We start from the raw sequence: 57,671 nt of genomic DNA, 5'->3' as shown, positions 1-57,671 counted from the left end.
GTCGGGGTCGAGCTGTTCGACCGCAGCCGCCGCTCGGTCGCGCTGACCGAGGCGGGCGAGGTGATGGCGACCGAGAGCGCGAGACTCCTGGAGCAGGCCGGCGCGATGCTGGCCCGGGTCCGGCTGCACGAGGAGTCCCGGCTGGGGACAGCCCGGATCGTCGCCTCCCCGAGCGTGGCGAACCGGCTGCTGCCCGCCGTGGTCAGCCGGGCCGAACAGGAGCTGCCCGCGCTCGACACCGCCGAACTCGCCGTCGACACCGGCCAGGTCTCCGCCACCCTGGCCGGCGAACTCGCCGACATCGGCCTCGGCCGCTTCCTGGAGGACGTCCCCGGCTACCGGCTGGAGCGGATCGCCGACGAGCCGGTCCGGGTCGCCCTCGGCCGGGACCACCCGCTGGCCGCCCGGACGACCCTGCGACTGGCCGAACTGCGCGACCTGCCCCTGCTGTTGTGGCCGCGCGAGCAGCACCCCCGGTACTACGACCACGTGCTCGGCCTGTGCGCGGAGCACGGCGTCGACCCGCCGGTGCTGGTCAGCCCGCCGCGGATCGTCGGCTCCCGGCTCTACCTGCTCGCCCGCAACCGCGCCTTCTCCCTGGTGCCCGGCTCGATGACCGGCCACCTCACCGAGAACGTGGCCACCGTACGGCTGGACGGCCGGGCCACCCTGCCGCTGGAGATGCAGTGGCGCACGGACGACCGCCGCCCCCCGCTGGCGACGCTGCGCAACCTGATCCGCCAGGAGGCCGCGGCCCTGGAGGAGTGGTAGCGGCAACGGCCCGCCCCCGCTCCGGGAGGGCGGACCGACGCCCCGCCGGAGGGCCCGAAAAGCAACTCTTGACGGTCACATGCCAGCGCCGGAAGGATGCCCGGATCAACCACCCGGCCCGTCGCGCGCCGACGGGCCGCCCGACCCCGGGGACCCACCTTGGCCCTGTTCCCCCGGCGCTCCCCGCGCCGCCCGCTGCGCCGCCTCGCCGGACTGCTCGGCGCCACCGTCCTCACCCTCGCCGGCACCCTGACCGCCGCCGCCCCGGCCCACGCCGACTTCGGCAGCGACTACCACGACCCGGTCACCGCGACCAAGCCGCTCACCCGCCCCGACACCCGCTCCTGCACCGTCGAGGTGATGCACGACCGGGAGTTCCGCTACGGCTACGGCAACCCGCCCGACACCCCGTACACCGCCACCCTCACCCCGCCCGCCGACTGCGCCGGCCCCTGGTCCGCCGTGGTCCTCGACCTCCACGGGCAGGTCGCCGGGCGGCAGTTCGACCGGATGTTCAGCGTCCGCGTCGGCGGTGTCGAGGTCCTGCTGTCCTCCACCCCGGAGCCGTCCCCGGACGGCATCCAATGGAACGTCGAACGCGATCTCACCCGCTACGCCCCGCTGTTCGCGGCCGGACCGCAGCCGTTCTCGCTCGACCTCGCCAACGTCACCGACGCCACCTACACCGGCGTCTACAAGGTCTCGGTCGGCCTGACCTTCTACACCGCGAACGACCGCTGGCCCGCCGCCCACGGCGCCGACCAGGTGCTCACCACCGGCGCGTTCTCGCTCACCCAGGCCGCTCCGGGCACCGCCAAGGACCTCACCTTCCCGCAGAACCTGCAACGGCTGACCGCCGAGGTGTACGCGCGGGGCGGCGGCGCCTGCGAGGAGTTCGCCTACGCCTCCGCGCCGGACGCCTTCGTCGCCGCGAACCCGTCGATCGGCGCCTGCGGCAAGGGCCCGTTCCGCGAACTGAGGCTGACCGTGGACGGCCGGGTGGCCGGCGCCGTCTGGCCGTACCCGGTGATCTACACCGGTGGTTGGGACCCGCTGCTGTGGCGGCCGGTCCCCGGCATCTTCGCCTTCGACCTGCCCGCCTACCGGCTCGACCTCACCCCGTACGTCGGTCTGCTGCTCGACGGGCGCCCGCACAGCGTCGGCATCGCGGTGAACGCCTCCGAGGCGCAGAGCAACGACGTCTGGACCGGCCAGGTCAACCTGTTCGCCGAGGTCGACCACGACACCGCCCGCACCTCCGGGCAGCTCACCGACTACCGGGTCGCCCCCGAGGCCGCCGTCACCACCCGGCTCACCGACCACGGCGGCGGCAGCGGCGACTGGACCGTCACCGCCGCCCGGCACGACCTGGCCCGCGGCTGGGTGCAGACCTCGCACGGCCGGATCACCACCGAGGTCCGCGACGACCTCGCGTTCAGCTCCGCCCAGCAACTGCGCGACAGCGGCAACGACGTGACGCTGCACAACGGCACCGACCTCACCCGCACCACCGCCACCTGGGGCGGCGGACCGCACCGCACCACCACCGTGCACGAGGGCGAACCGCTGGACGTCACCTACAAGGTGACCCACGACGCGGCCGGGAACACCGACCAGAACACCGCGATGGACCTCGGCTACCACCGCGAGGCCACCACCGCGACCGGCGGCCACGTCACCGGGCGCAGCACCGTGGACCACACCCTGCGGCCCACCGCGACCCGCCACGACGGCGACCGCACCGTCCGGACCGGCAGCAGCACCGAGGACTACCGCAGCACCGGGCCGGACGGGCCGTACCACCGGACGCTGAGCTTCGTCGACGGGTGGCCGAAGCCCTGAGGCACTCCCCCCGGGGCCCCCGGGGGCCCGACTTGCGAAATTAGCCCGATTTCGGACCGTTCACCCCTGGTGCACGGCTCGTAGGAAGCGCATGATGGGAGGTGGACCTGCGAGGTAGCTGAAGGAAGTTCGACCGCAGGAGGCAGTGGCGACAGGTCGAGACGGATCAGGGTCTGCCGCTGGTACTACCTCGGTCGACGATCGAACTACCGGCCGGAGGACGGGATGTCCGGAGGCCACCCCCACCTCGCAGGTTCCGCGCGTCCACGGAGCATCCCCTCGGCCCCGTGGACGCGCCTTGGCGCCCTGCCGCCCCCGCGCTCGTGCCCTCGACCCTCGCGCCCTGCCGCCCGCTACCGCGGCACCGGGTACCCCATCTCCCAGGCGTGCACGGCGATCCCGACCCGGTTCGACACGCCCAGCTTGCGCTGGATGCTGGCCACGTGGGTCTTCACCGTCCCCGCGGAGATGAACAGTTCGGCCGCGATGTCGGCGTTGGTGCGGCCCGCCGCGACATGACCGGCGATCTCCACCTCCCGTTCGGTCAGCGGCACCACCACCCCCGCCGCGGCCGGACGCGCGGGCCGCCGCGGCGCCGTCACGTGCTGGAGCAGCCGCACCGTGACCGACGGGCTGATCAGGCTCTCCCCGTCCGCCGCCGCCCGTACCGCCTCGGCCAGCAGGGCCGGGCCGGAGCGCTTCAACAGGAACCCGGAAGCGCCGTGCCGCAGCGCCGGGTAGACGTACTCGTCCAGGTCGAAGGTGGTCAGCACCACCACCCGCACCGAGCCGGACAGCCGCCTGGTCACCTCCAGCCCGTCCAGTCGCGGCATCCGGATGTCCACCAGGGCGACGTCCGGCCGCAGTTGGGCCGCCAGCTCCAGCGCGGCGACACCGTCCACGGCCTCGCCCACCACCTCGATGTCCGGCTGGGCGTCGAGGATCCGGCGCACACCGCGCCGGACGGCCTCCTGGTCGTCCGCGACCAACACCCGGATCACCCGCGGGCACTCACCGTTCGCACTCGTCACACCGGGCAGTCTTCCGCACCGACCGGCGGGCGGCAAAGGCCGGGAGCGGCCGGGAGGGGCCGGAAGAGCCTGGGATACGGCGCGAGACGGCGGGTAGGACGGGCGGCCGGGAGAGGGCGCCGGGAAAGTTCACGCGGCCGGTCCGGCGCGGTTCACCTCCGCCCGGTGAAGCTGACCGCCATGAACGCTTCCAGTGGACGTCCGCCCGTCACCCCCTCCGTCAGCCGGCGCGGGCTCCTGGCCGGGGCGACCGGCCTGAGCCTCGGCGGCGCCGTCTCCCTCTCCGGCGTCGCGGCCACTCCCGCCGCCGCCTCCCCGGTGCTGTGGGAGCGGCCGGAGCGCTCCGGCGCCCCGCGGGTCGGCGGACTGCACCTGCAGTTCGGCTCGGACGCCTCGCGCGAGGTCACGGTCTCCTGGCACACCACCGCGTCCGTCTCCAACCCCCGGGTGATGTACGGGACTTCGCACGGCGGCTTCGGGCGCACCGAGCAGGCCGAGACCCGCACCTACCGGGACGCCAACTCCGGTACCGAGGTCCAGGTGCACCACGCCCGGATCGGCGACCTGCACCCGGACACGGACTACGTCTACGCGGCCGTCCACGACGGCGCCACCCCCGAACTCGGCACCGTCCGCACCGCCCCGCGCGGCCGGGCCGCCTTCACCTTCACCAGCTTCGGTGACCAGGGCACCCCCACCCTCGGCAAGCAGACCGCCAACGGCTACGCCAACGACAACCTCGGCAGCCCGGCCGCGGGCGACACCACCGCCGGGGTCGAGCGGGTCGCCCCGCTGTTCCACCTGCTCAACGGGGACCTCTGCTACGCCAACCTCTCCACCGACCGGGTCCGCACCTGGTCCGACTGGTTCGAGAACAACACCCGCTCGGCCCGCCACCGCCCCTGGATGCCCGCCGCCGGCAACCACGAGAACGAGAAGGGCAACGGCCCGATCGGCTACGGCGCCTACCAGGCCTACTTCGACCTCCCGGACTCCGACGCCGACGACGAACTGCGCGGCCTCTGGTACGCGTTCACGGCCGGCTCGGTGCGCGTCATCAGCCTCAACAACGACGACGTCGCCTACCAGGACGGCGGCAACAGCTATGTGCACGGCTACTCCGGCGGAGCCCAGCAGCGCTGGCTGGAGCGGGAGTTGATCGCCGCCAACGCGGACCCGGGGATCGACTGGATCGTGGTCTGCATGCACCAGGTGGTGATCTCCACCGCCGACAAGTTCAACGGCGCCGACCTCGGCGTCCGCGAGGCCTGGGTGCCGCTGTTCGACAAGTACGGCGTCGACCTGGTGGTCTGCGGCCACGAGCACCACTACGAGCGCTCCCACCCGATCCGCGGCCAGCAGCCCACCGACACCCGCACCCCGATCCCGGTCGCCACCGGCACCGAGACCGTCGACACCACCCAGGGCACCGTCCACATGGTCATCGGCGGCGGCGGCACCTCCGCCCCCTCCAACCACCTCTTCTTCACCCCGCCCAAGGCCCGGGTGATCACCGGCGTCGGCCCGGTGGACCAGGCCACCGGCAAGCGGCCCCCGGTCTACGTGATCGAGGACGCCCCCTGGTCCGCCTTCCGCGACGCCCAGAACCCGTACGGCTTCGCCGCCTTCGAGGTCGACCCGGGCGAGCGCGGCGGCCGCACCAGCATCGCCGTCACGTACTACTCCGTGAGCGGCCCGTACGGCGACCTCGTCCCGGTCGACCGCTTCACCCTCACCCGCCCGCGCGGCCTGCGCGGCGGCGGCCGGGGGCGCTGACCCTCCCCACCCACGCCCGGGGGCGCGCTCAGGCGCCCCCGGGCGCCCCCGGGCACCCCCGGGCACTCCTAGATGTGGGTCCACCCGCCGTTGGCGAGGAGTCCGAGCGGGCCCGCGAGGAGCAGGGCGGCGAACGCCGTCCCCACCCGGCCGCGGTTGCGCCGGCCGGTGAGCAGCAGCATGACGCCGGACGGGAGGGCGAAGACGAACACCGGCAACGGGAGCAGCAGGAACGGCACCGAGCACACGGCCTGGACGCCGAGCTGCAACCAGCCGACCGTGAGGCAGGCACGCCGGAAGCCCGGCTCGCGCGGTACGGCCAGGGGCAGCACCGTCATCCCGAGGAATCCGACGTACAGGCCCCAGAACCAGGCGTTGCCGTCCCCCCACCACACCCCGCCGACGGCCCACGGCACCCAGGCGACACCGGCCAGCGCGACGAGGACGCGCCCACTGGGCCGGACCCGGCCGCGGACCAGGGTGGTACGTGGCTCCCTCGGCCGGTCGGTGAACGCGGCCTCGGCCGCGAAACCGGGCTGCGCCGGCAGTGACTCGCTCATCCCTACCCCCTGAGAACGACCCCGCGCATGATTTGAACGTGTTCAACATAGCGCTCCGACCGTCGCCCGGAAAGCCGGGGGGGTACCCCCGCCTCACCGCCCCGGCAGGGTGCAGCACACCTCCCAGCCCGAGGGGCCGGACGGGCCGGCGGTCAGGGTGCCCCCGTGGGCGGCGGCCCGGGCCGTCAGGCCCGCCAGACCGGTACCGCCCGCGCCCGGGCGGCGGCGCAGCCGGGGCCGTCGGGCGGCCGGCCCGCCGGTGTCGCCGACGGTCACCCGCACCGCCCGGCCGTCCGCTTCGGCGGCCACCCGGACCGCCACCGCGGTGGCCTGCGGGGCATGCCGGCGCACGTTGGTCAGGGCCTCCAGGACGACGGCGTACGCGGTGGCCCCGGCCTCGGCGGCGAGCAGTCCGAGCGCCTCCGGGGCGAGCTCCACGGTGGCGCGCGGGCCACCCGTCGTACCGAAGCGCTCCACCAGCTCCGGCAGGTCGGCCAGGCCGACCCGGCGGGTGGTTCCGGCCGCCGCCCAGCCTTCGCGCAGCGCCCCGACCATCTCGTCCATCGAGTCCAGCGCCCGCAGCCCCGCCTCCTCCAGGCGGCGCAACAGGGCGGCCGTCTCCTCCGCCTGCTGGCCAGGGAGCTGGCCGGCCTGGGCCTCCAGCACGATGCCGGTGATCTCGTGGGCGACGAAGTCGTGCAGCCCGCGGGCGACGTCCAGCCGCTGCTCGCGCCGCGCCCGCTCGACGGCGCGCTCCCGCCGGACGTCCAGCACCCGCAGGTAGAGGCTCGCCCCGGCCACCCCGAGCACCGGCAGCAGCGAGAACAGCACGCCGCCCACCGGCCCGGCCGCACCGCCCTGCGGCATCCGGAGCACGAACCGCAACGGGAGCAGCACGGCCGCGAGGGAGACCAGCCCGCCGACCGGCCAGGCCCAGCGCTCGGGCAACCGGCGGACGGCCCGGTACAGCACGCCCAGCAGCGCGAGCCATTCCAGCGGCAGCCAGAACGCGGGCAGCCGGTACGGCCCCGGGTAGCCCAGGTCGACCAGCAGCGAGACCCCGGCCGCGCCGGCCGCCGCGGCGGCGAGCGTGACGCGGCCGAGCGGCCAGGGCAGCAGCGCCACCGCGGCTGCGAACGCGGCCGTCAGGGCGAGCAGCAGGGCCGCCCCGCGCTCCCCCGGATGAGCGAGCACGACGGGCGCGAGCAGCAGCAGAGCGGTGGCGACGGCGGGCCAACGGCGGCGCCGGGCGGGGCGGGACTGACGGTCGGTGCGCACTCCGCCGAGCCTACGGGCCGCTCTCCCGAGGGAGGCCCGCTCCTCCCCGCGCAGGAGGCGACTCCCCTCCGCAGCGGGAGGTCAGGACGGTTCGGACGGGCCAGACTCGATGCCGTCGGAACAACCCCCGCAACGGAGGACGGATCACCGTGGATCTCCGAGCGCCAGGCCGCGGTAGCGTTCATCCGCACGACCGGCCCGGCCCTCTGGAGAAGCAGATGCACCCCGACCGCCCGATCCCGACCGGGCCGACCGAAGCCGGCACGGGGTTCAACGACCCTACCGGGGAGGGCCGTTGAACCCCGCGCCCGAACAACCGCAACCCGAACAACCGCAACCCGAACAGCCACAGCCCGACCAGCCTCGGCCCGACCGGCCGCAGGCCGACCGGCAGCAGTCCGACTACGCCCGACTCGCCGCCCTCGGGCCGTACTTCGCCCTCGACACCGCCCCCGACACCGACCCCGCCGGCCCCCCGCCGCCCGGCTTCCGCCCGCTGCCGGAGCTGTACGGCACCGGCCCGGACGCGCCACTCCCCGCCCGGATCCGGGTGGTGGCGCAGCGCCTGGGCACGGCCGAACTCCGGGTCGCCGCCTCGATCCTGCACCTCGGCCTGGCCGCCCGCTTCTGGTCGGTGGGCATCGGCTCGGCCGTCCTGCTGGGGACGGTCCCGACCCTGGACCACGCCTGGGTGCGGATCCCGGACCAGGGACCGATCGACCTCTGGACGCCGCCGGAACCGGTCCGCCCGGAGCCCGGGGACCTCGTCGATCAGCTCCACCGATCCGTCCTGATCGGGCAGTTGGAGCCACTGGCCGCAGCAGTGCGCGCCGCCGTGCCGCTCTCGGCACGCCTGCTGCACGGCAACGCGGCCTCCGCGCTGGCCGGGACGCTCCGGGTACTGAGCCCCCGGGCGTCGCTCCCGGCCCGGGAGTTGGTCACGCGGCTGCTGGACCGTCCGCCACTGGCGGGCTCCGGCACGCTGCACACCGGCCCGCGCGGGGCCGCGTTCCGCCGGACGAGCTGCTGCCTCTACTACCGGACCGGCCCGGGCGCCGGGCTCTGCGGGGACTGCTGCTTCACCCGGCCGCCGGCCCGGCGGAACCCACCGGAAACCCGCTGAGGCCCGCGCCCGGCTTGTCCAGAGCCGGGTGCGGGCCACTTGTTCCCCACCCGGTTCCGATGCCCTCGCACCGGGTGAAGTCCCTTCGGGCAGGCGGTCCTCAGACCGCGACCGCCTCCTCCATCTCCTCCTCGGCCTCGGCCGCCGCCTCGGCCCGCGCCGTCACCGCGCGGCGCCCGCGGCCCTCGTACGCCGCCGCGGCGACCAGGGCCGCCCCGCCCAGCAGCAGCCAGACCACCAGGGTCAGCACGTGCCCGCCGAGGCCGGCGCCGCCGTCGAAGTACAGGATGTCCCGCGCGCCCTCCAGATAGCCGGCTCCGGTCCAGAAGCCGTGCAGGGCCCCGAAGAACCCGTTCTGCAGTTCGGGCCGGTAGATGCCGCCGGAGGAGGTGAAGTTGAGCATCACGAACAGCACCATCAGGGCCAGCGTGGTCCACTTCTTCAAGAAACTGTGCAGGCCGGTGCCGATCAGCACGATGCCCGCGGAGTAGAGCCAGCCGAGCGCCCAGACGGCGGCGTAGTCGTGATCGACCACGTGGAAGAGCGGACCGGCGGTGGCGATCCCGATCACGCTGACCACCAGCGAGACGGCCACGCCCACCAGAGCCCGGATCCGCATCGGCAGCCCGGCGCCGGCCGCGCCGATCACCGCGACGCTGGCGTAGGAGCCGATGCTCAGCGCGACCAGCAGGAAGAACAGGCCCTGGCCGGTCGGGTCGCCCTCGGCGGGGGTGGTGAGGTCGGTGACGTGCAGCGGGACGCCCTGCCGGTCCGTGACGTTGGTGAACACCGCCGTGGCGGCCACCACCGAGGTGTCGGAGTTGCCCTTGGCCACGATCAGCTCCGGGTTCCGGGCGTCCGGGACGAAGGCGCCGACCAGGTCGCGGTCGCGCAGCAGCTGCTCGGCGGCGGAGCGGTCGGCGACGGTCCGCACGTCCAGCGCGGCACCGGCCTTGCCCTGGATGGTCTGCGCCAGCCCCTGGGCCTGCGGTCCGGCGCCGACCACGGCGACCTTGAGGTGGTGGGGCTCGGGCTGGTGGAAGGCGCCCTGGTAGGCGAGGGCCATGCCGAGGCACATCAGCAGCGGGGTGAGCAGGTGGACGGCGAGGTGCTTGAGCGCGTGCCCCGGGGTGGGCGCCGCGGTGGGGGTCTGGGGTGTGCTCATGGCGTTCGTACCGTCCTCCGGCGATCTCTTCGATGATGGTGGCACATACAACCAATGTAGGTGGCAAATGCAACCATCTATGGATGTAGCTTACAACCATCTGACGCGGATCAGAAGCCGGGCCGCCCGGAGCACGGCCCGACGACCGGCAACCGACAGCCCGGCTCAGCCCAGCTCGAACACCCCGTACGAGAACCCCTCGGCCCGCAGCTCACCGTCCACGACCCGCACCCCCTGCACCTCCAGCGGCCGCACCGCTCCCCCGCCCGGGAGGCCCGCCGGCCGGACCGCCCCCGGCTCCCTGCGCGGGTTCACCGCCACCAGGTACCGCCCGGACCGCACGTACACCAGCGGGTACCCGGCCTGCCGCACCTCCACCCCGCCGGCGGCGCCCAGCCCGGGGTGGGCGCGGCGCAGCGCGATCAGGCGCCGGACGGTGTGCAGCAGCGAGGTCGGGTCGGCGCGCTGGGAGAGCACGTCCGGGCGGTGCGGGTCAGGGTCCGGCGGCAGGTAGCACCGCTCGGGCGCGGCCGTCGAGAATCCGGCCGACGGGCCGGGCGTCCACTGCATCGGGGTCCGCGACCCCGCCCGGTTGAAGCGCGGGCCGAGCACGCTGCCCTCGACGTCCGGCAGTCCGGGCAGGTAGCGCATGCCGATCTCGTCCCCGTAGTACACGGCGGGCAGGGTCGGCCAGGTGAGCAGGAAGGCGAAGGCGGGGGCGAGTTGCTCCCCGGAGCGCGGGGCGGTGGCCAGCCGGGAGAAGTCGTGGTTGGCGGTGGGCAGCACGATGTGCCCGTTGCCCTCGGTGAGTTCGGCGGCGGAGCGCCAGGCGTCCAGGAAGGTCTGCGGGGTGCCGCGCCCCTCGGCCTCGAAGTAGCACGGGCCCTGCTGCCAGAACTCCTCGACCGTCCCGCCGCCGTTGTTCCACAGCGACCGCAGGGGGAGGCCGTGGTCGTCCCCGCCGAAGTGCAGGAAGAAGTCGGCGTGGAACCCGGCCGCGACGGCGGCGGCCGGTTCGCCCCACTCGGCGAGCAGCGCGGCCTCGGGGTGGGCGCGGTCCAGCCAGTCGCGCAGCTCGGTCCAGAGCTTGGCGGTCTCCACCCGGCCCGGGTCGTCCTTGACCAGCGAGTACGCCATGTCCACCCGGAAGCCTGCCACGCCGAGGCCCAGCCAGTGCGCCATGATGTCGCGCAGTGCCGCCCGGTTGGCGCGCGGGCCCTCGGCGTCCACCGGCTGCCGCCAGGGCTCCGACGAACTCGTACGCGCGTAACCGAAGTTGAGGGCGGGCTGACAGTCGAAGAAGTTCGGCCGGTACCAGCCCGGCCGGCTCCCGGGCGAGGCGACGAAGCCCTCCACCGGCCGGTCGGACCAGATGTAGCGCTGGTCGGCCGGGTCCTCGGCGGAGGCCAGGAACCAGGGGTGGCGGTCGGAGGTGTGCCCGGCGACCAGGTCCAGCAGGATCCGGATGCCCTTGCCGCGCGCGGCCTCGACCAGCGCGACCAGATCCTCGGTGCGGCCGTAACGCGGGGCCGGGGTGAGGTAGTCGGTGACGTCGTACCCGGCGTCGCGGAACGGCGAGGCGAAGCAGGGGTTGAGCCAGACGGTGTCCACGCCCAGCCAGGCGAGGTGGTCGAGGTGCCCGGTGATGCCGGCGAAGTCGCCGATGCCGTCGCCGTCGGAGTCCGCGAAGGACTGCGGGTAGATCTGGTAGAGGACGGCGTCGGCCAACCAGTCGGGGCCGGGGCGGGTCGAGGTCATGGGGCGGGTCCTCCTGTCGGGTCCGGGGGCCGCCCGGGCCGGGGGCCGAGGGGCCCGGGGTGGGCCGGGTGCCACCGATTCTCGTCCGATCCCGGCCGTCCCGACAGCCCGCCGCGCACCTTCACCGAACCGCCGCCGGGCCGGTGCCGCGCGGCCCCCGCTCCGCAGGAAGCGGCTACGCCCCCGCCGCGCAGGCCCGGGTGAACGCCCGGGCCCGCCTGGTGATCTCCGCCCAGTCCCCCGCCTCCACCACCGCCGGCGGCACCACGTCCGTCCCCGCGCACACCGCGAGCGCCCCCTGTGCCAGGAACTCGGCCGCGTTGCCCGCGTTCACCCCGCCCGAGGCCACCAACGGCACGTCGGGGTACGGGCCGCGCAGGTCCTTGAAGTAGCCGGGGCCGAACGACCGGGCCGGGAAGATCTTGACGGCGGCCGCCCCCAGGTCGACCGCCCGGGCCACCTCGGTCGGGGTCAGCGCCCCCAGCACCACCGGCACCCCGCGCGCCCGTCCGACCTCGGCGACCTCGGGCCGGCAGCCGGGGGTGACCAGGAAGGAGGCCCCGGCGTCGATCCCCCGCCCGGCCTGCTCGGCGGTCAGCACCGTCCCCACCCCGACCCGCCACCCGGCCGCCGAGGCGCGCTCCAGATGGTCCGTCACATCCGGGGTGGTGTAGGTGAATTCGGTGAAGTTGATGCCGCCCTCGGCGAGTGCGGCGCACAGCGCGGCGGCGTCCGGGATCCGGGGTGCGCGGACCACCGCGATCACCGGGTCGTTCCGCAGCTCGGCAAGGGCGTTCGTGCCGTTCACAGCATTCGTGGCGTTCGTGGCGTTCATCGGGCCAGCGTTCATCGGGCCAACATTCATCGGGCCAACATTCATCGGGCCAGCGTTCCTCGATCGGTGCGGCGCAGGGCGTGCCCGGGCCGGGCGCCGGTGGTGCGACCCTGCCGGACGACGGCGGTGCCGTTGACGTACACGTACTGAATCCCCTCGGCGGGCAGCCTGGGTTGCTCGAAGGTGGCGGTGTCCCGGACCCGTTCGGGGTCCAGCAGCACCAGGTCGGCGTGGTGGCCGGGGGCGATCCGGCCGCGCCGGTCCAGCCCCAGCCGGGCGGCGGGCCGGCCGGTCATCCGGGTGATCGCCTGCTCCAGGGTGAGCACGCCCAACTCCCTTCCGTAGTGGCCGAGGTAGCGCGGGAAGGTGCCCCAGGCGCGCGGGTGCGGCCGGGCCCCGACGAGCAGGCCGTCGCTGCCCACGGTGTGGGCGGGGTGGCGCATCACCGCCCGGACGTTCTCCTCGTGCCCGACGTGCTGGAGGACGGTGGTGGCCAACTCGTCGCGGCGCAGCAGGTCGAGGAAGACCTCCGTCCCGCCGGTCCCCCGCTCGGCGGCCAGCTCGGCGACCGTCCGGCCGACCGTCGGCGCGAGGTCGGCCGAGCGGACGCCGGAGATCTGGACGGTCGCCCAGTCGGCGACCACACCGTGGCAGCCGTCGCTGCCGGTCCGCTCCATCGCGTACCGGATCCGCTCGCACGCGGCCGGGTCGGCGAGCCGCGCCAGGGTGGCGCCGGGGCCGCCCTCGGTGGCCCAACTCGGCAGCAGGGCGGCCAGGGTGGTGGAGCCGGGCAGGTAGGGGTAGCTGTCCAGGGTGAGGTCGACGCCGTCCGCGAGCGCCCGGTCGACCAGGTCCAGGAACTCGCCGGCCCGGCCCCGGTTGACGCCGAAGTTCATCGTGGCGTGGGTCAGGTGCAGCGCGCAGCCGGACCGCCGGGCGATCTCCACCATCTCCGCGTAGCCCTCCAACGCACCCTTCCCGTACGAGCGTTGGTGCGGCGCGTGGAAGCCGCCGTAGGCCGCGACCACGGTGCACAGCGCGGCCAGCTCGGCGGTGTCCGCGTACATCCCGGGGGTGTAGCTGAGCCCGCTGGACATGCCGACCGCGCCGTGCAGCAGGCCCTGCGCCAACACCTGCCGCATCCGGTCGAGTTCGCCCGGGGTGGGCGGGCGGTTGTCCCAGCCCATGGCGAGCATCCGCAGCGAGCCGTGCGGGACCAGGTAGCAGGCGTTGACGGCGACCCGGGTGCGGTCGATCCGGTCCAGGTACCCGCCGACGTCGCGCCAGTCCCAGTCGAAGCCCGCCGGATCGCCGTTCCATCCAGCCAGCTGCCGGCGCAGCGCGGGCAGGGTGGTGTCGTCCACCGGGGCGTAGGACAGGCCGTCCTGGCCGAGCACCTCGCAGGTGACGCCCTGGGTGACCTTGGCCGGGTGCTCGGGTTCGAGCAGCAGGGCGAGGTCGGAGTGGGCGTGCATGTCGATGAAGCCGGGGGCGAGCACCAGGCCGTCGGCGTCCACCACGGCGCCCCCGCCGAGGCCCGCGCCGATCTCGGTGATCACGCCGTCGGCGATCCGCACGTCCGCCCGGTAGCGGTCGGCGCCCGTCCCGTCGACGACCGTGGCCCCCTTGAAGACGGTCGCCCCCGGGAAGGCAGTGGTTCTCTCCCCCGCCGTCATCAGAAGAACGTCCTGATCAGCCCGGTGACCTGCGGCTCGGCCGCGTCCGCGCGGTCCAGCACCGGGATCGCGGTCCACTTGTCGAAGGCCGTGCACGGGTGCGAGACGCCGAGCCGCAGCACCGCGCCGACCGGTGCGAGGTCGCCCGCGTCGCGGAGGTAGGCGTGCTGGTCGTTGAGCGCGGTGATCCGGGCGGCCGTGCCGGTCAACGCCGCACCGCCACGCACCAGTTGCGGCTCGGGCAGACCCTCGTCGAAGGGCAGGTCGCGCTTGCCCGCGTCCAGCAGCGCGAGTTGGGGCTCGGGCCGGGAGGCCACTCGGGCCCAGCCGTGCAGCGCAGCGCGGAACGGGGTCGGCCCGCCGCCCCGGGCGAGCGGGGAGATGCCCCGGTAGAAGCCGTCGTCGTGGGCGATGTACGCACCCGAGCGGAGCACCACCAGCGCCTCCGGCAGGGCGGCCAACTCCTCGGCCACCAGGTCGAAGTAGGCGCTTCCGCCGGCCGACACCACCGGTGGCGCGCCGTCCGGGTAGGCCCCGGCGAGCCGGCCGTGCAGTTCGCCGAGCGCGTTCAGGTAGCCGCGGACGGCGGCCAGCCCTTCGGCGGTGGCGTCGTGCGCGAGGGCGCCCTCGTACCCGCCGACGCCGGCCAGCCGCAGGGTGGGGGCGCGCAGCACGGCGGCGGCGACCTCGACGGCGGCGTCCACGCCGCGCACGCCGGTCCGCCCGCCCGGGCCGCCGAGTTCGACCAGCACCTCGACCGGCCGTTCGGCCCCGGCGGCGCGCAGCGCCTCGTCCATCAGCCGTACGCCCTCGGTGGAGTCGGTCCAGCAGAGGAAGCCGAAGCCCGGGTCGGCGGTCAGTTCGGCGGCGAGCCAGGCGAGTCCGGCCGGGTCGAGCAGGGTGTTGGCGAGCAGGATCCGCTGGACGCCGAAGGCGCGGGCGACCCGCACCTGGGGCAGGTTGGCGAGGGTGATCCCGTGGCTGCCGGCGGCGAGTTGGGCCTGCCAGAGCTGGGGCGCCATGGTGGTCTTGCCGTGCGGGGCGAGCGCGACGCCCGCCTCGGCGCACCAGTCGGCCATGGTACGGACGTTGTGGTCGAGCGCGGCGCCGTCGAGGGTGAGCAGCGGGGTGCCGAGGGAGGAGAGGGTCGGTCCGGTGGCGAGCCAGTCGCGCGTGGTGCGGCCCCAGCTCTCCGGCGGGGCGGCCTTGAACCGCCAGTCGAGGGTCTCGTCGGCCAGCGCCGCGACCGCCCCCTCGGCGATGCCGGGCCCGTCCGCACCGCTCGCGAAGGCGCCACGGCCCGCGAGGGTGCCACGGCCCGCGAAAGTCTGCTCCACCGTCTTCCTCCATCCACCATGTTGCAACATGTGCAACGAGGGTTGCACATGTTGGCAACACGGTTCTAGCATCGGCGCCGGATCACGGTCAACGGAGTCGAACCCCACCGTCAGAGGTCGACACCCCGCCGCCGCAGACGAGGAGCCCAGCAGATGCCGCCACAGGACCACCCGGGGCCGGACCGCCCCGGCCCTCCCCCGACGGCCGTGTGCGTGGGCGAGTCGATGGCCGTGCTCCTGCCCGACCGCCCCGGCCCGCTGGAGTCCGTGGACACCTTCCGGCTGTCCGTCGGCGGCGCCGAGTCCAACGTCGCCGGGGCCCTGGCCGCGCTCGGCGTGCCGACCGCCTGGATCAGCCGGGTCGGCGACGACGGCTTCGGCCGCCGCCTGCTCGCCGAGGTCGCCGCCCGCGGCGTGGACGTCTCCGGCGTCACCGTCGACCCGCACCGCCCGACCGGCCTCTACCTCAAGGAGGTCGGCGGCACCACCGGCCACCGGCACGACCTCGGCCCCGGCCGCAGCCGGCTGCACTACCACCGGCGCGGCTCCGCGGCCGCCGCCCTCTCCCCCGCGCTGCTCACCGACCCCGCCGCCGCCGGCCTGCTGGCCGGCGCCCGCCTGCTGCACCTGTCCGGCATCACCGCCGCGCTCTCCGACGACTGCCTGGCCCTGCTGCGCGCCCTGCTCGCCGACCGCCGCCCGGGGCGGCTGGTCAGCTTCGACCTCAACTGGCGCCCAGCGCTCTGGCGGGACCGCGACCCGGCCGTACTGCCGCCGCTGCTGGACGCCGCCGATCTGCTGCTGCTCGGCGCCGACGAGGCCCGGGCCGCCTTCGGCACCGACGAGCCCGCCGCGCTGCGCCGCCGCTTCCCCGCACCCGCCACCGTGGTGGTCAAGGACGCCGCCCGACTGGTCACCGCGCTGGACCGGGACGGCACGGCCGTCGCCGAACCGGCCCTGACCGTCGAGGTGGTGGAGGCGACCGGCGCGGGCGACGCCTTCGCCGCCGGCTACCTGGCCGGCACCCTCCACGCCCTGGACCAGCGCCGCCGGCTGCGACTGGGCCACCTGAGCGCGGCCTGCGCGCTGACCGCGCACGGCGACCAGGCCGAACTGCCGCCGTCCCCGGTGCTGACCGCCCTGCTCGACGCCTCCCCCGCCGACTGGGCCGCCACCCGGGTCAGCGCCGAGGGCATCGACTCCCCGGCCCTGCCCGCCGCCCGCCCCTGGCGGCGGACCGCCGCAGACGCACCGGCCCTGACAGCGACCCAGGAGGCGGCCCAGGCGGCGCAGGCCGCGACCCAGGCGGTGGTGGCCGGGACGGCCGCCGGGGCGCGCGCCGACCGGGCCCGGGCACAATGAGCACCGACCCCCGCCACCCGACCGGAGCACGAGCCCGATGAGTCAGACCGTCACCCGCGCCCTGCGCATCCTCGCCGAACTCGGCGAGGGCGAGCGCTCCCTCGACCAGTTGGCCGAGGTCCTCGGCGTGCACAAGACCACCGTGCTCCGGCTGCTCCAGAGCCTGGAGGAGGAACGGTTCGTCTACCGCGACGCGGCCTACCGCTACCACCTCGGCGCCGGCCTGTTCGCCCTGTCCGGCCTCGCCCTGGAGCAGCGCGGCATCCGCCGGATCGCCGCCCCGCACCTCGCCGAGCTGAACTCCGCCACCGGCCAGACCGTGCACCTGGCGGCCTACGAGGGCGGCGAGGTGGTCTACATCGACAAGTTCGACTCCCGCCACCCGGTCAGGATGTACTCCCGGATCGGCCTGCGCGCCGCCCTGCACAGCGCCGCCGTCTCCAAGGTCCTGCTGGCCGACCTCCCGCTGCCCGAGCGCCGCCGGGTGGTGGCCGGGATCGACTTCACCCCGCACACCGAACGCACCCTCACCACGCCCGAGGCGCTGCTCGCCGAGCTGGAGAAGGTCGCGGCCCAGGGCTGGGCGCAGGACCACGCCGAGCACGAGGCCTTCATCAACTGCGTCGCCGCCCCGATCCGGGACGCCAGCGGCCGGGTGGTCGCCGCCGCCTCCATCTCCGTCCCGGACGTCCTCCTCCCGTACGAGCAGGTGCTGGACCTGCTCCCGCAGCTGCTCGCGACCGCCCGGGCGGTGTCGGCCGACTGCGGCCGCCCCGATCACAACTGACGAACCGTCACCGAACAGTCACCGACCGCAAGGAGTCCCGACCCCGATGTCCTCCGACAAGACCGAGATCCGCACCGACGGCGCCCCGGCCCCGGCCTGGATGTTCTCCCAGGGCGTCCGCAAGGGCCCGATCCTCCAGGTCTCCGGCCAGGGCCCGCAGGATCCGGCGACCGGCGAGTACCTCCACCACGGCGACGTGAAGGCGCAGACCCGCCGCACCCTGGAGAACGTCAAGGCCATCGTCGAGGCCGGCGGCGCCACCATCGAGGACGTGGTGATGTTCCGCGTCTACCTCACCAAGCGCGCCGACTTCCCGCTGATGAACGAGGTCTACGCCGAGTTCATCGAGGAGAACGTCAAGCCCGGCGGGGTGAAGCCGTGCCGCACCACGATCTTCGTCGAACTGCCGCAGGAGCCGATGCTGGTGGAGATCGACGCCCAGGCCGTCATCGGCTGACCACCTGACCGCCTGACCGCCCGGCGGCCTGACGGCCCGACGGCCCGACCCGCCGCCACGACACCCCGAGGGCCCGGACGCCACCAACGCGTCCGGGCCCTCGGCGCATCCCCACCCCGCCACGCCGCCGCGCCACCGCCCGCCCACTTGCCACACCTCCAGGGGGACATTAGGTTAGCCTCACCTAACCAACAGGAGGTCCGTTCATGAGCATCACCGCCGGTGACGCCGAGGTGCCCGAGCCCACCACCGCCGAGCGGGTCCGCAGCCTGCTCAGCGCGGCCTCCTCGCTCACCGTCCGCGCCCTCGGCGAGCACCACGACCTGGACACCCCGGTCTCCGTCCACGGCTCCCGGCTGCGCCTGCGCGCCCCGCTGGACGCCCCGCTCGTCGCGGCCCTCGCCGGCGCCACCGCCACCGACGGCCTGGCCGTCGTGCTCGACGTCACCGACGTCTCCCCCGTGGCGGTCCGCGACCGCATCCGCGGCCGGCTCACCCTGGCCGGCCGGCTGCACCTGGCCCACCTCGCCGACGACGGCCTCAGCGTCCACCTGCGGGTCGACGTCGCCCACGCCGTCCTCGCCACCCCGTACGGCACCGGCGCGCTCACCGCCGCCGACCTCTCCCTCGCCGCCCCCGACCCGCTGGCCCGTCACGAGGCCGCCCTGCTCACCCACCTGGCCGACGACCACGCCGACGCCCTCGACCTGCTCACCCGGCTGCTCGACCCGGCACTGCTCACCCACGGCCCGGCCGTCCGCCCGCTCGCCCTGGACCGCCACGGCCTGGTGCTGCGCCTGGACCACTCGCACGGCCACCGCGACGTCCGCCTGGTCTTCCCCGAGCCCGCCCGCGACACCGAGGACTTCGGCCACCGGATGCACGACCTGATGGCCGCCGCCGAACACGGCCTCCCGGCCCGCCGCACCTGACGCCGCCGCAGTCGGCGCAGTCAGCGCAGTCAGCGCGAATACGAGACGTACCCGTGGACCACGACGACCGAGCGGAAAACGGCAGCGGCCGGCCCGGCCGTACGAGAGGTTGTCCCGTACGGCCGGGCCGGCCTTGGGCGTGTCCCGCGCCCAGGTCCACCGGTGCGGCGATCACCCGGTCGAGCGGTCACCCGACATGACCATCCCGGGCGTCGATTCGCCCCGCACCAGCGGTGGTTCACACGTTCCTGCGGAAGGACCCGGAGGGTCAGAGCGCGACGCCGTGCGCCCGCAGGTAGGCGACCGGGTCGATGTCCGAGCCGTACTCGGAACCGGTACGGATCTCGAAGTGCAGGTGCGGGCCGGTCACGTTGCCGGTCGCACCGGAGAGACCGAGCTGCTGGCCGGCGGTGACGGTCTGACCGACGCTCACGCCGATCGAGGACAGGTGCGCGTACTGGGCGTACTTGCCGTCGGCGAGCTTGATCTCGACCTCGTTGCCGTAGGCGCCGTCGCTGCCGGCCTTCACCACGACACCGTTGGCGACGGCGCGCAGCGGGGTGCCGGTGGAGGCGACGAAGTCCTGGCCGGTGTGGTGGCCGGAGGCCCACATCGAGCCGGCCACGCCGTAGGCCTCGCCCAGCACGGGGTTGGCGAGCGGGGCGACGTAGCCGGAGGTGGCGGCGACCGGGGCCGCGGTCACGGCCTGGGCCGGGGCGGCGGTCTGAACCTGGGTCTGCACCTGGGCGCCGGGCTTGGCGGCCTCGGTCCGGACCTGCACCTGGGAGTCCGCGGCAGCGGAGGTGTCCTGGGTGACCGGCGCGGCGGACTTCGCCGGAGCGGCCGGCTTGGCCGGGGCGGCGGCGTGACCGGCGAGGGCCAGCTGCTGACCGGGGAAGATCAGGTTCGGGTCGGCGCCGACCACCGAGCGGTTCTGCTCGTACAGCGCGTGCCAGCCGCCCTCGACGTTCTTGGCGTCGGCGATCTTCGACAGGGTGTCACCGCTGACGACGCGGTAGCTCTGCTGGGCGGCCGGGGCGGCAGCCGGAGCGGCGGCCCCGGAAGCGGCCGGGGCGGTGGTGGCCGCCGGGGCGGTGTGCGCCTGGGCGCTCATCGCGGTCACGAGCGGCAGGACGAACGAGGCCCCGGTGACGGCGGTGGCGATGCCGATGCGGGCGGCACGGGGCAGGGCGATACGACGAGCCTGTGCAGGCATGGAATTTTCCTCTCCGACGCCTGCGAGGTGAGCTGTCGGGTTCGGGCTGGAGTTGCCCGGCCGCATGTGCGGCTTCACCCCAAGCCGGCCCTGGTGGTCCGCGCCCGAAAAGGCGCGAACTCCGGTCCGGCGACTTACCTGTGGGTCCCCCGCTCCTGCCGTACAGAGTTCGGTGCGAGCCACCGGGCAGCGGCAGGACTCGGCGTTCCACCCGGTGGATCCGTCCGGACTGGCCGGGCGGTCGCTGAACTAAAACTCATCCGTTCGGGTGAAGCAATGTCGATCTCTTGAATCGGCAACAACCCCCGCGGCCCCGTCACCCTCCGAATGATCCCTTGCACGCTCCGTGCACGATCCATTCACCCGGCGCCACTGATCCACCACCCTGCGCCGCCGGGACCACCCCCGTGCGACCGTCCGTTCACGCACCGCCACCGACCGACACACCACCCGGTGACCCTTGTCACGTACGCCCCGGCGGGCGCAGGATTCGGCCCGTGGCCACCTCTCAAGCCGGCACTCTGCGCCTGGGCACCGCGCAGGGCCGCTGGGTACTCCTCGCGACAGTGCTCGGCTCCAGCATGGCGATGCTCGACGGCACCGTCGTCAACGTCGCCCTGCCCCGGATCGGCGCCGACCTCGGCGCCTCCCTCGCCTCCCTGCAATGGACCCTGAACGCCTATCTGCTCACCCTGGCCGGCCTGATCCTGCTCGGCGGCGCCCTCGGCGACCGCTACGGACGGCGCCGGGTCTTCCTGATCGGCGTGGTCTGGTTCGCCGTCGCCTCCGCGGCCTGCGCCGCAGCGCCGACCATCCACGTGCTGATCGCCGCCCGCGCCGTCCAGGGCATCGGCGGCGCGCTGCTCACCCCGGGCTCGCTGGCCATGCTCCAGGCGGTCTTCCACCCGGACGACCGCTCGGCGGCGGTCGGCCTCTGGTCCGGCCTGGGCGGGGTGTCGGCGGCCGTCGGCCCCTTCCTCGGCGGCTGGCTGGTGGACGGCCCGGGCTGGCGCTGGATCTTCCTGCTGAACCTGCCGCTGGCTGCCGCCGTGATCGCGGTGACCTCCCGTTACGTCCCGGAGAGCCGGGACGAGTCCGCCGCCGGCCGCTTCGACGTGCCCGGCGCCCTGCTCGCCGCCCTCGCGCTCGGCGCCGTCACCTACGCGCTCACCGCCGCCGGGGAGGGACTGTCCCCCGCCGTCTGGGTCACCGGTGCGATCGGCCTGCTACTGGCCGCCGCCTTCGTGGCCGTCGAGCGGCGCACGCCCGACCCGATGCTGCCGCTCGGCCTGTTCTCCTCCCGGCTGTTCACCGCCGTGAACCTGGTCACCCTCTGCGTCTACGCGGCGTTCAGCGGGGTCTTCTTCCTGCTGGTGGTGCAGCTGCAGATCGTCTCGGGCTTCTCCCCGCTGGTCTCCGGCTTCGCCCTGGTGCCGATCACGGTGCTGATGCTGACCCTGTCCGCGCGCGCCGGGCGGCTCGGCAAGCGGATCGGCCCGCGCGTCCCGCTCACCGTCGGCCCGCTGCTGTGCGCCGCCGGGGTGCTGCTGATGCTGCGCACCGGCCCCGGCTCCTCCTACTGGGCGGACGTGCTGCCCGCGGTCGCGGTGATGGGCTCCGGGATGACGCTGCTGGTCGCCCCGCTGACCGCCACCGTGCTGGCCGCCGTCGAGGTGCGGCACGCGGGCATCGCCAGCGGCGTCAACAACGCCGCCGCCCGCGCGGCCGGGCTGCTCGCGGTCGCCGCCCTGCCGGCCCTGGCCGGACTGAGCGGCGACGCCTACCGGGTGCCCTCCGCGGTGGACTCCGCCTTCCACACCGCGATGCTGATCTGTGCCGGCCTGCTGGCCGCCGGCGGGCTGATCGCCTTCGCCACCGTCCGGGGCAATGTGCTGGCGCCGGAGGAGGAGCACCCGGTGGCCGAGCCGAACTGCGACTGGCCCTGCGCCACCACCACCCCGCCGCTCGACCCGGGCCGCCCCCGGACGCACGAGGGCCCCGCCACCGGAACGGCGGCAGGGCCCTCGCCAGAGAACTGACTCCTCGTCAGAGGATGTCGCCGGGGGCGTACTTGGCCGCCTCCGGGTAGGCCGCCGCGACGGCCTCCACCTGACGGACGACCTCGGCGACCTGCGCCCCGGCCGCACCGGTGAAGGACAGCCGGTCGGCGAGCAGCGCGTCCAGCCCGGCCCGGTCCAGCGGGATCCGCTCGTCGGCGGCGAGGCGGTCCAGCAGCTCGTTCTCCCGGGCGCCGGCGCGCATCGCCAGCGCCGAGGCGACGGCGTGCTCCTTGATGACCTCGTGGCCGGTCTCCCGGCCGACGCCCGCGCGCACCGCGCCCATCAGCACCTTGGTGGTGGCCAGGAACGGCAGGTAGCGGTCCAGCTCGGCCTCGATCACGGCCGGGAAGGCGCCGAACTCGTCCAGGACGGTGAGGAAGGTCTCCAGCAGGCCGTCGAAGGCGAAGAAGGCGTCCGGCAGCGCGACCCGGCGCACCACGGAGCAGGAGACGTCGCCCTCGTTCCACTGGTCGCCGGCCAGCTCGCCGGTCATCGACGCGTAACCGCGCAGGATGACGGCCAGGCCGTTGACGCGCTCGCAGGAGCGGGTGTTCATCTTGTGCGGCATCGCGGAGGAGCCGACCTGGCCCTCCTTGAAGCCCTCCGTGACCAGCTCGTGGCCGGCCATCAGGCGGATGGTCTTGGCCAGGCTGGACGGCGCGGCGGCCAGCTGGACGAGGGCGGTGAGCACCTCGAAGTCCAGCGAGCGCGGGTAGACCTGGCCGACGCTGGTCAGCACGTGGTCGAAGCCGAGGTGGCCGGCGACCCGGCGCTCCAGCTCGACCAGCTTCTCGGTGTCGCCGCCGAGCAGGTCCAGCATGTCCTGGGCGGTGCCGACCGGGCCCTTGATCCCGCGCAGCGGGTAGCGGGCGATCAGCTCCTCCAGGCGGCGGAAGGCGACCAGCAGCTCGTCGGTGATCGACGCGAAGCGCTTGCCCAGGGTGGTGGCCTGCGCGGCCACGTTGTGCGAACGGCCGGCCATGACCAGCTCGGAGTGCTGGGCGGACAACTTGGCCAGGCGCACCAGGACGGCGACCGTACGGTCCCGGACGTGCTCCAGGGACTGGCGGATCTGCAGCTGCTCGACGTTCTCGGTCAGGTCCCGGGACGTCATGCCCTTGTGGATCTGCTCGTGGCCGGCGAGCTCGCTGAACTCCTCGATCCGGGCCTTCACGTCGTGGCGGGTGACCCGCTCACGGGCGGCGATCGAGCCGAGGTCGACCTGGTCGACCACCCGCTCGTAGTCGGCGACGGCATTCGCGGGCACCTCGACACCGAGGTCCTGCTGGGCCTTCAGGACGGCGAGCCACAGGTGGCGCTCGAGGACCACCTTGTGCTCGGGGGACCACAGCTGGGCCAGGGTCGCCGAGGCGTACCGGGAGGCCAGGACATTGGGGATCTGGGGCTTCGCGCTCACGCTTCGCAAGCCTAACAGCCGAGGTCACGCCGAACGTCGGCGGATGGCGCGAGGCCGCACCGACCCGGTCGGCGGGCCCGACCGGCGGGCCCGGTGGCCGCCGCTACTGCGGCGCGGCGCCCGTCCGGCCGGCCAGCACCGGGAGGACCTGCCCGCAGATCGAGTGCAGGGCGATCCGCTGCTCGTCGGTCATCGCCGAGAAGGCCTGGTGGGTGCGGGCCATCTCGCCGCGGATCCGGTTGAGGATCTCCCGGCCCTCGGCCGTGATCACCACGATCTTCACCCGGCGGTCACCGGCGGCCGCCTCCCGGTTGGCCAGGCCCAGCGTCTCCAGCCGGTCCACGATCCCGGTCACGTTCGACGCGTCGCAGCCCAGTCGCCCGGCCAGCGCGCGCATCGGCACCGGCTCCTGCACCGAGCCCAGCGCCTTGGCCTGGGAGGAGGACAGCCCGTGCCGGGCCGCGGCGGCCGCGAAGTCCTGGAAGTACGCGGCACCGACGGCGGCCAACGCCTCCATCAGCTCGGCGTTGGTCGGTACGGTCGTCGTCGAGATCGAACCCATGGGGTCAGCGTACGGCCGAGTGCTTCACTAACTCAAGCTTTGACCACGGCAAACGTCGGCGAGCCGCCTCACAGTACCCCGTTCGGGGCACGAGGGGCACGAGGGACAGGAGGGGCGGAGACGCGGGAGGCGCAGCAGGGCCGGGCCCGGAACGGCGGGGTCAGAGCACCAGCTGGTCGAACAGCCGCCGCAGCTCGACCTCCGGGTCCGCGGTCAGCCCGGTGTGCACCGGCCCCGGCTGGACGACCGCGCTGCGCGGCGCCGTCAGCCAGCGGAACCGCTGCCCGGGGCTGTCCGAGGCCGCCGGACCGGCCTGCGGCCCGCCCAGGCAGACCGCCTCGATCCCCTGCAACGCCCGGCGCACCCCCTGCACGTCCGCGACCGGGTCCAGCGCCAGCAGCCGGGCCTGGTCCAGGTGGGTCCGCGCGGCCAGGTGGGCGCTCTGCCGGCAGTACAGCAGCACCCCGACGTTCACGCACTCACCCCGCTCGACCCGCGGCACCGCCCGGATCACGGCGTACTCGTAGTCGTGCAGTTCCACGACGGCCGGCAGCGCGGCCGACAGCGGCCCGGTCATGCGGACACCTCCGGCAGCCAGTCCCGCGGACCGGCCAGTCGCCCGGTCAGCTGGGCGCGGTACGCGGCGCGTACGTCCTCAGGCGAGTCGAAGCCGAACTCGTCCACCAGCCACACCTCGGGAATCTGCGCCACCGCCGCCTCGACGGCCTCCTCCGCGATCGGCGCGAGTGCCTTGTCCGCCGCCGCCAGGTCCGGCCGGGCGCGCAGCAGCGCGTGGTCGGAGGCGTCGTACGGGCGGCGCACCCAGGCCGCGGCGCCGGGCCAGTTGTGGTGGAAGATCAGGCTCGCGCCGTGGTCGATCAGGCGCAGCCCGCCGGTCGCCACCAGCAGGTTGGGGTTGCGCCAGGACCGGTCGACGTTGCCGATCAGCGCGTCGAACCAGAGCACCTGCCCGGCCAGTTCGGGGTCCACCTCGAAGCAGAGCGGGTCGAAGTTCAGCGCCCCGCTGACGAAGGCCATCCCGAGGTTGGTCCCGCCGCTGGCCCGCATCTGGTCCTGGACCTGGTGGTCCGGCTCGCTGCGCGCGAGCACCGGATCCAGGTCGACGGTCACCAGTTCCGGCACCGGCAGCCCCAGCCGCCGCCCCAGTTCGCCGGCCAGCACCTCCGCGACCAGCGCCTTCCGGCCCTGCGCGGCGCCGACCCATTTCAGCGCGTACAGCCGCCGGTCGTCGGCCTCGACCAGGCCCGGCATCGAGCCGCCTTCTCGCAGTGGCGTCACGTACCGGATCGCCGTCACCTCGGGGAGCACGCCCGACAGCTTATCGGTGCCCCGCCCCGCCCCGGCCCCCCGACAGGAACCCCTCTTCAGGAACCCCTCTTCCCCCTCCTCCCCCCTGCGCCCCATCCCGGTGGCAGCCCCCGCTGCTCCGTGCGAGTGTGGCGGACAGTAATGGGGGCCTTCCGGTACGACCTGTACGGCAAAGGGATGAGCGATGGAACGACCTCGGATCCTGATCGTGGGCGGCGGCTTCGCAGGCCTGGAGTGCGCCCGCCGCCTCGAACGCAAGCTCTCGCCGTCGGAGGCCGAGATCACGCTGGTCACGCCGTTCAGCTACCAGCTCTACCTCCCCCTCCTCCCCCATGTCGCGGCCGGCGTCCTCACCCCCCAGTCCGTGGCGGTCTCCCTGCGCCGGAGCCTGCGCCGCACCCACATCGTCCCCGGCGGCGCCATCGGCGTGGACCCGGCCTCCCGGGTGTGCGTGGTCCGCAAGATCACCGACGAGGTGGTCGCGCAGAAGTACGACGTCCTGGTGCTCGCCCCCGGCAGCGTCACCCGCACCTTCGACATCCCCGGCCTGACCGACTACGCCCGCGGCATGAAGACGCTCGCCGAGGCGGCCTACGTCCGCGACCACGTGATCGCCCAACTCGACCTCGCCTCGGCCACCCTGGACCAGCGGGAGCGCGAGTCCCGGCTGCAGTTCGTGGTCGTCGGCGGCGGCTACGCGGGCACCGAGACGGCCGCCTGCCTGCAGCGCCTCACCACCGCCGCCGCCCGCCGCTACCCGCGCCTGGACGCCCAGCAGATCAAGTGGCACCTGATCGACATCGCCCCCAAGCTGATGCCCGAACTGGGCGACGCCCTCGGCACGGCGGCCCTGGAGGTGCTGCGCGGCCGCGGCATCGAGGTGTCGCTCGGCGTGTCGGTGGCCGAGGTCGGCGCCGAGACGGTCAAGTTCACCGACGGCCGGGTGATCCCCTGCCGCACCCTGATCTGGACGGCCGGGGTGGCCGCGAGCCCGCTGATCGCCACCCTGGACGCGGAGACGGTCCGCGGCCGGCTCGCGGTGACGGCGGAGATGCGGGTGCCCCAGTTCGAGGGCGTGTTCGCGCTCGGCGACGCGGCCGCCGTCCCCGACCTGGCCAAGGGCGACGGCGCGGTCTGCCCGCCGACCGCCCAGCACTCGGCCCGCCAGGGCCGCGCGGTGGCCGACAACGTGATCGCCTCGCTGCGCAGCCAGCCGCTGGAGCCGTACTACCACAAGGACCTCGGCCTGGTGGTCGACCTCGGCGGCAAGGACGCGGTCTCCAAGCCGGTGGGCGTCGAACTGCGCGGTGTTCCGGCCCAGTTGGTGGCCCGCGGCTACCACCTGATGGCGATGCGCACCAATGCGGCGAAGTTCCGGGTGGGGGCGAACTGGCTGCTCAACGCGACCGCCGGGGACGACTTCGTCCGTACCGGCTTCCTGGCCCGCCAGCCCGCCCGGCTGCAGGACTTCGAGTACACCGACGCCTATCTGACGAAGGATCAGGTCCGCGCCCACGCCCAGTCCCTGCTCGCCAAGGGCTGAACCCGAAAGCCGAGCCGAAAACCGGGCCGAGCGCCGTACCGCCGCCCCCGCCCGCACACTCCGGGCGAGGGGCGGCGGCACGTCCGCCTCACTCCGCCGTCAGGTACATCCCGCTCGCGTCCCGCCCGGCCGTGTTGTTGCACGCGTAGTTGCCGGTCGGCCGGGTCCACAGCTGCCCCAGACACGCGCCCAGCGCCTGCTGCCCGTAGTAGTTCGGGTGCATCGACTCCTGGACCGCGCCCTGGCTGGTGTTGAGACCGCCGTCCAGGAAGCGCGCCCACTCGCTGGTGGTCGCGGACGGGCCGGAGCCCGCGCTCGGCTGCTGCGCGGAGGTGGAGCACACCTCACGGCCCTGGAGCATGTTGGAGAGGTCCAGGAACTGCGCCCCCTTGGCGGCCGCGACCCCCGCCAGCGCCTTGGAGATCTGCGGCACCATCGAGTCGCGCGCCCAGTCGGCGTCGCCGTCCCAGAACGGGCAGCCGCCGGTGTCCGACCGGCTCCAGCCGCTCTCCGGGTAGCGCATCTCGGCGCTGCGCGGGATCGGCGAGGGGTACGACTGGAGCACCAGCCGGTAGTCGGAGCGCGCGTAGCCCGCGTTGGTCATGACGGCCCGGATCTCGTCGATCGCCTTGCTCACCCCGGCCATCGCGGTCGGCATCTTGGAGTCGATCTGGGACTGCGCCGAGCTGTGGCAGTAGGAGTACCAGACCAGGTAGTCCTGCACGCAGTTGGAGATGATCCCGGAGAAGCCGAGGTCGTTCCCGCCGATCGACAGCGTGATCAGCTTGACGTTGTTCTGGGCCGCCACGGTGGCGAGTTGGTCGGCCTGCGGGGCCTCGCCCTTGAGGGACTGCCCGCCGTTGGAGGCGCGGAAGACGTTGCCGGTGACGGCGCCCGAGCAGGCCAGGTTGACCTGCTTCTGGGCGACGCCCTGGGCGCCGAGCACCTCGGCGACGTCGGAGCGGTCGCACCCGCCGGCCGCCGTCGCGCCGTAGACCAGCGAGGGGTCGTACGAACTGCCGTTCCAGGCCCGGTCGGTGCCGGTCCGGTTCCCGCTGGAGTCGGCCGAGTTGCCCTTCCAGCGGCCGGCCTCGCCGGAGATGTAGCTGTCGCCGAGCGTGACGCTCGCGGTCGGTCCGCCCGGCGCGGCGGCCGGCGCGGCCGGGGCCGCCGAGGCGGGCGCGGCGAGGGCCAGCCCCGCCAGGGTCAGCGGCAGGGCGGCGGCTGCGGTGAGCAGCCGACGGCCGAGTCCAGGGGTGCTGCTGGTGCTGCTCGAACTGTTTTCGGGCACGGCGGAACTCCTGCGGCTCGGTCTCCCCGCGCGATGGGGACGGGAAGACGCGTACGTGAGGGAAGGCCGCCGGCGCCGGTGGCGCACGAAAGATGGCATGGCCGCGCCGGTTACCGCTAGGTACGTGCAGCAGGTTTCCCGCTTTGTTACCGACGGGTTCAGACCAGCCGGGTGTCGGCACCGCCCGTTCCCAGAACCGCCGCCAGATCGTTGGCCAGGTCCCTTGCGCCCGCCCGGTCGAGTCCCGCGACGGTGAACCGCAGCCCGGGCGGCGACTGGATCCGGTACCGCGCCCCGGGCGCCGCGACCCAGCCGCGCTGCACCAGGGCCGCCAGCGCCGAGGTCTCGTCCGGCACCGGCACCCAGACGTTCAGCCCGCTCGCCCCGTGCGCCTCGATGCCGCGCGCCGCCAGCTCCGCCAGCAGCGCGTCCCGCCGCTCCCGGTAGGCGGCGGCCACGCTCGCGGCGGGCGCCGCGTCGGCGCGCCACAGCTCGGCGACGGTGCGCTGCAGCAGGTGGCTGACCCAGCCCGCGCCGAGCCGCAGCCGCCCGGCGACCCGACCGACCGTCTCCTCGTCGCCGACCATCACCGACACCCGCAGGTCCGGCCCGTACGCCTTGGCCGCCGAGCGCACCACCGCCCAGTGCCGCGGCCCCGCGCCGACCAGCGGCCGGTACGGCTGGTCGACCATGCCGTGCCCGTGGTCGTCCTCGATCAGCAGCACCCCGGGGTGCTCGGCCAGCACGGCCCGCAGCGCCGCGGCCCGCGCCTCGCCGAGCGCCGCACCGGTCGGGTTCTGCGCCCGGCTGGTCACCACCACCGCACGGGCCCCGTCGGCCAGTGCCGCGGCCAGTGCCTCCGGCAGCGGCCCCTCGTCGTCCAGCCGTACGGGCAGGGGGCGCAGCCCCATCGCGGGCAGCAGGTCGAGCAGGCTGCCCCAGCCCGGGTCCTCGACCGCCACCGCGTCGCCGGGGCGCAGCCAGGCGCCGAGCGTGCGCTCGATGGTGTCCAGCGCGCCGGAGGCGACGGCGATCGGGCCGCCGGGCAGTCCGTCGGCCTCGAAGGAGCTGCGGGCGAGTTCGAGCAGCCCGGGGTCGATCCGCGACTGCCCGTACAGCACGGGTCCGGTCCGGGCGACCGCGGCCGCGAGGGCGGGGGCGAGGTCGGGCAGCAGCGCCGGGTCGGGGTTGCCGGTGGAGAGGTCGCGGGCGCGTTCGGGCACCGGGACGCGGATCTGGTCGCGGGGGGTGAGCGCGGGCCGGGGCAGGATCCGGCTGCCCTTGCGGCCGGCCGTCTCGATCACGCCCCGGTCGCGCAGCAGCCGGTAGGCGGCGGCCACCGTGTTGGGGTTGACGCCGAGTTCGACGGCGAGGTCGCGCAGCGGGGGGAGCGGGGTTCCGGGCGCGAGCTGTCCGCTGCTCACGCCCTGTTCGATGTGGGCCGCGATTTCGCTGGCGCGTCGCCCTTTCAGCGGATAGTCTCCTAGCACAAACCAGATTATGCACTAGTACATAGGGGTTGTCATGTCGACCACGCCGACGAACACCGAGGGCACCGACTACGCCCGGACCCCACGCACCACCCCCACCCGCTACAAGGACCGCGCCACCTGGGAACGCGAGGCGATCCACGCCATCCTCGACGATGCCTACCTCTGCCACCTCGGTTTCGTCGTCGACGGCGCCCCGGTCGTCCTGCCCACGGTCTTCGCCCGGGTCGGCAGCCGGCTCTACGTCCACGGCTCCACCGGCAGCCGCCCGCTGCGCGGCGCCGCCGACGACCAGGGCCTCCAGGTGTGCCTCACAGTCACCCACGTCGACGCCCTGGTGCTGACCAAGTCCGCGTTCAACCACTCGGTGAACTTCCGCTCGGTGGTCGCCCACGGCACCGCGTACCAGGTCACCGACCCCGAGGAGCTGGACGTCGCGCTGGCCGCCATCGTCGACCAGGTCGTCCCCGGCCGCTCCGGCGAGATCCGCCCGGCCAACCCCAAGGAGCTCGCCGCCACCGCCGTGCTCCGGCTGGAGCTGGACGAGGTCTCGGCGAAGACCCGCTCGGACGGCGCCGCCGACGACCCGGCCGACGCCGACCTGCCGTACTGGTCCGGCACCGTCCCGGTCAGCACCGCCTACGGCGCCCCCGAGCCGCACGACCCGAACGTCCCGCTGCCCGCGCACATGCGCCGCTATCCCCGCTGAGGAAGGCCGTCCGATGCTGATCAGGTCCTGGGACCGAGGCGACGAGGAGGAGTGGCGCGCCTGGCTGGCCGAGGGCCGCGACTTCGGCCTGCTCGCCGCCAACGGCGGCCCCGACGAGGGCCCGGTGCTCGTCCCCACCCACTTCCTGCTGGACGAGGAGGGCGGCGAGATCCTGCTCCACCTCGCCACGCCCAACCCGCTGCTGGCCGCCGTCCGCGCCGACCCGAACGTCACCCTGGCGGTCACCGACGGCTACGCCTTCGCGCCCGGCCACTGGCGCGGCGAGCCCGGCACGCCCACCAGCTACTACGCCTCGGTGCACTTCCACTGCACCGCCGAGGTGGTGGAGTCCGCCGAGGGCAAGGCGGAGATCCTCAACCGCCAGCTGGCGCACTTCCAGCCGGAGACCCCGGAGGTCCGGGTGGTCCCCGGCCGGACGGAGTTCGGCCGGCTGCTGCCCGGCCTGCGCGGGCTCCGCCTGACGGTCCGCGAGGTGCGCGCCAAGTTCAAGTACGACGACAAGAAGCCGGCCGCCGAACAGCATGCGATCGCCGGGCGGCTCGCCGAGCGCGCGGACGCCCCGGCGCTCCGCCGGGACCAGGACGCCGCCGCCCGCACCCAGCTGCTGCGGCGCCACCGCCGACGTCAGGAGCGGCTCCAGGAGCGGCGCACGGCCACCACGCGCGCCGCCGACTGACCCCGTTTCACCCGATCGGTCCCCAACTCGGGCGGGTCGGCCGCCGCGCTGCTCGAATGTGAGACGAGTCCTGCCCAGCCGTCGGGGCGGGCCCGTCCACCCGGGGAGCGCGCGTGTCCACAGTCCATCACCAGCGGGCCTCCGGCGAGGCCCACCTCGGGCACGTGATCTTCATCTCGGCGGCCGCCGCGATGGGCGGCTTCCTGTTCGGCTACGACAGCGCCGTGATCAACGGCGCCGTGACGGGCATCCAGAAGCACTTCGCGGTGGGCCACGGCACCACCGCCTTCGTGGTGGCCATCGCGCTGCTCGGCTCGGCCGCCGGCGCGGTGGTCGCCGGCCGGCTGGCCGACCACTTCGGCCGGGTGCGCACCATGCTGCTGGCCGCCGTGCTGTTCGCGGCCAGCGGCGTCGGCTCGATGTTCCCGCCGAACATCGAGGCCCTCGCGAGCTGGCGCGTGGTCGGCGGCGTCGCGATCGGCATCGCCTCGGTGATCGCGCCGACCTACATCGCCGAGGTCGCGCCGACCGCCTACCGCGGCCGGCTCGCCTCCTTCCAGCAGATGGCGATCGTGCTCGGCATCACCGTCTCGCAGCTCGCCAACTACGCGCTCAACCAGGCCGCCGGCGGCGAGTCCACCGGCCACCTCGGCGGCATCCAGGCCTGGCAGTGGATGCTCGGCGTCGAGACCATCCCGGCCCTGGTGTACGGGCTGATGGCACTCTCCATCCCGGAGTCGCCGCGCTTCCTGATCGCCGACCACCGCGAGGAGCAGGCCCGCAAGGTGCTGGTCGAGGTCGAGGGCGAGGACGTCGACCTGGACGCCCGGGTCGCCGAGATCCGCGCGGTGCTGGAATCCGCCCACAAGCCCCGGCTCAAGGACCTGCTCGGCGGCCGCTTCGGCCTGCTGCCGATCGTCTGGGTCGGCATCGGCGCCTCGGTGTTCCAGCAGTTCGTCGGCATCAACGTGATCTTCTACTACTCGTCCCTGCTCTGGCAGTCGGTCGGCATCAACGAGTCCAACTCGCTGCTGATCAGCCTCTCCACCTCGATCGTCAACGTGATCGGCACGGTGATCGCGATGACCCTGGTGGACCGGATCGGCCGCAAGCCGCTGGCCCTGGCCGGCTCGATCGGCATGGCGGCCGCGCTGGGCACGGCCGCCTGGGCGTTCTCCTACCGGCACGGCACCGGCGACACCGCGACCCTGGACAACACCCACGCCACCGTCGCCCTGGTCGCCGCCCACGTGTTCGTGCTCTGCTTCGCCTTCTCCTGGGGCGTGGTGGTCTGGGTGCTGCTCGGCGAGATGTTCCCCAACCGGATCCGGGCGCTGGCCCTGTCGGTCGCGGCCTCGGCCCAGTGGATCGCCAACTGGGCGATCACGGTCAGCTTCCCGGACCTCGCCGACTGGAACCTCTCCGCGACGTACGTCATCTACGCGGCCTTCGCGCTGCTCTCCATCCCGTTCGTGGCCTTCTGCATCAAGGAGACCAAGGGCCGCGCCCTGGAGGAGATGGGCTGACCGGCCCCGCCCTCCCGCTCCCCGCCGCAGACGGCCCGACCCACCGAACGGCCCGACCGCCGAACGGCCCAGCCCCGACCGGCCCGACCCACCGAGAGGAAGCCATGCCCGACCACGGCGGCCCCCGGCAGAACGTCAGCTTCCCGAGCAACGGCCGCACCGCGCACGGGTACCTGGCCCGCCCTCCGCAGGGCGTCGGACCGGGCCTGGTTGTCGTGCAGGAGTGGTGGGGGCTCACCTCGCACGTCGCGGACATGGCCGACCGCTTCGCCGCCGAGGGCTTCACCGTGCTGGCCCCCGACCTCTTCGGCGGCACCACCACCCACGACGGCGCCGAAGCGGCCCGGCTCAAGCGCGAACTCCCGGTCGAGCGGGCCGTCGAGGACCTCTCCGGCGCCGTCGGCCACCTGCTCGCGCTGGACGGCGTGGTCGGCGACGCGGTCGGCGCGGTCGGCTTCTGCATGGGCGGCGGCTTCGCCCTGATGCTGGCGGCCCGGGCCGGCGACGCCGTGGCCGCCGCGGTCCCCTTCTACGGCCTCCCGGCGGACCCCGACTTCGACTACCGCGGCCTGACCGCCCACGTCCTCGGCCACTTCGGCGAACTCGACGGCTCGATCCCGATGGCCGCCGTGGACGAGGCGGCCACCCGGATCGGCGAGGCCACCGACGTCCGCCCCGAGATCCACTTCTACCCGGCCGGGCACGCCTTCATGAACGACGAGAACCCGCTGGGCACCTACGACGCCCTCCAGGCCCGGATCGCCTGGCGCCGCACCCTCACCTTCCTCTGGGGCCACCTGGGCTGACGCCCCGCCCCGCCAGCGCCCCGACACCCCACCGGCCCCCGGCGCCCCGCCCCACCCGCCGGCGCCCGCCCCCACCGGTTCGGGCGCGAAATCCGGATGACACCGGTACGAACTCCGACCATAGTCACCCGGGTGCCGACCCCACTCCCCCGCCGCCCCACCTGGGCGAGCCGCAACTTCCGCATCCAGACCGCCGCCACCGTGATCAGCGGCCTCGGCAACGCCGGCGCCCCCATCGCCACCGCCTTCGCCGTCCTCGGCAACGGCGGCGGCGCCACCGAGGTGGGCTACGTCACCGCCGCGCGGCTGCTGCCCACCGTGCTGTTCCTGCTGGTCGGCGGCACCCTCGCCGACCGGCTCCCGCGCCACCACGTGATGGTCGCCGCCAACCTGTTCAGCGGCGCCTCCCAGGCCGTGCTGGCCGCCCTGGTGCTGGCCGGGAACGTCCAGCTGTGGCAGCTGCTGGTGCTCTCCGCCGCCGGCGGCGCCGGCTACGCCCTCTACTCCCCCGCGGCCGGCGGCATGATCATGCAGGCCGTCCCCCAGGAGCACGCCGCCCGCGCCTTCGCGGTCTTCCGGATGGGCCTGAACGCCTCCCAGATCGGCGGCGCCGCCCTCGGCGGGGCGCTCACCGCCGCCGTCGGCCCCGGCTGGGTGCTGGCCCTGGACGCCCTCTGCTTCCTGGTCGCCGCCTCCCTGCGCTTCTTCCTGGAGCCCGAGTCCGCGCCCGCCCCCTCCGGCGGCGGCATGCTGCGCGACCTGCGCGAGGGCTGGCGGGAGTTCGCCTCCCGCCGCTGGCTGTGGGTGATCGTGCTGCAGTTCGCCGTCGTGGTGGCCTGCATCAACACCGTCGAGGCGGTGTACGGGCCGACGGTGGCCGACGAACGCCTGGGCGGCGCGGGCGCCTGGGGCCTGGCGATGTCCGCGTACGGCGTCGGCCTGGTCGTCACCGGCCTGCTGATGGCCCGTTGGCGCCCCCGCCGGATCCTGCTGGTCGGCAACTGGGGCGTGTTCCTGTTCGGCGCCCCGGCCCTCGCCCTGGCCGCCGGCGCCCCGCTGCCGCTGCTGATCGCCGCGATGTTCCTGTCCGGGGTCGGCGTCACGGTCTTCGGCGTCAACTGGATGGTCGTGCTCCAGCAGGAGATCCCGGAGGAGATGTTCTCCCGGGTCTCCGCGTACGACGAACTCGGCTCCTACTCGCTGGCCCCGGTCGGCACCGCGCTGGCCGGCCCGGCCGCGGCCGCGCTCGGCCTGTCCGGCGCGCTGTGGGCCTGTGCGGCGCTGTGCCTGCTGCTGAGCGCCGTCGTCCTGATCGACCCGCAGATCCGCCGGCTCTCCCGCCGCGACCCGCGGGGAAGCACCCCGGACGCACCGGTGCCCGCCGGCGAACCCGCGCCCGCGCCGTGAGCGCCCTGTGCGCCCCGCGTGCGCCCGTCGGAAAGCAACCATCGGGGCCGACGGTTCGTCCGACCGGGTAGGAAGATCCATCCACTTGGGGGCCCACCGGTGCCGAAGCCACTGCTGTTCCTGGACGTCGACGGGGTGCTGAACCCGGTCTGCCCGCCTCCGGACGCCGGGTTCGACACCCACACCCTGCTCGGCTACGCCGTCCTGCTCTCCGCCGAGCACGGCGCCTGGCTGCGCGAACTCGCCGGGACGTACGAGCTGGTCTGGGCCACCACCTGGGAGGAGCACGCCAACACCCACATCGCCCCGGCGATCGGCCTGGACCCGCTCCCCTTCGTCCGCTTCACCGGGTACGTCCCGCAACCCGACGACCCGCGCGTCCCGTTGATGCAGCTGTTCTCCGCCCGCAAGTGGGCTCCGCTGCTGCGCTACGCCGAGGGCCGCCCGTTCGCCTGGGTGGACGACGTCATCCCGTCCCGGCTGGTCCGCCGCTCGCTGTGGCGCCGGGACCGCCTGCTGCTGCCGATCGACCCCGGCCGGGGCCTGGAGCGCCGGCACGTCGACCGGCTGCTCGCCCGCCCGCCGCGCAGCCAGTCCCTGTCGGGATCACCGGTCAGGGGGTCGGCAGCCAGCTGACGTGCCCGGCGAGCAGCGCGTACCCGACGAAGGCCACCGTGTCGATCAGCGCGTGCGCCGCCACCAGCGGCATCACCCGCCCCCAGCGCCGGTACAGCAGGCAGAACACCGCCCCCATCACCATGTTGCCGACCAGCCCGCCGACCCCCTGGTACAGGTGGTACGAGCCGCGCAGCACCGAGCTGGCCACCACCGCCGCCGGCCAGGACCATCCCCGCTGCCCCAGCCGGCGCAGCAGGTAGCCGAGGACGACGACCTCCTCCAGGATCGCGTTCTGCCAGGCCGACAGCACCAGCACCGGCACCCGCCACCACACGTCCGGCAGTCCGGAGGGCGCCACCGTCAGGTTGTACCCGGCCGCCTGCGAGGCCAGGTACAGCACCAGCCCGGAGCCGCCGATCGCCGCCGCGACGGCCGCGCCCCGGCCCAGGTCGCGCAGCTTCTCCCGCAGGTCGAAGCCCAGCACCCGCAGCGAGGCGCCCTCGCGCACCAGCAGGTAGCCGACCAGCACCACCGGCATCAGCCCGCGCCCGATGTAGTACAGCTGCCAGACCAGGTCCAGCCAGGGCCGCCCGGGCGCGCGCGAGCCGTTCAGGGTGGCGACCTGCTGCCCGAGCTGGAGCGGTTCGGTGAGCGAGCCCGCGAAGCTGATCAGCGCACTGATCCCGCTGGCCCCGAGCGAGAGGCCGAGGACGACCAGCAGTTCCACGCCGAGCAGGCGTCGGTCGGGCCGCACGGTCTCCGGCACGGTCGGGCGGGTCGTCACGGGTGCTCCAGCGGACGGACGGTCGCTCCGGTCGTCGGCCGACGACCGGAGCGATCATCCTGACACAGCGGCGGGCTCAGCCCACCGGCCAGGTGTGCACCGGTTCGCCGCCGCGCATGTGCTCGGCGTAGCGCCTGGTCATCGCGGCGAGCGCGGCCGGGCGGTCCATGCCGTAATGCTCGCGCAACCGGTGGAAGGTGGCGCTCTGCCAGGCGGCGCCGTTGGTGCGGCGCAGGCAGCGCTGCTCGATGATCCCCAGGTAGCGGTCCCGGTCGGCGGGCTCCACGCCCCACTCGTCCAGCCCCTGGTAGGCCATCGGGAGCAGCTCGTTGAGCACCAGGTCGACCGCCGACACCGTCTGCAGCCCGCCGCCGCGGCCGGCCCGGCCGGGGCGCGGCCACTGGAACACCGCGTCGATGCCGTACCGGGCGCCCTGGCGGAAGTTCTCGTCCGCCCGCTCGAACGGCAGCCGGGTCCAGACCGGCCGGGGCTGCTCGGCGAGCACCCGCACCAGCCCGTAGTAGAAGGCGGCGTTGGCCAGCGTGTCGGCCACCGTCGGCCCGGCCGGCAGCGCCCGGTTCTCCACCCGCAGGTGCGCGACCCCGCCGGAGACGTCGTACACCGGGCGGTTCCAGCGGTAGATGGTGCCGTTGTGCAGCCGCATCTCGGCGAGCCTGGGCGCGCCGCCGGAGGCCAGCACCTTGAGCGGGTCCTCGTCGTCGCAGATCGGCAGCAGTGCCGGGAAGTAGCGCAGGTTCTCCTCGAACAGGTCGTACGCCGAGTCCACCCAGCGCTCGCCGAACCAGGTGATCGGGCGCACGCCCTGGGCCTTGAGCTCCGCCGAACGGGTGTCACAGGCCTGCTGGAAGAGCACCGGCCGGGTCTCCCGCCACAGCTCCCGCCCGAACAGGAAGGGGGAGTTGGCGCCGAGCGCCAGCTGCGGCCCGCAGATCGCCTGGGCGGCGTTCCACACCGAGGAGAACCGCTCCGGGGTCACCTGGAGGTGCAGTTGCAGCGAGGTCGCGGCGGCCTCGGCGACCATCGTGATGGACTCCAGCTGGAGGTGCTCCACGCCCTCGATGTCCAGCGCGATGTCCTCCCCCCGGGCGGCCAGGATCTGGTCGCTGAGCAGGCTGTAGCGCTGGTTGTGGCTCATCGCGTCCAGCCCGGTGTGGTCGTTCTCCAGGGTCGGCAGGATGCCCACCATGACGATCCGGGCGCCGGCCTCGGCCGCCTGCCGGTCGGCGTACCGCAGCCCGGTGTCGATCTCCTCGCGCAGTTCCTCGAAGACGTGCCCGCAGAGCCGGTGCGGCACGATGTTGACCTCGATGTTGAACTGGCCCAGTTCGGTCTGGAAGTCGCTGGACCCGATCGCGCTCAGCACCTGGGCGTTGCGCATGACCGGCAGGCCCTGTTCGTCGGCCAGGTTGAGCTCGATCTCCAGCCCCATCACGGCCCGCGGCCGGTCGAAGCGGTCCTCGCGCAGCATCCGCCCGAGCGCGTCGAGGCAGGCCTGGAGCTTGAGCCGGTACTGCTGCCGGTCCGCCAGATCCGCCCGTGTCGCCACGACCTTCTCGCCCACGGTCCCCTCCTCCTGAGACACCCGGCCGGTCGACCGTGCCAGCATCATGCCCACCTCGAAGATCGATACCCGAATGCTTGTACTGGCTTGCATTGCAAGGCATCTGACGGGAATTCAGGTCATCTGCAGACTTGCCCGCCGCCACCGCCTGTGATAAACAGATCACCCTGCGCATTTGTTCGATGAAGCCGCTGAGTTCGCACTGCGCTCCGGCCGGTCCGCTCCCGCCCCGAGTCCCTCGTCGACGGCGGAGACCGCGCCGGCGCCGCGATCCTGCACAACCGGACAAGGCCGGCCCCCGTCACCGTGGACGCGCCGAGCCGCGCCGGTATGCCGCACTCGCACGCCGATCTCGCTTGGAGAGGCGGACCCCGCCATGACCCTGCAGACCCCCCAGCCCCCACCGAGTGCCCTGCGCGCGGTCCTGGGCGCGCTCGACTCGGAGACCGCGCTGCGCCAGCCCGCCGCCGCCGCGCTGCGTCACCCGACCGGTCCACTGCTCCCCGCGCACCCGCTCGCGGTGCACGTCCTGGACGGCCCGCGCCCCGAGCTGCCCGCCGCCCGGCGCACCGGCTGGCGCTTCCTGATCAAGGACGGCCCCGACGTGGCCGCCGCCGCCGAGGTGGTGCAGAGCCCCGAGGGCCACACCTTCTCCCACTTCACCGCCGGCCCGTACCTCTCCTCCACCGTCCGGGCACTGCGCGAGGCCTGGCAGCTCACCCAGGGCTCCCGCTCCCGCCGCCAGCCCCGGCTGCTCACCTTCCCCGGCCAGTACGCCACCGCGCTCTGGCTGCACAGCCCCGACGCCGGCCCGTCCGCCGACCTGCTGATCCCGCTGGCCCCGGCCCCGCTCGGCGTCACCGCGCACCGCGCCTACCCGGCCGCCGAGCTGCTCCCGCTGCTCGCCCGCGCCCCGCTGGCCGGATCCCTGCTGCTCGGCTCCCCCTGAGGACGCGCACCGCACCGGCCGTCGGGCACCGCGCCCGGCGGCCCTTCGCCGCGCCCGCCCCGCCCACCGCCCTCACCCGAACGGCCACTACCCGGACGGGCCATCCGCCATGGCCCTCTCGGGCCATGCCCCGACTGGCCCACTGGTGCGCGATTTCTCCCCGGCCCCACCTGAACGGGTGATCTCTGCCCCGGAGTTGTGGCGCATGTCACGAAATTGCTGCGCGCGCGTCCGCAGATGCCGACACTGGGAACCAGCGTGGAAGGACCCCCTGTCCTACCCACTTGAGTGCTGGCCAAACCTGGCCGGCACGCGGACAGGATCCGACCACCACGGCGGCCCCGGACGGCTCGACCTCCGGGAACCGCACCACGGGGAGGATCGCAGAGCGAAGCGAGGGTACGCGTATGTGCCAGCACCGTCCTGAGTGCCCGACGGCCGAGTCCGAGGACCGCGAAGCGGCCGAGCCGGTGGCCTGCCACCCGGAGCAGGGCTGGAGCCTGCTCTGCAACGGCGTCCTCCTGTTCGAGGACACCGGAGAACTGCTGCCCGACGGCCGGGTGATCGCCCCGCGCCGCCCGGTCGCCCACGCGGCCTGAGCCCACGCCGCCCCACCGCCCGCGCCGCCACGGCCCGAGCCCACGCGGCAACCCGTCCGACACCCGGACAGCGCACAAGGGCAGAGCCCCGGCAGAAACGTTCTGCCGGGGCCCTGCCTCGTTCCTGCGCAGTCGATCAGACGCCGTACTCGTCCAGCGGCGGGCAGGAGCAGACCAGGTTGCGGTCGCCGTACGCGCCGTCGATCCGGCTCACCGGCGGCCAGTACTTGTCCGCCAGGTTCACACCCGCCGGGAAGACCGCCTCCTGCCGCGAGTAGCCGTGCGCCCAGTCGCCGGCCAGCACGGCGGCGGTGTGCGGGGCGTTGCGCAGCGGGTTGTCGTCGGCCGCCCACTCGCCCGAGCCGACCTTGTCGATCTCGCCGCGGATCTCGATCATCGCGTCGCAGAACCGGTCGATCTCGTGCAGGTCCTCGGACTCGGTCGGCTCGATCATCAGCGTGCCGGCCACCGGGAAGGACATCGTCGGCGCGTGGAAGCCGTAGTCGATCAGGCGCTTGGCGATGTCGTCCACCGTCACGCCCGTCTCCTTGGTCAGCGGGCGCAGGTCGATGATGCACTCGTGCGCGACCAGCCCGCCCGGGCCGGTGTAGAGCACCGGGAAGTGCGGCGCGAGGCGCTTGGCGATGTAGTTGGCGTTCAGCACGGCGACCTGGGTCGCGTGCTTGAGGCCCTCGCCGCCCATCAGCCGGACGTACGCCCAGGAGATCGGCAGGATCGCCGCCGAGCCCCACGGCGCGGCCGAGATCGGGCCGACGCCGGTGGCCGGGCCGGCCTCCTCCTGGAGCGGGTGGTTCGGCAGGTACGGCGCCAGGTGGGCGCGCACCGCGACCGGGCCGACGCCCGGGCCGCCGCCGCCGTGCGGGATGCAGAAGGTCTTGTGCAGGTTCAGGTGCGAGACGTCCGCGCCGAACTTGCCCGGCTTGGCCAGGCCGACCAGGGCGTTCAGGTTGGCGCCGTCGACGTACACCTGGCCGCCGGCCTCGTGCACCAGGGCGCAGATGTCGGTGATCTGGGTCTCGTACACGCCGTGGGTCGACGGGTAGGTGACCATCAGCACCGACAGGTTGTCGCGGTGCTGCTCGATCTTGGCCTTGAGGTCCTCGACGTCCACGTCGCCGTCGACCAGGGTCTTCACCACGACCACGCGCATGCCGGCCATCACCGCGGAGGCGGCGTTGGTGCCGTGCGCCGAGGACGGGATCAGGCAGACGTCGCGCTGGGCGTCACCGTTGGCGTGGTGGTAGGCCCGGACGGCCAGCAGGCCGGCCAGCTCGCCCTGGGAGCCGGCGTTCGGCTGGATCGAGACGGCGTCGTAGCCGGTGACCTCGACGAGCTGCTGCTCCAGCTGGCGGATCAGGGTCAGGTAGCCCGCGGCCTGGTCGACCGGCGCGAAGGGGTGCAGCTGGCCGAACTCCGGCCAGGTCACCGCCTCCATCTCGGTGGTGGCGTTGAGCTTCATGGTGCAGGAGCCCAGCGGGATCATGCCGCGGTCCAGCGCGTAGTCCCGGTCCGACAGGCGGCGCAGGTAGCGCAGCATGGCGGTCTCCGAGCGGTGGCTGTGGAAGACCGGGTGGGTCAGGTACTCGTCCTCGCGCAGCAGCGCGGCCGGCAGCGCGTCGGCGGCCTCGGCGGCCTCGACCGCGGGGACGCCGAACGCGGACCAGACGCCGGCCAGGTGCTCGCGGGTGGTGGTCTCGTCGGCGGAGACCGAGATCCGGTCCTCGCCGTCCTGGAACACGTTGATGCCGTTGGCGCGGGCGGCGGCGGCGATCTCGGCGGCGCGGCCCGGGACGACGGCGGTGACGGTGTCGAAGAACTCGCCGTGCAGCAGCTCGACGCCGCCGGCCCGCAGGCCCTCGGCGAGGGCGGCGGCGTAGCGGTGGGTGCGGCGGGCGATGTCGGCCAGGCCGTCCGGGCCGTGGTAGACGGCGTACATCGAGGCCATCACGGCGAGCAGCACCTGGGCGGTGCAGATGTTGCTGGTGGCCTTCTCGCGGCGGATGTGCTGCTCGCGGGTCTGCAGGGCCAGGCGGTAGGCACGGTTGCCGTCGGCGTCGACGGAGACGCCGACCAGGCGGCCGGGCAGCGAGCGGGCGTACTCGGCGCGCACCGAGAGGTAGCCGGCGTGCGGGCCGCCGAAGCCCATCGGGACGCCGAAGCGCTGCGAGGTGCCGCAGGCGATGTCGGCGCCCAGCGCGCCCGGGGACTTGAGCAGGGTCAGCGCCAGGAGGTCGGCGGCGACGGCGACGATCGCGCCCAGGCCGTGCGCCTGCTCGATCACCGCGGTGAGGTCGCGGACCACGCCGGTGGCGCCCGGGTACTGCAGCAGCACGCCGAAGACGCCGCGCTCGGCGATCTCGGCCGGGATGCCCTCGGACAGGTCGGCGACGACGACCTCGACGCCGGTCGGCACGGCGCGGGTGTTGATCACCGCGACGGTCTGCGGCAGGGTCTCGGCGTCGACCAGGAAGACGCCGCCCTTGACCTTGGTGACGCGGCGGGCCAGCGCCATCGCCTCGGCGGCCGCGGTGCCCTCGTCCAGCAGCGAGGAGCCGGAGGTGGGCAGACCGGTCAGGTCGGAGACCAGGGTCTGGAAGTTGAGCAGGGCCTCCAGGCGGCCCTGCGAGATCTCCGGCTGGTACGGGGTGTACGCGGTGTACCAGGCCGGGTTCTCCATGACGTTGCGCAGGATCACCGGCGGGGTGAAGGTGCCGTAGTAGCCCAGGCCGATCATCGGCTGGAGCACCTGGTTGCGGCCGGCCAGCTCGCGCAGCTCGGCGAGGACCTGTGCCTCGCTGCGGCCGGCGGGCAGGTCCAGGGCGGTGATGGAGCGGATCGCCTCGGGAACGGCGGTGGCGGCGAGCTCGTCCAGCGAGCCGTAGCCGACGGAGGCCAGCATCTTCTCCTGCGCGGCGGCGTCGGGGCCGATGTGGCGGCTCTCGAAGGGGCTGGCCAGCTCAAGCTCGGTGAGGGTCGAGGCGCTGGTGGGGCGTCCCGCGTTCGGCTGGGCGTTCATGGTGGTCGAGGCCTCCTGGTCACGGACCGGCGGGGGTACGCACGCCGGCCGGTCGCGCCGCTGCGGACAGCGGACCGACCTGGGCGGGCGGACCCGAAAGGCCTCCCCCTCTGTCATCGGGACCTGAGAGCTTCGCCCGCACGCCGCGCGATGGCGCGCCGTCGGCTTGCACCGTCGGTGAGGGTGGTGATCGTCGGCTCCCGCGCCGGCGGTCCTGCCCTGCTTTCCAGAGTGACCTATCCCGCACGGTACGGATGCCTGAGAGATTCCGGGGAGGAGTTGCTCCTTCGGCGCCCCGACCAGCGGTTTTCACTGTCGGGGACTCTCCCGAGCGGGCTCGGCGGTCGCGGCCCAGGGTACCAGCGGGAGGGCTTCCGATCACGGGTGCGTCCGGTCACTCCGGGTCTACGCGCGTCCCCCGGACGGCCCAGCGCGAAGCCCGTCCGGCGCACCCCGGTCGCGCGCGTCCGATTGATGGCTTTTGGTGTGAAGTGGCGGACGGGACGGGTGCTCCGGCCGCCTCACCTGCGGGAGTTCCGCAGGCGCAGCGCTTGGAGGAAAGAGTGCAGACCGACATCGACCCCAGGGACCTCATCGGCCACAAGGCGGTCGACCGCAACGGGGACAAGATCGGCACGGTGGACGAGGTGTACCTGGACGACGCCACCGGGCATCCGGAGTGGGCGGCCGTCCGCACCGGCATCTTCGGCCGGGACGCCTTCGTCCCGCTCACCACGAGCGAGTTCTCCGGCGAGGAGCTCCGGGTGCCGTACGACAAGTCGCTGGTGAAGGACTCGCCGGACTTCGGCGTGGGCCAGCACCTGTCGCCGGCCCAGGAGCTCCAGCTCTACCGCTACTACGGCCTCGACACCCCCGCGGACGGCCGTCCGGCCACCACGGAGCCCGCCCGGGACGACCGGCCGGACCTCGACTTCGGCACCACCACGGCCGCCAAGCCGATCGCCTTCCACTCCCCCGACCCCGACCCCGACCCCGCCCCGGCCACGACCGCGACCGCGACGGGCACGACCACCATGACCAGCACCGGCACGACCCACACCAGCACCGACACCGCCACGGAGGCCCACGTGCGGACCCTCAGCACCCCCGCACCGATCGCCAACGGCACCGTCCTCGCGCCGGCCGCCGCCCACCTGGCCGAGCCGAAGCCGCAGCCCGCCGCGACCACCCCGGCCGCGAACGGCACCGCCGCCTCCTCGGCCCCCAGCGGCCCGGTCGAGATCACCTGCCGCGAGGAGCGGCTGGACATCACCACCGAGTGGCACGTGCTGGGCACCGCGAAGCTGCGCAAGTACGTGACCAGCGAGCAGGTCGAGCGCCGCGTCCCGGTGGTCCGCGAGCGGGTCCGGGTGGAGCGGATGCCGGTCGGCGAGGCCGAGCTGGCCTCGCTGACCGAGAAGGAGATCGACGAGGCGGTCGAGGAGGTGACCCTCCGTGAGGAGCGGCCGGTGGTCCGCAAGTACCTCGCCCCGATCGAGCGGGTCCGCCTGGTGGTGGAGCGCTACACGGAGGAGGAGGTGGTCCGGGACGAGCTCCGCCGCGAGCACGTCGAGGTCCACGACGACACGGCCGCCACCGCACCGGCCGAGGCGGGCGAGGCGCTCGTCCACGCGGCCGACGGCCCCCGGCCCGCCGCCCTGCGCCCGCTGGCCTGACCTCCCCGATCTCCGCCCGTTCCACGAGGGCCCCGGACTCCGGTCCGGGGCCCTCGTGTTGCGCCGTAGTTCCCCACTTTGCCAAACCTTAACCACTCGATATTTGACATCATGAACTATCCACCCGCACAGTTACTTGAGTTCATTCACTATGTACGGGAGGAAGCAACCGTGAGTGAGGCACCACAGCCCACCACTGCGGCCGAGAAGCAGAGCAACGCCCGGGTCCTGCCGGCCCTCATCCTGGCGATGCTGTCCTTCAGCGTGGTGCAGACCGCGGTCGTCCCGATCCTGCCGTCGCTGGCCAAGGAACTGGACGTCTCCGGGTCGAACATCACCTGGCTGATGACCGCCAACCTGCTGTCCGCGGCCGTGCTGACTCCCCTGCTGGGCCGCTTCGGCGACCTCCGGGGCCGCAAGCCCATGCTGCTGATCTCGCTGGCCGGCCTGATCGCCGGTTCGGCGCTGGCCGTCTGCACCCACTCCTTCACCTGGCTGATCGTCGCCCGCGTCCTCCAGGGCGCCGGCGGTGGCGTGATGCCGCTGGCGATCAGCATCGTCCGTGACGAGCTGCCCAAGCGGAAGGTGACCGGCGGCGTCGCCGCCATCAGCGCCTCGATGGGCGTCGGCTCCGGCCTCGGCCTGGTCGCGACCGGCCTGCTGCTGGAGCACTGGAACTACAAGTCCATCTTCTGGATGGGCCTGGCCTTCGGCCTGCTCGCCATCGCCCTGGTCGCCTTCCGGGTCCCGACCGACCCGGTGACCGACAAGGAGGGCGGCGCCGACCCGCTCGGCGCGCTCACCCTGGCCGGCTGGCTCTCCGCCCTGCTGGTCGCGGTCAGCCAGGGCAACCACTGGGGCTGGACCTCCACCAAGACCCTCGGCCTGTTCGCCGTCGCCGCGGTGGTCGCCCTGATCTGGGGCGTCATCGAGACCAAGGTCGCCCACCCGCTGGTGGACCTCAAGATGATGGGCCGCCCGGCCGTCGCCTTCACCAACCTGGCCGGCCTGCTGATCGGCTTCGGCATGTACGGCTCGTTCATGGTCATCAGCAACTTCGCCCAGACCCCGGAGAAGCTGGCCCACTACGGCTTCACCGCGACCGTGCTGCACGCCGGCGTGATGCTGCTGCCGTCCGCGATCGGCTCGATGGTCGCCGCCCCGATCGGCGCCCTGATGATCGCCCGCCGCGGCCCGCGCCTGCCGCTGGTCCTCGGTGGCGTCCTCGGCGCGATCGCGATGGCCTACCTGGCCCTGCGGCACAGCGCCGAGGGCGACATCTACACCGCTTCCGCGATCTTCGGCCTCGGCATCGGCCTCGCCTTCGCCGCGATGCCCGCCTTCATCAACGGCGCCGTCCCGGTCGAGCAGAGCGGCATCGCCAACGGCATGAACTCCGTGCTGCGCACCGTCGGTGGCGCGATCGGCACCGCCGTGATGACCGCCATCCTGACCGGCGACACCATGAAGCTCCCGATCAAGATCCCGGTGCTGCTGCCCACCCTGGACGCCTACAAGCACGCGTTCTGGGTCACGGCCGTCGTCTGCGTCATCGCCGGCGTCGTCCCCTTCCTGATCCGCACCACCAAGCCGGCCGTCACCGTCGCCGGCGGCGCGGCCCGGCAGGACTCCAGCCCCGAGCTGGCCAAGACCGACGCCTGACGAGGCGTCCGGCCCGCGCGTTCAGGGACAGGACGCGCGGGCCCGGGCCTCCGCCCGGTCGCGAGGGCATCGCGACCGTCCGGGGCCCGGCACGGTATGCGGCCCCACCCGGTACTTCCTACCGGGTGGGGCCGTTCCGCGTTCCCGGGCCGCTACCGCGCCCGCCGCGGGCACCGCCCCTCAACCCCCTACGCCTCAGCCCCGTCCGCGTCCGGCTCCTCCGGCTGCCGCAGCGGCAGCGGCCGGGCCGGCTCCAGCGCCGGATCGTCCACCGCGAAGGTCCGCACCCGGCCCGGCCCGCTCCACGGCGTCTCGAACCGCACCGTCACCCGCCCCACTCCGCTGCCCTGGACCCACCCCGGCCCCAGCTCGGCGTGCCGGATGTCCTGTCCGGGCATCCAGCGCCGCACCACGACCTCCTCCGGCTCCTCCTCGGCCACCGCCGCCTCGGCCACCTCGGCGTGCTCCGCCGCCTCCTCCCGCAGCGCCTGCGCGAAGAGGTCCTCCTGGGTGTAGTCGGCCAGTTGGGCCACGCCCACCCCGAGCAGCCGCACCCCGCCGGTGATGTCCACCTGCTCGGCGAGGCGCCGGGCCGTCGCCGTGATCACCGCCGCGTCGTCGGTGGGCCCGCCCAGGGTCTCCGAGCGGGTCAGCGTCGAGAAGTCGAACCGCCGCACCTTGAGCACCACCGTCCGGCCCGAGCGCCCGGCCGAGCGCAGCCGCCGGACGCAGCGCCCGGCGAGCGCCTCCACCTCCCGCAGCACCCGGTCCCGGTCGGCCAGGTCCACCTCGTAGGTGTCCTCCACCGAGACGGACTTGGCATCCTGGTCGGCCACCACCGGCCGGTCGTCCAGGCCGGTCGACATGTGGAAGATCCCGGTGCCGTGCGCCCGCCCGAGCAGCTGGACCAGCTCCGCCTCCCCCGCCTCCGCGAGGTCCGCCACCGTGCTCAACCCGGCCCGGCGCAGCACCTGCTCGGTGGCCGGCCCGATCCCGGGCAGCGCCCGGACCGGCATCGGGCCGAGCACGGCCCGCTCCTGCCCCGGCTCGACCAGCACCAGCCCGTCCGGCTTGGCCTGCTCGGAGGCGATCTTCGCCATCAGCTTGGAGCCCGCCGCCCCCACCGAGCCGGTCAGCCCGGTGAGCCGCTGGATGTCCGCCCTGAGGTCCTCCGCCAGGGCCAGCACCAGCCGCTCCCCGGTCTCGTGGTCCGCCTCCGACAGCACCGGGCCGTACGGACCGGCCATCAGGTCGACGAAGGCCTCGTCCAGGCTCAACGGCTGCACCAGCGGAGACAGTTGGCGCAGCAGTCCCATCACGATCTCGCTGTTCTGCCGGTACGCCTCGAACCGCCCGGACAGGAAGGCCGCGTTGGGGCACAGCCGCCGCGCCTGGGCCATCGGCATCGCCGAGTGCACCCCGAACCGCCGCGCCTCGTACGAGGCCGTGGAGACCACCCCGCGCCCGCCGAGCCCGCCGACGACCACCGGCTTCCCGCGCAGGCTCGGCTTGGCCGCCTGCTCCACCGCCGCGAAGAAGGCGTCCATGTCGAGGTGGATGATGCTCGGCAGAGATCGCACCCGCCGATCATCGCGTACGGGTCCGACAGTGCGTACGAACCCGGCCGAGGTCCCGGCCGATGCCCGGCGCCCGCCCACGCCCCCCGGCTACTGCTTCGCGGCCTCCGCCAGCGCCTTCGGGATGCCGTCCTCCTTGGGCCCGAGGAACGCCGGGTCCGGCCGCAGCCAGACGTTCACCGCCGCCTTGCCCGCCCCGGCGACCTCCCGCAGCCCGCCGTACAGCCAGGTGGTGTCGTGCAGTTCCGGCACGCCGACCGCGTACGAGCGGATCCCCGCCGCCTCGCACAGCGCCAGCGCCCGACGGACGTGGAAGTCCTGGCTGACCAGCACCGCGCGGTCCACCCCGAAGATCCGGTGCGCCCTGGTGCAGGAGTTCCAGGTGTCGAAGCCCGCGTAGTCCCGCACCACCCGGTCCCCGGGGACGCCGTGCTCAGTCAGGTAGCGGTACATCGCGTCCGGCTCGTCGTACTCGATCCGCCCGTTGTCCCCGGTCACCAGGATGGCCTTGACCTTGCCCTCCCGGTACAGGTCCAGTGCCGCCACCAGCCGGTGCTCCAGGTACGGCGACGGCTTGCCCTGGTCCAGCCCGGCGCCGAAGACCACCGCCACCGGGGCCGAGGGCGCGCTCTCCACCGTGCCCACCCGGTCCCCCGCCCCGACCCACAGCCAGGCGCTGGGCGCCAGCGCGAGCGAGCAGAGCAGCGTCGTCGCCTGGAAGACCCTGCGCTGCGTACGGCGCTCCCGCAGCCGCGCCCGCACCCCGCCGGCCCGACGCCGCAGCAACTCCGATATCCCGGTGCCGACCTTCACGTGCCCCTCCCTCGATCGTTTCACCAGGCAACACGACGAGGCCGTGGGCCGGAACGGTTCCCCGTTCCCGCCCACGGCCCCGTGGAAGTGCTGCCGGTCAGACCGCCCGGTTGCGCCGCTGCGCCAGTTCGTCCGCCGGATCGTCACCGACCAGCGTCTCACCGGTGTCGGTCCGCTCCGCGTGCAGCCGCCCGAGGGTCGACTCCAGCTCCCGCCAGACCGCTCCGACCGCGATGCCGAACACGCCCTGACCGCCCTTCAACAGGTCGACCACCTGCTGCGGCGTGGTGCACTCGTACACCGTCGCGCCGTCGGACATCAGCGTCAGCCCGGCCAGGTCGGCCTGCTCGGCCGCCTGCAGATGGGCGACGGCCACCCGGATGTTCTGCAATGAGACGCCGGCGTCGAGCAGCCGTTTGACGATCTTCAACAGCAGCACGTCGCGGAAGCTGTAGAGGCGCTGACTGGTCGCCGGGTACACCGTGCGGACGCTGGGCTCCAACAACCCGGTGCGGGCCCAGTAGTCCAGCTGGCGGTACGTGATGCCGGCCGCCGCACAGGCCGTCGGGCCGCGGAAGCCGACCAGTTCGGACGTCGGGGCCAGCCGCTCGATCGCGGGCTGGCCCGGCTGCACGGCCGGGAACCTGCTCATCCTGGGCAGGTCCGACACGGTGCGAGCGGTGCGCGGCACGTGCACGGAGCACAGGCCTCCCACGGCCGCGTCATCGCCGGTGCTGCTCATGCCTACCTCCGTCCACTCGTGCTGCGGGCAACCGACTGCGGGCATCGGCCACCCGGACAGCCACTCCTGACGGTAGGCAGTCCCCTATGACCCGTCAACGATCGCCACGCCGGGCCAGACAAACCACATCACTCAGGAGAGTGGTTTTTCGTGCCCCTAGTGTGGGTAGGTGGACGGATTTTGGCAAAACGGCATGCAAAAAGGCTGACCAGCCCCGTCCGCCGTTCGCCCTACTGCGGGCCGCCGCCCCCGAAGTCCTCGGGCGACACCTGGTCGAGGAACTCGCGGAACTTCTCGACCTCGTCCTCCTGCTCGTCCGGGATCGCGATGCCCGCCTCCGCGAGCACCTCCTCGCTCCCGTAGATCGGCGTGCCGGTGCGCAGGGCCAGCGCTATCGCGTCGGACGGCCGGGCGCTCACCTCGACCCCGCCGGTGAAGACCAGCTCGGCGTAGAACACGCCCTCCCGCAGGTCGGTGATCCGGACCTCGGTGAGCTGCTGGCCGAGCGCTTCCAGGACGTCCTTGAACAGGTCGTGCGTCAGCGGGCGCACCGGAGTCATGCCCTGCTGGGCGAAGGCGATCGCGGTCGCCTCGCCGGGGCCGATCCAGATCGGCAGGTATCGATCTCCCCCGACCTCCCGAAGCAGCACGATCGGCTGGTTGGAAGGCATCTCCACCCGGACACCCACGACGTCGAGCTCATTCACACAGGCAACCCTATGGCTCCGACCCCGGATATGAAAGCGCAGGGCCGACGCCGCTGGTCAGCGCGGTGCACCGGGCCCGCGGCGGGCGTCCCCACGCTCTAGGACCGGGGCCGCAGACCGGCCTGGACCATGGCCGCGTGCAGCCGTACGGACAGCGTGGCCAGCTCCCGCGCGGTGGCCTCCGCGTGCGCCCGGGTCTGCGGGTTCCGGTGCCGGCGCAGCGGCGCCACCACCTGCTCCACCAAGGCGATCTCGCGGTCCGCCGCCGCCTTCATCGCCCTCAGGTGCCGCGGCTCCAGCCCGTACCGGCCGAGTTCGGCCACCAGCCGGGCCACCTGGAGCGCCTCCCCGTCGTACCCGCCGTCGGGGCCCGGCATGACCAGCCCGTACGCCTCCCACTCGGCCAGTTCGGGCTCCCCCGCCCCGGCGGCGGCCAGCAGTTCGGCCCGCCCCAGCCGGACCCCGGAGGCGACCTCGGCCGAGGCCACCAGCTCGCGGTCGGCCTCCTCCAGCGGGCCGGGCCGGGCGTCGGCGGCCGGCAGCGCGGGCGGGGCCTCACCGCGCTCGATCGCGTCCAGGTGCTCGCGGATCACCCGCAGCGGCAGGTAGTGGTCCCGCTGCATCCGCAGGACGTAGGCCAGCCGCTCCACGTCGGCGGGGCTGAACTTGCGGTACCCCGAGGGGGTGCGCTGCGGCTCGACCAGCCCCTCCGCCTCCAGGAAGCGGATCTTGGAGATGGTCACCTCGGGGAAGTCGTCGCGCAGGAAGGCCAGCACCGCGCCGATGCTCAGCAGTTCGTCACCGCCGCGCCGGCGGCCGGCGGGCCGGTCCGGACGGACCGGCTGCCGGGGGGCCGCGACCACCCCGCGCCCGCCGCGGTCCGCCTGCGGACCGGACGACGACGCAGGGTTGGCCGCCCCGAGAGAAGAGGAAGGAGTATTCGTATTCACTCGGGCTCCCGCCGACGTTGGTTTCAGTACCCCCGGTTGTGGCCGGCGAAGAACACCAGCCGGTACTTCCCGATCTGCACCTCGTCGCCGTTGTTCAGCGGCACCTCGTCGATCCGCTCCCGGTTGACGTAGGTGCCGTTCAGGCTGCCCACGTCCGCGACGCTGAATCCGGCCGGGGTGCGGCGGAACTCCACGTGGCGGCGGGAGACCGTGACGTCGTCCAGGAAGATGTCACCCTGCGGGTGACGCCCCGCCGTGGTGACGTCCGAGTCCAGCAGGAACCGGCTGCCCGAGTTCGGACCGCGCTGGACGATCAGCAGCGCCGAGCCCGGCGGCAGCGCGTCGATCGCCGACAGCACCTCGGCCGACAGCGCCGGCGTGGTCCCGGTGCCGGTGGTGGCGGAGGGGTCGTAGGACTCCAGACCGGAGATCGAGATCGTCGAGGTGGTCTCCGCCGCCCCCTCCGGCAGCAGGCCGCCGCGCAGCGCCGTACCGCAGTTGGAACAGAAGCGGGCCGCGGCCGGGTTCTGGTTGCCGCACCTGGGGCACGGAGTGGGGCCAGCCATGTTCACAGCCTCCTGGCGCGGCACACCCGACGGGTTGTGCCCGGCGTACGGGTCCGGGGCAAACCCTCCACCAGAGGTTGAGGGTCCTGACGGGAAACCTATGCGCGGGTCGCCGGAGGGGTCAACCGACGCGCCGTAGCCCGCCGGATTCCCGGCGTACTGCGCGGCACCGTCCCGGTACAGCTGCTGACCGGCGTACTGACCGGCCTCGGGGGCGGGGCGCATGCCCGGCACCGCGGGCTCGTCCTCCGACCGGCGGTGCCGGGCGGTCGGCGCCTCGACGGCGGCCGCGTCGCGGCCCTTGTTGCGACCGAACAACTTCGAGAAGAAACTCACGGGCGAATCCCCTTGCGTGTGACAGACCCGCCCGCGGGGCAGGGTGAGAACCTCGGACAGGCTGCGGGCCCGGTTGCGGCTCGGGCCTGCTGGAGTGGTACTCCGACGTGTGGTGTTGCGGTTGGTGCTACGGAGCGTACTGGTGCGAACCAGTCTCCCCCACGCGACGACGACACCCCGCACCGGGTGCCGCGGGCCCGTGACGGGCCGTTCGTCGAGCGCCCCGTCACTTCGAAGCCGGCTTGGCGTACTGCGGCGTCTTCAGATCCACCAGGGCGTCCACGACCACCTTCTGCTGCTGGGTGATCGTCGCCCGCGCCTGGTGGCTCTCCAGGGTGCGCACGACGCCCCCCGGGATGTTCAGCGCGGGCGTCAGGTCCTGCGGGTTCCCCACGACGGTGAACCGATAGGGCTGCGAGACCTTCTTCCCGTCGATCTGCACCCCACCGCCCGACAGGTCGGTGAAGTAGGTGTTGACCACCACGCGCACATCGTTGATCTGAATCGCCTCCGCCCCCGCCGCTCGAAGTTCCTGCAGGGTGTCCAGCAGCATATCCGCCTTCACCTGCCCTTGGGGGTCATCGACCGTGAGGACGATGCCCGGACCAGTGGCTTTGACCGTACCGGCCAGCACACCCAGTTCGGTCATCTTCTTCCTGGTCTGCTCCTGGGCCTCCTTGGCCTGGTTGGAGCTGTTCTCCAACTTGCCCAGGGACTGCTCGAGCTCGGCCTTCTCCTGTTGCAGACGCTGCTGACGGCTGTCCAGTTCGTCGAGGATCCGGACCAGGTCCTCCTGGCGGGCCCCGCGCAGCTGGTTGTGGTGGTCGTTGGTCGACCGCACCTGGATCGCCAGCCCCAGCCCGAGCGAGAACAGCAGCAGCGCCACCACCAGCTGCCCGCGCGACAGCCGCGGCGGCCAGACCGCCGCCTTCAACCGCCGCCGACCGGCGTTCCGGTCCCCGGCGGGCGGCTCCTCGACGGCCTCCGACTCCTCGACGGCCGGCGGCTCCGCTGCTTCCGACGGCTCGTCGGTGCCGGCCTCGGCCTCGGCCTCGACGGGCGCCTTCGTCAGCCGCACCGGCGACGGCGGCGCCGCGGACACGGTCTCAAGCTCAGCCTCAGCGTCAGACTTCTCCGACTCCCCGGCAGCTCCGAGCTCGTCCCGGTCGGCCCCGGCCACCGCCGAGGCCTCCTCGACGGCCTTCCCCGGCGACTCCTCCGGAGCCTTCCCGGCCGCCTTCCCGCCCGGCTCCGCGACGGTCTCCTCGACCGTCGGCGCCGCTGCCTCCGCCGGCTCCTCCGCCGCCGCCCCGCGGCCCTGCTCAGGCACGGAAGACATGGCGCCGGATCGCCGCCGCGTTGGAGAAGATGCGGATGCCGAGGACGACGACCACACCCGTGGACAGCTGCGAACCGACACCCAGCTGGTCGCCCAGGAAGACGATCAGCGCGGCGACCACCACGTTCGACAGGAACGAGACGATGAAGACCTTGTCGTTGAAGATCCCGTCCAACATCGCCCGGACGCCGCCGAACACCGCGTCCAGCGCCGCCACCACCGCGATCGGCAGGTACGGCACGACGGCGTCGGGCACCTCGGGTTGGACGAAGAGCCCGACGACCACCCCGATCACGAGACCCAGTACGGCAATCACGGTCTAGCTGCTCCTGTCCCTGTGGTGGTCTTGGTCGATCCGCCGGACGGCCGCCGCTTCGGGGACGGCCCGGCACCGGGCGCGGACGGTGAAACGGACGCGGCGGGGCTCTCCGAGGTTCCCGGGACGCTCGTCGGCGTCCCGCTCTGACCGGCCGACGGACCGGCTGACGGGGACGCCGACGCGGACCCGGTCGGCGAGGCCTCGGGCGTGACGGGCTGGGCGCTCCGCAGCGACACGCCGACCGCCGCCGGCAGGGTCAGGCTCTTCTGGGTGGAGAGCGTCGACTTGATGCCGTACTTCTCCTCCAGCAGCCGCAGGTACTGCCCGGCCATGTCGTTCTCGAAGGCGGTGAGGAGCTTCGGCCCGTCCCCGATCGCCTGGATGTTGTACGGCGGCACGAGCGGCCGGTTGTCCACCAGCACGGCCTCACCGGCCGCCCGGATCGCGGACAGCGCGGTCAGCCGCTGGCCGTTGATCGAGACGGCCTCCGCCCCGGATCCCCACAGACCGTTCACCACCAGTTGCAGGTCCCGGTCGCGCAGCCGGCCGCTGTTGGAGAAGCCCTGCCCGGCCCGGGGGTCGACGTTGCCCCCGCCGCCGGTGCCGGCCGCGTCCTCCAGGACCAGCTTCACCCCGGGCCCGGTGACCTCCCCCAGCCCGACCTCACCGGTCAGGCCGCTGCTGCCGCCGTCCCCGGAGGCCAGCGCCTGCTGCTGGGTGTCGTCGACCTTGCGCCGCAGGTCCTGGACCTCCTTCTGCAGGCGGTCCGCCGAGCCGTTGCTGTCGTTGATCCGGTGGATCAGCGCGTCCCGTTCCTTGGCCAGCGTCGGTTCCGCCTTGTGGGCGTTCACCGCGCCGATGGTGACCACGGTTCCGACCAGCGCCAGTCCGGCGCCGAGCGTCAGCAGTCCGCGCAGCGTGCGGGGTATCCGGCTGTCGTGCTCACCGCCCCGGGCCGCGGCCGCCTCGGCGTAGCCCTCGTCCAGGCTGTGGTCCATCACGTTGGTCAGCAGGGACATCGAGGCGTCGGGGCGGTTGTACCGCCCGTTCGGAGCACTCGGCGTCGGCGTCGCTGGCATGCGGACCATCGTCCCACGACGGCGGAGGGCCCTGCGCACGGCCCCTGAGCTGCACACACGCCATACACATGGACGGAAAGCGACGGACCATTCCGAATGAGGTGAAAACGGACAACGGGGCGTGCGGACAGCTCCGCACGCCCCGCCGTTCAGGGGGCCGTCTGCTCAGGACGTCACCGCCCCGCGCCCTCCACCACCGCCGCCCACTCGTCCAGCAGGGCATCGGTGGCCTCGTCGTCCGGACCCTCGGCCCACAGGTGGGTGACCGCCTCGGCCGGATCCGGCAGCACCAGCGTCCAGCGCCCGTCGGCCTCGACGACCCGGACACCGTCCGTGGTGTCCAGCCGCCGGCTGCCGGCCGCCTCCACCACCGAACGCATCACCATGCCCTTCGCCGCCCACGGCGTCGCGATGTCCCGCCGCCGGATGTGCGCCTGCGGGATCCGCGCGTCGATCTGGCTCAGCGTGAGCTGGGTCCGCGCCACCAGGCCGACCAGCCGGACGAAGGCCGCGGCGCCGTCCAGCACCCCGCTGAACTCGGGCACCACGAAGCCGCCGCGCCCGTCCCCGCCGAACACCGTGCCCTCGGCGGCGGCCGCCTTCGCGAGGTCGTCCGGCGTGGTCGTGGTCCAGATGACCTGGGTCCCGTGGTACGCCGCGACCTGCTCGGCGATCCGGGTCGTGGTCACCGGCAGCGCCACCTGCCCGCTGCGCCGCTCCGCCGCGACCAGGTCCAGCAGCACCAGCAGCGCCCGGTCGTCGTCGATCACCCGACCGAGCTCGTCCACGAAGGCGACCCGCTCGCCGACCGGGTCGAACCGCACCCCGAAGGCCGCCCGCGAGGAGGCCACCAGCTCGCCGAGCCTGGCCAGCCCGGCCCGCCGGGTCTCCGCGTCCTCGGTCGGCCGCGCCTCGTCCAGCCCGCTGGAGACGGTCAGCGCCTCCACCCCGAGCCGGCCGAGGATGCTGGGCAGAACCAGCCCGGCGCTGCCGTGCGCGGTGTCCACCACCACCTTCAACCCGGCCTCCCGGACCCCGGTGGTGTCCACCGCCCGCAGCAGGTTGCCCGCGTAGGAGTCAAAGACGCTGGACGGGAAGGTCAGGTCCCCGATCTCGCCCGGGAACGCCCTCCGGTACTCCTGACGTGCGTAGACCCGGTCGAGCTTGCGCTGCCCGGCCTGCGAGAGGTCCGCCCCGCGCTCGTCGAAGAAGAGGATGTCCAACGAGTCCGGCACACCCGGCGTGGTCCGCAGGAAGATCCCGCCCGCGCTCCCCCGCGCGGTGTGCTGCCGGGCCACCGGCATCGGCACGTTCTCCAGGTCGCGGACGTCGATCGCGGAGGTCTGCAGCGCCGAGATCATCGCCCGTTTGAGCGCACGGGCACCACGCGAGTGGTCACGCGCAATGGTGACGGTGGCCCCCTTCTTCAAGGTCGTGGCGTACGCGCCCGCCAGCCGCACGGCCAGCTCCGGGGTGATCTCGACGTTGAGGATGCCGGAGACGCCGCGGAGCCCGAAGAGGTGCTCCTGGCCGCGCGACTCCCAGATCACCGAGGTGTTGACGACGGCGCCGGCCTCGATGGTCTTGAACGGGTAGACCCGGACGTTGGCCCCGATGATCGACTCCTCGCCGATCAGGCACTCGTCCCCGATCACCGCGCCGTCCTCGATCCGCGCGGCCCGCATCACATCGGTGTTCTTGCCGACCACGCAACCGCGCAGATTGCTCTGCGGTCCGACGTAGACGTTGTCGTGCACCACCGTCTTGTGCAGGAAGGCACCGCGCTTGACCACCACGTTGCTGCCCAGCACGGTGTGCTCGCGGATCTCCACGCCGGCCTCGACCTTGGCGTAGTCCCCGATGTACAGCGGCCCGCGCAGCACCGCCTCCGGGTCCACCTCCGCCCCTTCGGCCACCCAGACGCCCGGCGAGATCTCGAAGCCGTCGAGCTCGACCTCGACCTTGCCCTCCAGGACGTCCGCCTGGGCCTTGCCGTAGCTCTCGTGGGTGCCCACGTCCTCCCAGTAGCCCTCGGCGACGTAGCCGTAGACCCGCTTGCCCTCCTTCAACAGCTGTGGGAAGACGTCACTCGACCAGTCCACGGACTCACCCGCGGCGACGTACTCGAAGACCTCCGGCTCCATCACGTAGATACCGGTGTTCACCGTGTCGGAAAAGACCTGGCCCCAGGTCGGCTTCTCCAGGAAGCGCTCGACCCGGCCGTCCTCGTCGGTGATCGTGATTCCGAACTCCAGGGGATTCGGCACCCTGGTGAGACAGACCGTGACCAGTGCGTTCTTACTGCGGTGAAAGTCGATCAATTCGGAGAGATTGAAGTCGGTCAGCGCGTCACCGGAGATCACCAGAAAGGAGTCGTCCTTGAGCGCGTCCTCGGCGTTCTTGACACTCCCCGCAGTGCCTAGTGGCGTCTCCTCATGGGCATACGTGAGGTGCATGCCCAGTTCCTCGCCGTCACCGAAGTAGTTCTTGACGAGTGACGCCAGGAACTGCACGGTGACGACGGTGTCGGAGAGGCCGTGCCGCTTCAGCAGCCGAAGCACGTGCTCCATGATCGGCATATTCGCGACCGGAAGCAGCGGCTTCGGCATGCTGGAGGTCATCGGGCGGAGTCGGGTGCCCTCGCCCCCTGCCATTACTACGGCTTTCATTACGGGTGCGTCCTCCTTCGCGGTGGTGGACCTGCAGGTCCATCAAACCGTTCCAGAGGGTTCTCTACCCGGAAGGTATCGTCCGACGCACCGGGACGGCGTGGGACTTCTCTCAGATCACGTCTCAGACTGTGGACGCCGAGCCCGCGGGGCCCGCCTTGATGATCTGCCGCGCCTGCACCGCGTAAAGGATCGCCGACCACCAGTACAGCGTGGTCCCCCACCAGATGAAGGCCCAGCTCACCACCTCGGCCGGCCGCGCGATCCAGCTGTCGATGCCGCCGAGCAGGAGAAGCGGAAACGCGTACATCAGATTGAAGGTCGCGGCCTTGCCGAGGAAACTCGTCTGGAGCGGCCCGTAACCGTGCCGGTTCAGAATGGGCAGCAACGAGGCGATGAAGACCTCGCGGGCCAGCAGAATCGCCGTCACCCACCACGGCAGGAACTCACGCCACGTCAATCCGACGAGCGTGGACAGCACATAGAGCCGGTCGGCCAGCGGATCCAGCAGCTGCCCCACCCGGCTGATCTGCCCCCACCGCCTGGCGAGCTTTCCGTCCAGGTAGTCGCTGATTCCGCTGAGCATCAGGATCAGCAGCGCCCACCCGTCGTTCTTCGGCCCGCCGAAGACGGGCCACAGAATGAGCCAGAGAAAAACCGGAACGCCGACCAGCCGGCCCATGCTCAGCAGGTTGGGGATGGTGAGGACGCGATCGGTCTGGACCCGCGTCTCCTGGACCTCCACCCGGGTACTCCTGTCCTGTGTCACGACAATGCACGTTGACCCTACAACAGAAAAGCCCCCGCCCGGTTCACCCGGCGGGGGCTCTTCTGAATGATTGTTCGGCGGCGTCCTACTCTCCCACAGGGTCCCCCCTGCAGTACCATCGGCGCTGTGAGGCTTAGCTTCCGGGTTCGGAATGT

The 57,671-nt window shown here is 73.4% G+C and carries 49 protein-coding genes, 1 rRNA gene and 2 riboswitches (1 of these 52 running past the window's edge); of the genes, 20 read left to right on the top strand and 30 right to left on the bottom strand.

What is annotated here, in order from left to right:
- Positions 1-771 carry the 3' portion of a LysR substrate-binding domain-containing protein gene (locus ACFC1T_RS30460; protein WP_375893650.1) on the top strand. It extends 132 nt beyond the left edge of the window, so 771 of the gene's 903 nt are visible here — the last part of the coding sequence; its start codon lies beyond the left edge, outside the window; its stop codon occupies positions 769-771.
- Positions 772-930: 159 nt separating this feature from the next.
- A complete protein-coding gene (locus ACFC1T_RS30455; RefSeq protein ID WP_375893648.1) occupies positions 931-2,613 on the top strand; it encodes a peptide-N4-asparagine amidase in 1,683 nt (560 codons plus the stop codon).
- 353 nt (positions 2,614-2,966) lie between these two features.
- On the opposite strand, the gene ACFC1T_RS30450 is transcribed toward ACFC1T_RS30455, so the two are convergent.
- Positions 2,967-3,644, bottom strand: a complete 678-nt coding sequence (locus ACFC1T_RS30450; protein WP_375893646.1) for a response regulator — start codon at positions 3,642-3,644, stop codon at positions 2,967-2,969.
- Positions 3,645-3,824: 180 nt separating this feature from the next.
- Here ACFC1T_RS30450 and ACFC1T_RS30445 point away from each other — a divergent pair, with 180 nt between their 5' ends.
- Complete coding sequence (locus tag ACFC1T_RS30445) at positions 3,825-5,420, top strand: purple acid phosphatase family protein (protein ID WP_375893644.1); 1,596 nt, start codon at positions 3,825-3,827, stop codon at positions 5,418-5,420.
- 68 nt (positions 5,421-5,488) lie between these two features.
- On the opposite strand, the gene ACFC1T_RS30440 is transcribed toward ACFC1T_RS30445, so the two are convergent.
- Together ACFC1T_RS30440 and ACFC1T_RS30435 are read right to left on the bottom strand one after the other, a co-directional pair.
- On the bottom strand, positions 5,489-5,980 hold the full coding sequence (locus ACFC1T_RS30440) for a hypothetical protein (RefSeq protein ID WP_375893642.1): 492 nt from the start codon (positions 5,978-5,980) through the stop codon (positions 5,489-5,491).
- Positions 5,981-6,073: 93 nt separating this feature from the next.
- Entirely contained in the window at positions 6,074-7,258 is a 1,185-nt protein-coding gene (locus tag ACFC1T_RS30435) for a sensor histidine kinase (protein WP_375893641.1), read from the bottom strand.
- A gap of 295 nt (positions 7,259-7,553) precedes the next feature.
- On the opposite strand from ACFC1T_RS30435, the gene ACFC1T_RS30430 reads away from it, so the two are divergent.
- Complete coding sequence (locus tag ACFC1T_RS30430) at positions 7,554-8,381, top strand: (2Fe-2S)-binding protein (RefSeq protein ID WP_375893640.1); 828 nt, start codon at positions 7,554-7,556, stop codon at positions 8,379-8,381.
- Positions 8,382-8,481: 100 nt separating this feature from the next.
- Here the strand turns inward: ACFC1T_RS30430 and ACFC1T_RS30425 are convergent, their stop codons facing one another.
- The 5 genes from ACFC1T_RS30425 to ACFC1T_RS30405 form a co-directional block, all read right to left on the bottom strand.
- A complete protein-coding gene (locus ACFC1T_RS30425) occupies positions 8,482-9,546 on the bottom strand; it encodes a hypothetical protein (RefSeq protein ID WP_375893638.1) in 1,065 nt (354 codons plus the stop codon).
- 165 nt (positions 9,547-9,711) lie between these two features.
- On the bottom strand, positions 9,712-11,304 hold the full coding sequence (locus ACFC1T_RS30420; RefSeq protein WP_375893637.1) for an alpha-amylase family glycosyl hydrolase: 1,593 nt from the start codon (positions 11,302-11,304) through the stop codon (positions 9,712-9,714).
- Positions 11,305-11,479: 175 nt separating this feature from the next.
- On the bottom strand, positions 11,480-12,139 hold the full coding sequence (locus tag ACFC1T_RS30415) for a bifunctional 4-hydroxy-2-oxoglutarate aldolase/2-dehydro-3-deoxy-phosphogluconate aldolase (RefSeq protein ID WP_375893635.1): 660 nt from the start codon (positions 12,137-12,139) through the stop codon (positions 11,480-11,482).
- A 41-nt stretch (positions 12,140-12,180) separates the two neighbouring features.
- Entirely contained in the window at positions 12,181-13,815 is a 1,635-nt protein-coding gene (locus ACFC1T_RS30410; RefSeq protein WP_375893633.1) for an amidohydrolase family protein, read from the bottom strand.
- Complete coding sequence (locus tag ACFC1T_RS30405; protein ID WP_375893631.1) at positions 13,815-15,152, bottom strand: amino acid deaminase; 1,338 nt, start codon at positions 15,150-15,152, stop codon at positions 13,815-13,817. The genes ACFC1T_RS30410 and ACFC1T_RS30405 overlap by 1 nt, the downstream gene beginning before the upstream one ends.
- A 153-nt stretch (positions 15,153-15,305) precedes the next feature.
- Here ACFC1T_RS30405 and ACFC1T_RS30400 point away from each other — a divergent pair, with 153 nt between their 5' ends.
- The 4 genes from ACFC1T_RS30400 (at position 15,306) to ACFC1T_RS30385 (ending at position 18,690) form a co-directional block, all read left to right on the top strand.
- Positions 15,306-16,514, top strand: a complete 1,209-nt coding sequence (locus ACFC1T_RS30400) for a sugar kinase (RefSeq protein WP_375893629.1) — start codon at positions 15,306-15,308, stop codon at positions 16,512-16,514.
- A gap of 37 nt (positions 16,515-16,551) precedes the next feature.
- Positions 16,552-17,301, top strand: coding sequence for an IclR family transcriptional regulator (locus ACFC1T_RS30395; protein ID WP_375893627.1), 750 nt, complete (start codon positions 16,552-16,554; stop codon positions 17,299-17,301).
- Between the two features lie 46 nt (positions 17,302-17,347).
- Positions 17,348-17,758: a RidA family protein gene (locus ACFC1T_RS30390; RefSeq protein ID WP_375893625.1), complete on the top strand. Its 411-nt coding sequence runs from the start codon at positions 17,348-17,350 to the stop codon at positions 17,756-17,758.
- Positions 17,759-17,964: 206 nt separating this feature from the next.
- Positions 17,965-18,690, top strand: coding sequence for a DUF2470 domain-containing protein (locus tag ACFC1T_RS30385; RefSeq protein WP_375893623.1), 726 nt, complete (start codon positions 17,965-17,967; stop codon positions 18,688-18,690).
- A 268-nt stretch (positions 18,691-18,958) separates the two neighbouring features.
- Here the strand turns inward: ACFC1T_RS30385 and ACFC1T_RS30380 are convergent, their stop codons facing one another.
- Positions 18,959-19,906 (bottom strand): peptidoglycan DD-metalloendopeptidase family protein, encoded by a 948-nt coding sequence (locus ACFC1T_RS30380; RefSeq protein ID WP_375893622.1) that lies wholly within the window; start codon positions 19,904-19,906, stop codon positions 18,959-18,961.
- Between the two features lie 2 nt (positions 19,907-19,908).
- A riboswitch (cyclic di-AMP (ydaO/yuaA leader) is annotated at positions 19,909-20,091 on the bottom strand.
- A gap of 312 nt (positions 20,092-20,403) precedes the next feature.
- On the opposite strand from ACFC1T_RS30380, the gene ACFC1T_RS30375 reads away from it, so the two are divergent.
- Positions 20,404-21,945 (top strand): MFS transporter, encoded by a 1,542-nt coding sequence (locus ACFC1T_RS30375; protein ID WP_375893620.1) that lies wholly within the window; start codon positions 20,404-20,406, stop codon positions 21,943-21,945.
- A gap of 7 nt (positions 21,946-21,952) precedes the next feature.
- Here ACFC1T_RS30375 and purB read toward each other — a convergent pair whose 3' ends face one another.
- The 4 genes from purB to ACFC1T_RS30355 all read right to left on the bottom strand — a co-directional run bounded on the left by purB (position 21,953) and on the right by ACFC1T_RS30355 (position 25,274).
- Positions 21,953-23,383, bottom strand: coding sequence for an adenylosuccinate lyase (gene purB, locus ACFC1T_RS30370; RefSeq protein WP_375893618.1), 1,431 nt, complete (start codon positions 23,381-23,383; stop codon positions 21,953-21,955).
- A 103-nt stretch (positions 23,384-23,486) separates the two neighbouring features.
- Entirely contained in the window at positions 23,487-23,945 is a 459-nt protein-coding gene (locus ACFC1T_RS30365; RefSeq protein ID WP_375893617.1) for a MarR family winged helix-turn-helix transcriptional regulator, read from the bottom strand.
- Between the two features lie 160 nt (positions 23,946-24,105).
- Positions 24,106-24,522, bottom strand: a complete 417-nt coding sequence (locus tag ACFC1T_RS30360; RefSeq protein ID WP_375893616.1) for a DUF3037 domain-containing protein — start codon at positions 24,520-24,522, stop codon at positions 24,106-24,108.
- On the bottom strand, positions 24,519-25,274 hold the full coding sequence (locus ACFC1T_RS30355) for a HipA family kinase (protein ID WP_375893615.1): 756 nt from the start codon (positions 25,272-25,274) through the stop codon (positions 24,519-24,521). The genes ACFC1T_RS30360 and ACFC1T_RS30355 overlap by 4 nt, the downstream gene beginning before the upstream one ends.
- Positions 25,275-25,458: 184 nt before the next feature.
- On the opposite strand from ACFC1T_RS30355, the gene ACFC1T_RS30350 reads away from it, so the two are divergent.
- On the top strand, positions 25,459-26,817 hold the full coding sequence (locus ACFC1T_RS30350) for an NAD(P)/FAD-dependent oxidoreductase (RefSeq protein WP_375893613.1): 1,359 nt from the start codon (positions 25,459-25,461) through the stop codon (positions 26,815-26,817).
- An 88-nt stretch (positions 26,818-26,905) separates the two neighbouring features.
- Here ACFC1T_RS30350 and ACFC1T_RS30345 read toward each other — a convergent pair whose 3' ends face one another.
- Both ACFC1T_RS30345 and ACFC1T_RS30340 read right to left on the bottom strand, forming a co-directional pair.
- Entirely contained in the window at positions 26,906-28,108 is a 1,203-nt protein-coding gene (locus ACFC1T_RS30345; protein WP_375893612.1) for a GDSL-type esterase/lipase family protein, read from the bottom strand.
- 158 nt (positions 28,109-28,266) lie between these two features.
- A complete protein-coding gene (locus ACFC1T_RS30340) occupies positions 28,267-29,598 on the bottom strand; it encodes an aminotransferase class I/II-fold pyridoxal phosphate-dependent enzyme (RefSeq protein ID WP_375893610.1) in 1,332 nt (443 codons plus the stop codon).
- Between the two features lie 34 nt (positions 29,599-29,632).
- Between ACFC1T_RS30340 and ACFC1T_RS30335 the strand changes: the two genes are divergently transcribed.
- From ACFC1T_RS30335 to ACFC1T_RS30310, 6 genes are all read left to right on the top strand, one after another.
- Complete coding sequence (locus tag ACFC1T_RS30335) at positions 29,633-30,307, top strand: pyridoxamine 5'-phosphate oxidase family protein (RefSeq protein WP_375893608.1); 675 nt, start codon at positions 29,633-29,635, stop codon at positions 30,305-30,307.
- Positions 30,308-30,320: 13 nt separating this feature from the next.
- Positions 30,321-31,004: an FMN-binding negative transcriptional regulator gene (locus ACFC1T_RS30330; RefSeq protein ID WP_375893606.1), complete on the top strand. Its 684-nt coding sequence runs from the start codon at positions 30,321-30,323 to the stop codon at positions 31,002-31,004.
- A gap of 113 nt (positions 31,005-31,117) precedes the next feature.
- Complete coding sequence (locus ACFC1T_RS30325; RefSeq protein ID WP_375893604.1) at positions 31,118-32,530, top strand: sugar porter family MFS transporter; 1,413 nt, start codon at positions 31,118-31,120, stop codon at positions 32,528-32,530.
- A 104-nt stretch (positions 32,531-32,634) separates the two neighbouring features.
- Positions 32,635-33,336, top strand: coding sequence for a dienelactone hydrolase family protein (locus ACFC1T_RS30320; protein ID WP_375893603.1), 702 nt, complete (start codon positions 32,635-32,637; stop codon positions 33,334-33,336).
- A gap of 132 nt (positions 33,337-33,468) precedes the next feature.
- Complete coding sequence (locus tag ACFC1T_RS30315) at positions 33,469-34,743, top strand: MFS transporter (protein WP_375893601.1); 1,275 nt, start codon at positions 33,469-33,471, stop codon at positions 34,741-34,743.
- Positions 34,744-34,842: 99 nt separating this feature from the next.
- The gene (locus ACFC1T_RS30310; RefSeq protein ID WP_375893599.1) at positions 34,843-35,379 is read left to right on the top strand and encodes an HAD domain-containing protein; all 537 of its coding nucleotides are present in this window, start codon (positions 34,843-34,845) and stop codon (positions 35,377-35,379) included.
- Here the strand turns inward: ACFC1T_RS30310 and ACFC1T_RS30305 are convergent.
- Entirely contained in the window at positions 35,357-36,145 is a 789-nt protein-coding gene (locus tag ACFC1T_RS30305) for a CPBP family intramembrane glutamic endopeptidase (protein WP_375893597.1), read from the bottom strand. The genes ACFC1T_RS30310 and ACFC1T_RS30305 overlap by 23 nt on opposite strands.
- 76 nt (positions 36,146-36,221) lie before the next feature.
- Positions 36,222-37,727, bottom strand: a complete 1,506-nt coding sequence (locus tag ACFC1T_RS30300; RefSeq protein WP_375893595.1) for a glutamate--cysteine ligase — start codon at positions 37,725-37,727, stop codon at positions 36,222-36,224.
- Between the two features lie 376 nt (positions 37,728-38,103).
- On the opposite strand from ACFC1T_RS30300, the gene ACFC1T_RS30295 reads away from it, so the two are divergent.
- Both ACFC1T_RS30295 and ACFC1T_RS30290 read left to right on the top strand, forming a co-directional pair.
- The gene (locus ACFC1T_RS30295) at positions 38,104-38,676 is read left to right on the top strand and encodes a hypothetical protein (protein ID WP_375893593.1); all 573 of its coding nucleotides are present in this window, start codon (positions 38,104-38,106) and stop codon (positions 38,674-38,676) included.
- Between the two features lie 407 nt (positions 38,677-39,083).
- Positions 39,084-39,275: a DUF5999 family protein gene (locus ACFC1T_RS30290; RefSeq protein ID WP_360242315.1), complete on the top strand. Its 192-nt coding sequence runs from the start codon at positions 39,084-39,086 to the stop codon at positions 39,273-39,275.
- A gap of 136 nt (positions 39,276-39,411) precedes the next feature.
- On the opposite strand, the gene gcvP is transcribed toward ACFC1T_RS30290, so the two are convergent.
- On the bottom strand, positions 39,412-42,312 hold the full coding sequence (gene gcvP, locus ACFC1T_RS30285; RefSeq protein WP_375893592.1) for an aminomethyl-transferring glycine dehydrogenase: 2,901 nt from the start codon (positions 42,310-42,312) through the stop codon (positions 39,412-39,414).
- A gap of 236 nt (positions 42,313-42,548) precedes the next feature.
- Positions 42,549-42,652: riboswitch (glycine riboswitch) on the bottom strand.
- 223 nt (positions 42,653-42,875) lie between these two features.
- Between gcvP and ACFC1T_RS30280 the strand changes: the two genes are divergently transcribed.
- Positions 42,876-43,988: a PRC and DUF2382 domain-containing protein gene (locus ACFC1T_RS30280; RefSeq protein ID WP_375893590.1), complete on the top strand. Its 1,113-nt coding sequence runs from the start codon at positions 42,876-42,878 to the stop codon at positions 43,986-43,988.
- Between the two features lie 171 nt (positions 43,989-44,159).
- Positions 44,160-45,650: an MFS transporter gene (locus ACFC1T_RS30275; protein ID WP_375893588.1), complete on the top strand. Its 1,491-nt coding sequence runs from the start codon at positions 44,160-44,162 to the stop codon at positions 45,648-45,650.
- Between the two features lie 188 nt (positions 45,651-45,838).
- Here the strand turns inward: ACFC1T_RS30275 and ACFC1T_RS30270 are convergent, their stop codons facing one another.
- The 12 genes from ACFC1T_RS30270 to rrf form a co-directional block, all read right to left on the bottom strand.
- Positions 45,839-47,230: a DNA polymerase IV gene (locus ACFC1T_RS30270; RefSeq protein ID WP_375893587.1), complete on the bottom strand. Its 1,392-nt coding sequence runs from the start codon at positions 47,228-47,230 to the stop codon at positions 45,839-45,841.
- 87 nt (positions 47,231-47,317) lie between these two features.
- A complete protein-coding gene (locus ACFC1T_RS30265; RefSeq protein ID WP_375893585.1) occupies positions 47,318-48,040 on the bottom strand; it encodes a vancomycin high temperature exclusion protein in 723 nt (240 codons plus the stop codon).
- Between the two features lie 97 nt (positions 48,041-48,137).
- Entirely contained in the window at positions 48,138-48,782 is a 645-nt protein-coding gene (locus ACFC1T_RS30260) for a MerR family transcriptional regulator (protein WP_375893583.1), read from the bottom strand.
- A 230-nt stretch (positions 48,783-49,012) separates the two neighbouring features.
- A complete protein-coding gene (locus ACFC1T_RS30255) occupies positions 49,013-49,489 on the bottom strand; it encodes a bifunctional nuclease family protein (protein WP_375893581.1) in 477 nt (158 codons plus the stop codon).
- Between the two features lie 98 nt (positions 49,490-49,587).
- Complete coding sequence (locus ACFC1T_RS30250; RefSeq protein ID WP_375893682.1) at positions 49,588-50,280, bottom strand: MerR family transcriptional regulator; 693 nt, start codon at positions 50,278-50,280, stop codon at positions 49,588-49,590.
- 182 nt (positions 50,281-50,462) lie between these two features.
- Positions 50,463-51,005, bottom strand: coding sequence for an FHA domain-containing protein (locus ACFC1T_RS30245; protein WP_360242294.1), 543 nt, complete (start codon positions 51,003-51,005; stop codon positions 50,463-50,465).
- A 562-nt stretch (positions 51,006-51,567) separates the two neighbouring features.
- Positions 51,568-52,419, bottom strand: a complete 852-nt coding sequence (locus tag ACFC1T_RS30240) for a DUF881 domain-containing protein (RefSeq protein WP_375893681.1) — start codon at positions 52,417-52,419, stop codon at positions 51,568-51,570.
- Positions 52,420-52,663: 244 nt separating this feature from the next.
- Positions 52,664-52,996: a small basic family protein gene (locus ACFC1T_RS30235; RefSeq protein ID WP_030062488.1), complete on the bottom strand. Its 333-nt coding sequence runs from the start codon at positions 52,994-52,996 to the stop codon at positions 52,664-52,666.
- Positions 52,993-54,078, bottom strand: coding sequence for a DUF881 domain-containing protein (locus ACFC1T_RS30230; protein WP_375893579.1), 1,086 nt, complete (start codon positions 54,076-54,078; stop codon positions 52,993-52,995). Before ACFC1T_RS30230 ends, ACFC1T_RS30235 begins: the two co-directional genes overlap by 4 nt.
- Before the next feature lie 173 nt (positions 54,079-54,251).
- On the bottom strand, positions 54,252-56,747 hold the full coding sequence (locus ACFC1T_RS30225) for a sugar phosphate nucleotidyltransferase (RefSeq protein WP_375893577.1): 2,496 nt from the start codon (positions 56,745-56,747) through the stop codon (positions 54,252-54,254).
- Positions 56,748-56,871: 124 nt separating this feature from the next.
- On the bottom strand, positions 56,872-57,492 hold the full coding sequence (locus ACFC1T_RS30220; protein ID WP_375893575.1) for a CDP-alcohol phosphatidyltransferase family protein: 621 nt from the start codon (positions 57,490-57,492) through the stop codon (positions 56,872-56,874).
- A 96-nt stretch (positions 57,493-57,588) separates the two neighbouring features.
- Positions 57,589-57,671: ribosomal RNA gene (gene rrf, locus ACFC1T_RS30215) — 5S ribosomal RNA — on the bottom strand; the annotation flags it as partial.

The sequence above is a fragment of the Kitasatospora sp. NPDC056076 genome (assembly GCF_042266305.1).
Classification (GTDB): domain Bacteria; phylum Actinomycetota; class Actinomycetes; order Streptomycetales; family Streptomycetaceae; genus Kitasatospora.
The sequence above is the reverse complement of the archived record's forward strand: the minus strand, read 5'-3'. Positions and strand labels throughout refer to the sequence as shown.

Bases quoted from the DNA above. Each gene is read 5' to 3' on its own strand.
- ACFC1T_RS30445 (WP_375893644.1), top strand. From the start codon at position 3,825: ATGAACGCTTCCAGTGGACGTCCGCCCGTCACCCCCTCCGTCAGCCGG.
- ACFC1T_RS30440 (WP_375893642.1), bottom strand. From the start codon at position 5,980: ATGAGCGAGTCACTGCCGGCGCAGCCCGGTTTCGCGGCCGAGGCCGCG.
- ACFC1T_RS30425 (WP_375893638.1), bottom strand. From the start codon at position 9,546: ATGAGCACACCCCAGACCCCCACCGCGGCGCCCACCCCGGGGCACGCG.
- ACFC1T_RS30420 (WP_375893637.1), bottom strand. From the start codon at position 11,304: ATGACCTCGACCCGCCCCGGCCCCGACTGGTTGGCCGACGCCGTCCTC.
- ACFC1T_RS30415 (WP_375893635.1), bottom strand. From the start codon at position 12,139: ATGAACGCCACGAACGCCACGAATGCTGTGAACGGCACGAACGCCCTT.
- ACFC1T_RS30410 (WP_375893633.1), bottom strand. From the start codon at position 13,815: ATGACGGCGGGGGAGAGAACCACTGCCTTCCCGGGGGCGACCGTCTTC.
- ACFC1T_RS30400 (WP_375893629.1), top strand. From the start codon at position 15,306: ATGCCGCCACAGGACCACCCGGGGCCGGACCGCCCCGGCCCTCCCCCG.
- ACFC1T_RS30395 (WP_375893627.1), top strand. From the start codon at position 16,552: ATGAGTCAGACCGTCACCCGCGCCCTGCGCATCCTCGCCGAACTCGGC.
- ACFC1T_RS30390 (WP_375893625.1), top strand. From the start codon at position 17,348: ATGTCCTCCGACAAGACCGAGATCCGCACCGACGGCGCCCCGGCCCCG.
- ACFC1T_RS30385 (WP_375893623.1), top strand. From the start codon at position 17,965: ATGAGCATCACCGCCGGTGACGCCGAGGTGCCCGAGCCCACCACCGCC.
- ACFC1T_RS30380 (WP_375893622.1), bottom strand. From the start codon at position 19,906: ATGCCTGCACAGGCTCGTCGTATCGCCCTGCCCCGTGCCGCCCGCATC.
- ACFC1T_RS30365 (WP_375893617.1), bottom strand. From the start codon at position 23,945: ATGGGTTCGATCTCGACGACGACCGTACCGACCAACGCCGAGCTGATG.
- ACFC1T_RS30360 (WP_375893616.1), bottom strand. From the start codon at position 24,522: ATGACCGGGCCGCTGTCGGCCGCGCTGCCGGCCGTCGTGGAACTGCAC.
- ACFC1T_RS30350 (WP_375893613.1), top strand. From the start codon at position 25,459: ATGGAACGACCTCGGATCCTGATCGTGGGCGGCGGCTTCGCAGGCCTG.
- ACFC1T_RS30335 (WP_375893608.1), top strand. From the start codon at position 29,633: ATGTCGACCACGCCGACGAACACCGAGGGCACCGACTACGCCCGGACC.
- ACFC1T_RS30330 (WP_375893606.1), top strand. From the start codon at position 30,321: ATGCTGATCAGGTCCTGGGACCGAGGCGACGAGGAGGAGTGGCGCGCC.
- ACFC1T_RS30320 (WP_375893603.1), top strand. From the start codon at position 32,635: ATGCCCGACCACGGCGGCCCCCGGCAGAACGTCAGCTTCCCGAGCAAC.
- ACFC1T_RS30295 (WP_375893593.1), top strand. From the start codon at position 38,104: ATGACCCTGCAGACCCCCCAGCCCCCACCGAGTGCCCTGCGCGCGGTC.
- ACFC1T_RS30290 (WP_360242315.1), top strand. From the start codon at position 39,084: ATGTGCCAGCACCGTCCTGAGTGCCCGACGGCCGAGTCCGAGGACCGC.
- gcvP (WP_375893592.1), bottom strand. From the start codon at position 42,312: ATGAACGCCCAGCCGAACGCGGGACGCCCCACCAGCGCCTCGACCCTC.
- ACFC1T_RS30260 (WP_375893583.1), bottom strand. From the start codon at position 48,782: ATGAGCAGCACCGGCGATGACGCGGCCGTGGGAGGCCTGTGCTCCGTG.
- ACFC1T_RS30245 (WP_360242294.1), bottom strand. From the start codon at position 51,005: ATGGCTGGCCCCACTCCGTGCCCCAGGTGCGGCAACCAGAACCCGGCC.
- ACFC1T_RS30230 (WP_375893579.1), bottom strand. From the start codon at position 54,078: ATGCCAGCGACGCCGACGCCGAGTGCTCCGAACGGGCGGTACAACCGC.
- ACFC1T_RS30225 (WP_375893577.1), bottom strand. From the start codon at position 56,747: ATGAAAGCCGTAGTAATGGCAGGGGGCGAGGGCACCCGACTCCGCCCG.